At 73.4% G+C, this 57,329-nt stretch carries 47 protein-coding genes and 1 pseudogene (2 of these 48 only partly in view); 24 read left to right on the top strand and 24 right to left on the bottom strand.

Annotated elements, in window-relative coordinates:
* Positions 1-1,955: the 3' portion of a glycoside hydrolase family 31 protein gene (locus B1H29_RS30645; RefSeq protein WP_055422371.1), read on the top strand. It extends 418 nt beyond the left edge of the window; only the last 1,955 of its 2,373 coding nucleotides appear in the window; its start codon lies off the left edge, out of view; the stop codon is at positions 1,953-1,955.
* Here B1H29_RS30645 and B1H29_RS30640 read toward each other — a convergent pair.
* Positions 1,946-2,482: an NUDIX domain-containing protein gene (locus tag B1H29_RS30640; RefSeq protein ID WP_055422370.1), complete on the bottom strand. Its 537-nt coding sequence runs from the start codon at positions 2,480-2,482 to the stop codon at positions 1,946-1,948. The genes B1H29_RS30645 and B1H29_RS30640 overlap by 10 nt on opposite strands.
* Positions 2,483-2,529: 47 nt before the next feature.
* The gene (locus B1H29_RS30635) at positions 2,530-3,339 is read right to left on the bottom strand and encodes a M15 family metallopeptidase (RefSeq protein WP_055422369.1); all 810 of its coding nucleotides are present in this window, start codon (positions 3,337-3,339) and stop codon (positions 2,530-2,532) included.
* Positions 3,340-3,488: 149 nt separating this feature from the next.
* Between B1H29_RS30635 and B1H29_RS30630 the strand changes: the two genes are divergently transcribed.
* The 3 genes from B1H29_RS30630 to glpK all read left to right on the top strand — a co-directional run bounded on the left by B1H29_RS30630 (position 3,489) and on the right by glpK (position 8,696).
* Complete coding sequence (locus B1H29_RS30630) at positions 3,489-5,150, top strand: GGDEF domain-containing protein (RefSeq protein ID WP_055422368.1); 1,662 nt, start codon at positions 3,489-3,491, stop codon at positions 5,148-5,150.
* A gap of 1,157 nt (positions 5,151-6,307) precedes the next feature.
* Positions 6,308-7,057, top strand: a complete 750-nt coding sequence (locus B1H29_RS30625) for an MIP/aquaporin family protein (protein WP_055422367.1) — start codon at positions 6,308-6,310, stop codon at positions 7,055-7,057.
* A 112-nt stretch (positions 7,058-7,169) separates the two neighbouring features.
* On the top strand, positions 7,170-8,696 hold the full coding sequence (glpK, locus tag B1H29_RS30620; RefSeq protein WP_055422366.1) for a glycerol kinase GlpK: 1,527 nt from the start codon (positions 7,170-7,172) through the stop codon (positions 8,694-8,696).
* A 57-nt stretch (positions 8,697-8,753) separates the two neighbouring features.
* On the opposite strand, the gene B1H29_RS30615 is transcribed toward glpK, so the two are convergent.
* The 4 genes from B1H29_RS30615 to B1H29_RS30600 all read right to left on the bottom strand — a co-directional run bounded on the left by B1H29_RS30615 (position 8,754) and on the right by B1H29_RS30600 (position 13,269).
* Positions 8,754-9,359 (bottom strand): GTP-binding protein, encoded by a 606-nt coding sequence (locus B1H29_RS30615; RefSeq protein ID WP_055422365.1) that lies wholly within the window; start codon positions 9,357-9,359, stop codon positions 8,754-8,756.
* Between the two features lie 106 nt (positions 9,360-9,465).
* Positions 9,466-9,861, bottom strand: coding sequence for a DUF742 domain-containing protein (locus tag B1H29_RS30610; RefSeq protein ID WP_055422364.1), 396 nt, complete (start codon positions 9,859-9,861; stop codon positions 9,466-9,468).
* A 10-nt stretch (positions 9,862-9,871) separates the two neighbouring features.
* Complete coding sequence (locus B1H29_RS30605) at positions 9,872-10,306, bottom strand: roadblock/LC7 domain-containing protein (RefSeq protein WP_055422363.1); 435 nt, start codon at positions 10,304-10,306, stop codon at positions 9,872-9,874.
* Positions 10,303-13,269, bottom strand: coding sequence for a sensor histidine kinase (locus tag B1H29_RS30600; RefSeq protein WP_055422378.1), 2,967 nt, complete (start codon positions 13,267-13,269; stop codon positions 10,303-10,305). The genes B1H29_RS30605 and B1H29_RS30600 overlap by 4 nt, the downstream gene beginning before the upstream one ends.
* Positions 13,270-13,691: 422 nt before the next feature.
* Between B1H29_RS30600 and B1H29_RS30595 the strand changes: the two genes are divergently transcribed.
* Entirely contained in the window at positions 13,692-14,279 is a 588-nt protein-coding gene (locus B1H29_RS30595) for a hypothetical protein (protein WP_079160547.1), read from the top strand.
* 52 nt (positions 14,280-14,331) lie between these two features.
* Here the strand turns inward: B1H29_RS30595 and B1H29_RS30590 are convergent, their stop codons facing one another.
* A complete protein-coding gene (locus B1H29_RS30590; protein WP_199832472.1) occupies positions 14,332-15,579 on the bottom strand; it encodes an NAD(P)/FAD-dependent oxidoreductase in 1,248 nt (415 codons plus the stop codon).
* Positions 15,576-15,899 (bottom strand): bifunctional 3-phenylpropionate/cinnamic acid dioxygenase ferredoxin subunit, encoded by a 324-nt coding sequence (locus B1H29_RS30585; RefSeq protein WP_055422362.1) that lies wholly within the window; start codon positions 15,897-15,899, stop codon positions 15,576-15,578. Before B1H29_RS30585 ends, B1H29_RS30590 begins: the two co-directional genes overlap by 4 nt.
* A 206-nt stretch (positions 15,900-16,105) precedes the next feature.
* Here B1H29_RS30585 and B1H29_RS30580 point away from each other — a divergent pair, with 206 nt between their 5' ends.
* The 5 genes from B1H29_RS30580 (at position 16,106) to B1H29_RS30560 (ending at position 23,276) form a co-directional block, all read left to right on the top strand.
* Positions 16,106-16,927, top strand: coding sequence for an IclR family transcriptional regulator (locus tag B1H29_RS30580; RefSeq protein ID WP_244209050.1), 822 nt, complete (start codon positions 16,106-16,108; stop codon positions 16,925-16,927).
* Positions 16,928-17,360: 433 nt separating this feature from the next.
* Positions 17,361-18,446, top strand: a complete 1,086-nt coding sequence (locus B1H29_RS30575; RefSeq protein WP_055422361.1) for an S-(hydroxymethyl)mycothiol dehydrogenase — start codon at positions 17,361-17,363, stop codon at positions 18,444-18,446.
* Positions 18,443-20,914, top strand: coding sequence for a GcvT family protein (locus B1H29_RS30570; RefSeq protein ID WP_055422360.1), 2,472 nt, complete (start codon positions 18,443-18,445; stop codon positions 20,912-20,914). Before B1H29_RS30575 ends, B1H29_RS30570 begins: the two co-directional genes overlap by 4 nt.
* Positions 20,915-20,925: 11 nt before the next feature.
* The gene (solA, locus tag B1H29_RS30565; RefSeq protein ID WP_055422359.1) at positions 20,926-22,131 is read left to right on the top strand and encodes an N-methyl-L-tryptophan oxidase; all 1,206 of its coding nucleotides are present in this window, start codon (positions 20,926-20,928) and stop codon (positions 22,129-22,131) included.
* Entirely contained in the window at positions 22,128-23,276 is a 1,149-nt protein-coding gene (locus B1H29_RS30560) for an aromatic ring-hydroxylating oxygenase subunit alpha (RefSeq protein ID WP_055422358.1), read from the top strand. The genes solA and B1H29_RS30560 overlap by 4 nt, the downstream gene beginning before the upstream one ends.
* Here the strand turns inward: B1H29_RS30560 and B1H29_RS30555 are convergent.
* From B1H29_RS30555 to B1H29_RS30540, 5 genes are all read right to left on the bottom strand, one after another.
* Positions 23,265-27,932, bottom strand: coding sequence for a hypothetical protein (locus B1H29_RS30555; RefSeq protein WP_079160546.1), 4,668 nt, complete (start codon positions 27,930-27,932; stop codon positions 23,265-23,267). The two genes, B1H29_RS30560 and B1H29_RS30555, sit on opposite strands and share 12 nt — an antisense overlap.
* Before the next feature lie 49 nt (positions 27,933-27,981).
* Positions 27,982-28,863, bottom strand: a complete 882-nt coding sequence (locus tag B1H29_RS30550) for a hypothetical protein (protein ID WP_055415854.1) — start codon at positions 28,861-28,863, stop codon at positions 27,982-27,984.
* Positions 28,860-28,991, bottom strand: a complete 132-nt coding sequence (locus B1H29_RS39900; protein ID WP_267891918.1) for a hypothetical protein — start codon at positions 28,989-28,991, stop codon at positions 28,860-28,862. Before B1H29_RS39900 ends, B1H29_RS30550 begins: the two co-directional genes overlap by 4 nt.
* Positions 28,988-30,514 carry a hypothetical protein gene (locus B1H29_RS30545; protein WP_055415855.1) on the bottom strand — a complete coding sequence of 509 codons (1,527 nt, stop codon included), beginning with the start codon at positions 30,512-30,514 and terminating at the stop codon, positions 28,988-28,990. The genes B1H29_RS39900 and B1H29_RS30545 overlap by 4 nt, the downstream gene beginning before the upstream one ends.
* A gap of 123 nt (positions 30,515-30,637) precedes the next feature.
* Complete coding sequence (locus B1H29_RS30540) at positions 30,638-31,333, bottom strand: GntR family transcriptional regulator (protein ID WP_055415856.1); 696 nt, start codon at positions 31,331-31,333, stop codon at positions 30,638-30,640.
* A gap of 179 nt (positions 31,334-31,512) precedes the next feature.
* Between B1H29_RS30540 and B1H29_RS30535 the strand changes: the two genes are divergently transcribed.
* From B1H29_RS30535 to B1H29_RS30515, 5 genes are read left to right on the top strand one after another with little or no spacing between them, the layout of a single operon-like run.
* Positions 31,513-32,835, top strand: a complete 1,323-nt coding sequence (locus tag B1H29_RS30535; protein WP_055415857.1) for an MFS transporter — start codon at positions 31,513-31,515, stop codon at positions 32,833-32,835.
* Positions 32,832-33,665 carry a putative hydro-lyase gene (locus B1H29_RS30530; protein ID WP_079160545.1) on the top strand — a complete coding sequence of 278 codons (834 nt, stop codon included), beginning with the start codon at positions 32,832-32,834 and terminating at the stop codon, positions 33,663-33,665. Before B1H29_RS30535 ends, B1H29_RS30530 begins: the two co-directional genes overlap by 4 nt.
* Positions 33,666-33,710: 45 nt before the next feature.
* Positions 33,711-34,469, top strand: a complete 759-nt coding sequence (locus B1H29_RS30525; RefSeq protein WP_055415858.1) for a LamB/YcsF family protein — start codon at positions 33,711-33,713, stop codon at positions 34,467-34,469.
* Complete coding sequence (locus B1H29_RS30520; protein WP_055415859.1) at positions 34,466-35,104, top strand: 5-oxoprolinase subunit B family protein; 639 nt, start codon at positions 34,466-34,468, stop codon at positions 35,102-35,104. Before B1H29_RS30525 ends, B1H29_RS30520 begins: the two co-directional genes overlap by 4 nt.
* Positions 35,101-35,970, top strand: coding sequence for a biotin-dependent carboxyltransferase family protein (locus tag B1H29_RS30515; RefSeq protein WP_055415860.1), 870 nt, complete (start codon positions 35,101-35,103; stop codon positions 35,968-35,970). Before B1H29_RS30520 ends, B1H29_RS30515 begins: the two co-directional genes overlap by 4 nt.
* A 284-nt stretch (positions 35,971-36,254) precedes the next feature.
* Here B1H29_RS30515 and B1H29_RS30510 read toward each other — a convergent pair.
* The 5 genes and pseudogenes from B1H29_RS30510 to B1H29_RS30485 form a co-directional block, all read right to left on the bottom strand.
* A pseudogene (locus B1H29_RS30510) lies at positions 36,255-37,080 on the bottom strand (SGNH/GDSL hydrolase family protein).
* Positions 37,077-38,237: a glycosyltransferase gene (locus B1H29_RS30505; protein ID WP_055415861.1), complete on the bottom strand. Its 1,161-nt coding sequence runs from the start codon at positions 38,235-38,237 to the stop codon at positions 37,077-37,079. Before B1H29_RS30505 ends, B1H29_RS30510 begins: the two are co-directional and overlap by 4 nt.
* Positions 38,234-39,361 carry a glycosyltransferase family 4 protein gene (locus B1H29_RS30500; protein ID WP_055415862.1) on the bottom strand — a complete coding sequence of 376 codons (1,128 nt, stop codon included), beginning with the start codon at positions 39,359-39,361 and terminating at the stop codon, positions 38,234-38,236. Before B1H29_RS30500 ends, B1H29_RS30505 begins: the two co-directional genes overlap by 4 nt.
* A gap of 665 nt (positions 39,362-40,026) precedes the next feature.
* Positions 40,027-41,445: a HEAT repeat domain-containing protein gene (locus B1H29_RS30495; RefSeq protein WP_055415863.1), complete on the bottom strand. Its 1,419-nt coding sequence runs from the start codon at positions 41,443-41,445 to the stop codon at positions 40,027-40,029.
* A gap of 333 nt (positions 41,446-41,778) precedes the next feature.
* The gene (locus tag B1H29_RS30485; RefSeq protein WP_055415864.1) at positions 41,779-42,171 is read right to left on the bottom strand and encodes an ankyrin repeat domain-containing protein; all 393 of its coding nucleotides are present in this window, start codon (positions 42,169-42,171) and stop codon (positions 41,779-41,781) included.
* Between the two features lie 299 nt (positions 42,172-42,470).
* On the opposite strand from B1H29_RS30485, the gene B1H29_RS30480 reads away from it, so the two are divergent.
* Positions 42,471-42,665, top strand: a complete 195-nt coding sequence (locus B1H29_RS30480) for a hypothetical protein (protein ID WP_055415865.1) — start codon at positions 42,471-42,473, stop codon at positions 42,663-42,665.
* 51 nt (positions 42,666-42,716) lie between these two features.
* Positions 42,717-44,549 (top strand): hypothetical protein, encoded by a 1,833-nt coding sequence (locus B1H29_RS30475; RefSeq protein WP_055415866.1) that lies wholly within the window; start codon positions 42,717-42,719, stop codon positions 44,547-44,549.
* A 262-nt stretch (positions 44,550-44,811) separates the two neighbouring features.
* Here the strand turns inward: B1H29_RS30475 and B1H29_RS30470 are convergent, their stop codons facing one another.
* On the bottom strand, positions 44,812-46,311 hold the full coding sequence (locus B1H29_RS30470) for a PLP-dependent aminotransferase family protein (RefSeq protein WP_055415867.1): 1,500 nt from the start codon (positions 46,309-46,311) through the stop codon (positions 44,812-44,814).
* A 101-nt stretch (positions 46,312-46,412) separates the two neighbouring features.
* On the opposite strand from B1H29_RS30470, the gene B1H29_RS30465 reads away from it, so the two are divergent.
* The 4 genes from B1H29_RS30465 to B1H29_RS30450 all read left to right on the top strand — a co-directional run bounded on the left by B1H29_RS30465 (position 46,413) and on the right by B1H29_RS30450 (position 49,921).
* The gene (locus tag B1H29_RS30465; protein WP_055415868.1) at positions 46,413-47,075 is read left to right on the top strand and encodes a YczE/YyaS/YitT family protein; all 663 of its coding nucleotides are present in this window, start codon (positions 46,413-46,415) and stop codon (positions 47,073-47,075) included.
* Positions 47,072-47,848: a glycerophosphodiester phosphodiesterase gene (locus tag B1H29_RS30460; RefSeq protein ID WP_055415869.1), complete on the top strand. Its 777-nt coding sequence runs from the start codon at positions 47,072-47,074 to the stop codon at positions 47,846-47,848. Before B1H29_RS30465 ends, B1H29_RS30460 begins: the two co-directional genes overlap by 4 nt.
* A 73-nt stretch (positions 47,849-47,921) precedes the next feature.
* The gene (locus B1H29_RS30455; RefSeq protein WP_055415870.1) at positions 47,922-49,268 is read left to right on the top strand and encodes an MFS transporter; all 1,347 of its coding nucleotides are present in this window, start codon (positions 47,922-47,924) and stop codon (positions 49,266-49,268) included.
* Between the two features lie 278 nt (positions 49,269-49,546).
* Complete coding sequence (locus B1H29_RS30450) at positions 49,547-49,921, top strand: RNA polymerase-binding protein RbpA (protein WP_003977404.1); 375 nt, start codon at positions 49,547-49,549, stop codon at positions 49,919-49,921.
* Between the two features lie 100 nt (positions 49,922-50,021).
* Here the strand turns inward: B1H29_RS30450 and fxsA are convergent, their stop codons facing one another.
* The 4 genes from fxsA to B1H29_RS30430 all read right to left on the bottom strand — a co-directional run bounded on the left by fxsA (position 50,022) and on the right by B1H29_RS30430 (position 54,316).
* On the bottom strand, positions 50,022-50,594 hold the full coding sequence (gene fxsA, locus B1H29_RS30445) for an FxsA family membrane protein (protein ID WP_055415871.1): 573 nt from the start codon (positions 50,592-50,594) through the stop codon (positions 50,022-50,024).
* A 46-nt stretch (positions 50,595-50,640) separates the two neighbouring features.
* Positions 50,641-51,633 carry a polyprenol monophosphomannose synthase gene (locus tag B1H29_RS30440; RefSeq protein WP_234392931.1) on the bottom strand — a complete coding sequence of 331 codons (993 nt, stop codon included), beginning with the start codon at positions 51,631-51,633 and terminating at the stop codon, positions 50,641-50,643.
* A 525-nt stretch (positions 51,634-52,158) separates the two neighbouring features.
* Positions 52,159-53,763 (bottom strand): amidohydrolase, encoded by a 1,605-nt coding sequence (locus tag B1H29_RS30435; RefSeq protein WP_055415872.1) that lies wholly within the window; start codon positions 53,761-53,763, stop codon positions 52,159-52,161.
* A 112-nt stretch (positions 53,764-53,875) separates the two neighbouring features.
* Positions 53,876-54,316, bottom strand: a complete 441-nt coding sequence (locus tag B1H29_RS30430) for an Lrp/AsnC family transcriptional regulator (protein WP_055415873.1) — start codon at positions 54,314-54,316, stop codon at positions 53,876-53,878.
* Positions 54,317-54,584: 268 nt separating this feature from the next.
* On the opposite strand from B1H29_RS30430, the gene B1H29_RS30425 reads away from it, so the two are divergent.
* Both B1H29_RS30425 and B1H29_RS30420 read left to right on the top strand, forming a co-directional pair.
* Positions 54,585-55,022: a hypothetical protein gene (locus tag B1H29_RS30425; protein WP_055415874.1), complete on the top strand. Its 438-nt coding sequence runs from the start codon at positions 54,585-54,587 to the stop codon at positions 55,020-55,022.
* 251 nt (positions 55,023-55,273) lie between these two features.
* Positions 55,274-55,591 (top strand): hypothetical protein, encoded by a 318-nt coding sequence (locus B1H29_RS30420; protein WP_055415875.1) that lies wholly within the window; start codon positions 55,274-55,276, stop codon positions 55,589-55,591.
* On the opposite strand, the gene B1H29_RS30415 is transcribed toward B1H29_RS30420, so the two are convergent.
* A complete protein-coding gene (locus tag B1H29_RS30415) occupies positions 55,554-56,726 on the bottom strand; it encodes an acyl-CoA dehydrogenase family protein (RefSeq protein WP_055415876.1) in 1,173 nt (390 codons plus the stop codon). The two genes, B1H29_RS30420 and B1H29_RS30415, sit on opposite strands and share 38 nt — an antisense overlap.
* A gap of 356 nt (positions 56,727-57,082) precedes the next feature.
* On the opposite strand from B1H29_RS30415, the gene B1H29_RS30410 reads away from it, so the two are divergent.
* Positions 57,083-57,329, top strand: the beginning of a protein-coding gene (locus B1H29_RS30410; protein WP_055415877.1) for a glycoside hydrolase family 18 protein. Its footprint extends 1,007 nt past the window's final position; the window shows 247 of its 1,254 coding nt (coding positions 1-247); its start codon is at positions 57,083-57,085; its stop codon lies beyond the right edge, outside the window.

The following is a 57,329-nucleotide window of genomic DNA, read 5'->3' as shown; positions in this document are numbered from 1 at the left end:
CCGGGGGCGTGGTGCTGCGCCGTGAGCTGCCGCCTCGCTGGTGGGAGCCGGTCGGCGGCGGTCCGGCGCGCTGGACGCAGCGGTCGGAGGTCGCGGCGGACGCCCGGTTCTTCGGACTCGGCGGGCGGGCCGCGGGTCCTCGGCTTCAAGAGGGCTCGTACCGGCTGTGGAACACCGGTCCCGGTTTGCCGTTCGCTCCGGGTGAGGACCCGTTGTCGGTGACGATGCCGGTGCAGCTCGTGGTGGCCGACGCGGGGACGCATCTGGTTTTCCACGACAGTTCGTGGGACGGCACGGTGACGTTGCGGGAGGGCGAGGAGGGAGCGGGATCGGGGCACGACCGGCTCGGGCGGAGTGTGCTGCGGATGGACGGCGGTCCGCTGCGGTGCTGGGTGACGGTGGGCACCCCCGCGCGCGTGCTGCTCGCCTGGGCCTCGCTGACCGGGGCGCCCGCTGTGCCGCCGGCGTGGGCGCTCGGTCACCATCACGCGCCGTCGGGTCCTCGCGACGAGCAGGAGGTGCGGCGGACAGTCACCGACTATCGGGAGCGCGATCTGCCGCTCGACGCCGTTCACCTGGACGTCGGCCACCTCGACGGCCATCAGGTGTTCACCGTGGACGAGGAACGGTTCCCGAAGCTGCCCGTCCTCGCCGAGGAACTGCGGCGGGATGGGATCCGGCTGGTGTCCGTCGTCGGTCCCGCGGTTCCGGTCGCGCCCGGCAACGCCGTGTACGACGGCGGGACGAGCGGGGACGTGTTCGTGCGGGAGGCCTCGGGGCCGGTGGCACGGGGGGTCGGGCGGCCCGGGGAGGTGGTCTTCCCGGACTTCACACACGCGCGTGTGCGGAAGTGGTGGGGCGGGTTCTACGAGGAGCGGCTGGGGCAGGGGTTCGCGGGGTTCTGGCACGACCTGGACGAGCCCACCTCGTTCGCCGCGTTCGGGGAGTCGACGCTGCCGCGTTCGGCTCGGCACTCTCTGGAGGGGCGGGGCGGCGACCACCGGGAGGCGCACAACGTGTACGCGCTGTGCATGGCCCGCGCCGGGTACGAGGGGGTGCGGACTCTGGCGCCCGAAAAGCGGCCGTTCGTCTTCTCGCACTCCGGGTGGGCCGGCATGCAGCGTTACGGCGGCACGTGGTCCGGGAACGTCGCCACGGGCTGGCCCGGGCTGCGGGCGTCGCTGTCGCTGGTGTTGGGGCTCGGGCTGTGCGGGGTGCCGTATGCGGGGCCGGATGTGGGCGGGGCCGGCGGGAGTCCGCCACCGGAGCTGTATCTACGGTGGTTGCAACTGGCTGCCTATCTTCCGCTGTTCCGCACGCACGCGCGGCCGGGACTCGGGGAGCCGTGGGAGTTCGGTGCCGAGGTGCTGGAGCACGCGCGCGTGGCGCTCGTCGAACGGCGGCGGCTGCTGCCCTACTTCGTGACGCTGGCGCATCTGACCCGGCGTACGGGTGCGCCGTATGTGCGTCCGCTGTGGTGGTCGACGCCGGAGGAGCGGGTGTTGCGGGACTGCGAGGACGCCTTCCTGCTGGGCGACTGTCTGCTGGTGGCTCCGGTGCTGGCCCCTGGGGCGGACCGGCGGGCGGTGCGGTTGCCGCGCGGACGCTGGTACGACGTGGTCACGGAGCGGGCGTACGACGGGCCGGCGCAGGTTCTCGTCGATGCCCCTCTGGCACGGATTCCGGTGTTCGCACGCGCAGGAGCCGTGCTTCCGGTGCGTGGGGAGGACGGCGGGCCGGCACTGGAGGTGTGGGCGCCCGCGCGGGGGCGGACCGGCGGTGGCCTGGTCGTGCCGGACGCGGGCGACGGCTGGGTGGAACCGGAGATCGAGCGGTACGTCTCGCGTTGGGTGGGGGGACGGGTGGTCGTGGAACGGGAGGGCGAGGACGGCGTGGGCGAGCCGTCCCGCCCGGTCCACGTACGCGGGCTCGTGGAGCGCTCGGATCAGATGTAGCGGCCCTCGAACCAGGCCCGCACGGCCCGGGTGTGGAGGGGGAAGGCGAGTTCCTCCGCCCTGCGAAGGAGGTGCCATCCCTCGGTCTCGTCCGTGGCGGTGGACGGCGGGAAACCCTCGGCGGACCGCTCGGGGAGGAGGCCGAAGAGCAGCAGGTGGCCGTCGGGCGAGCTCATGGCGTCGGCGAGCCGTACGTCGCGGCTCGCGGCGTCGATGCCCGTCTCCTCCTTGAGTTCACGGACGACGGCCTGCCGCCAGTCCTCCCGGTCGTCGACGTAGCCGCCGGGCAGTGCGACGCCCCCGCGCGCGGGGGACACGGTGCGGGTGACGACGACCAGGGCGGTGCCCTGGGTGTCGTACACGGGCTGGAGGGCGACCGCGACCGGCAGCGGGTTGCGGTAGGCCGCGGTGCCGCACGCGGGGCAGGTGCGGGGCCAGCCGGAGACGCCCTCTCCGTAGGGCGTTCCGCAGCTCGAACAGTGGGAGTCCGGTGCGGAGTTGGGAACGGAGGTTTCGGTTTCGGACACGCGGCGGACTGTATCCGATCGCGGAAGGGGCGGCTCCGGCGGGCGGCTCAGCGGCGGCCGGCAAGCGACTTCGCGGAGACGGGGAAGTCGAAGTAGGTGTCCGGGTAGGGCTCGGGCTTGTAGGTGAAGTGCCACCACTCCTCGGGGAGGTTCACCAGGCCGACGTCCTCAAGGGTGTTCTTGAGCAGCAGCCGGTTGGCTCGTTGGGGGCCCTGGATACGGGGGTCGAGGGTGTGGGAGCGGGTGTCGAAGCAGTCGTAGCCGGTGCCCATGTCGACGGAGTTGTCGGGGAAGCGCTCGTCCTGGGGAGCGAAGCAGGGCACCAGGGGCTGCCCGGGGTGGTACGGCCGGGTGGGCTTCGCCGGGAGCCTCACCAGTGTCAGGTCCACGGTGGAGCCGCGGCTGTGGCCGGACTTCCCGGCGATGTAGCCGTCCGCGAAGAGGCGGGTCTTGTCGATCTCCGGGTAGAACTCGGCCTTCATCCTCTGGTCGTCGAGGTCTTCGGCCCAGCGGACGAAGTGGTCGACGGCGCGCTGCGGCCGGTAGCAGTCGTACACCTTCAGGGAGTAGCCCTGGCGCAGCAGCCGGGTCTGTGCCCGGTGCAGGGCTTCGGCGGCGGGGCGGCTGAGGATGCACAGGGGTTGCCGGTAGCCGTCGATGCGCTCGCCGACGAAGTTGTGCGGGGTGGTATAGCGCATCTCCTGGATGATCGTCGGAGAGACGCTTCTCAGGGCCACGAAGTCCTCCGGGGCCCTTGGCCCCGGCTTGGCCTGGGCGGTGGCGGGGACGGCCGTGACGGCGAGCAGGGCCGCGAAGGTGGTGACCAGGCCGCGGAGCGTGGTGGAGAGTCGTGTCATGTTCCCTGCATCTATCAGGAGTGGGCTCCGCGGGGGAAGTGGGCGGGCCGACGACTCGCCGTCCGTGCGCTTCGGGAGCGCGTCGGAATCCTGCGTGAACGTCGCGTGAACTGGGCCCGGGTGGGTGCGCGCGGCGCCATTCTGCTCCCGTGCGCTCCTGGACGGATACTCTCCGCTTCGCCTTCCAACCGGTGGTCAACCTGATGACCGGCGGGGTCGCGGCGCTGGAGATACTCGCCCGCCCGGAGACCGGCGATGTCCTGGCCGAGGCGCGCCGCGACCCCGAGATCGACGGCCATCTGGCGGTGGCGGCGTTCCGCGCGGCGGTGCGCAAGGAGACGCTGCTGCCGCTGCACGTCAACGTGTTCGCGGGCACGCTCGCCGACCTGGGCGGCCTCCAGGGACTCCACGACGCCGTACGTCAGGCGGGGCGGCTGCCGTGGGAAGTGACGGTCGACGTCTGTCCGCCGTACACGCATGTGCCCCGGCAGGCGCTGCTGGAGGCGGCGAGCGTCTTGCGCGGCCAGGGGTTCCGGATCTGTGCGGACGGGGTCGGTGACGGGGACGCGCCGCTGCGGCTGCTGACGGATCTGGCGCCGGAGCTGGTGAAGCTCGACGCGTCGCTGCTGGCACGGCCGGCGGCCGTGCGGGCGATGCGGGTGCTGTGCGACGAGCTGGGGGCGCTGCTGTCCGTCGAGGGCGTGGAGACGGAGTCGCAGTGCGCTGCCGCGCGGGCGGCCGGGGCGCAGTTGGCGCAGGGCGAGTTGTTCGCGCCACCCGCGCGGCTGCCCGCGGCGGACGTGTATGTCCCGCCCGGCTCCCCCGGCGTCGTGCCCGCGCCGCGTTCGGGGCCGTCGGTACGGCAGTTCGTGCGGCCGGCCGCCCTGCTGCCCGCGACCGCGTCCGCCGGTCAGGTGCGGGCACTGCTCACCGGGTCGCCGGACGTTTCCGGGGTGCTGCTCGTGGACCGGAACGGGGTACCCGTGCGGTCGGTGCACCGCTCCCGCTTCCTGTTGTCGATGTCGGGGCGCTACGGGCACGCCCTGTACGCCGACCGGCCCGCCGCGAAGCTGAGCGACCCGCCCCGGACGGTGGGCGTCGACGCGACGGCCTGGGAGGTGCTGGACGTGGTGGCCGTCGGCGGCCGGGGCCGTACGTCGGACGACGTGGCCGTGGTCGACGCGTACGGGCGGTGCGTGGGCGTCGTACGGCTCGCGGATCTTGTGCGGGCGCTGGCCGAGAGCCGGGTGGAGGAGGCGGCCGGGCTCAATCCGCTGACCAGGCTGCCCGGTTCGGACGCGATCACGGGTGAGGTGGACCGGCGGATCGCGGACGGGCGGGCGTTCGCGCTGAGCTGGCTCGACGTGGATCACTTCAAGCAGGTCAACGACGGGGCCGGATTCGCGGCGGGCGACGAGCTGATCCGGGCGGTCGGGCGGGCCCTGTCGCAGACGGCGGCGGGATCCACGCGCGTGGGCCACATCGGGGGTGACGACTTCCTGGTGCTCACCGAACCGGAAGGGCTGGATGGGCTGGCCGCCTCCGTGCTGGACGTGCCGTGGTCGGCCGGCGGGCGGCCGGTGACGCTGTCGCTGGCGACGGTCCTGTGTCCACCGGGCAGTGTGGCGGACCACCGGCAGGCGGCGGCCTGTCTGGCTCCTCTGAAGCAGGCCGCGAAGGCGCTGCGCGGGGCGAGTTGGGTGCTGGGTCGGGCGGGGGCGCCGGGGCACGAGGTCCGGCGCGGCTCGGACCGGACGACGGCGACGGCGACGGCGGGGCGCGGTGGGCGCCTCGGCGGGGCCGATGGCTGACGTGCGGCCGTCGTCGACCAGGCCGGTGGGCGCGTCGGGCGGGCCGGGCGCGTCGGGCGGGCTGGGCGGGCCGGGCGGGCCGGTGTCCGTTTCTGGACAAGGGCGTCCAACGTGGAATGAGCGGCGCCGGGCAGGCGCTCAGTAAGGGCGTGGCTCGTTGGGCTCGCGCGCGTGGTGGTGAGACGGCACAGGGCAGGGCGGTGTGGGGACGGCGTGGGCGCTGGGCCGAGAGGTCACTCGGTCGCTGGGTCGCTGGGTCGTCCGCGGATGGGCTCGGCTCCCGCCGGGTCGCGCGGAGAGAGGGCTTCCGAGGGGGCAGGTTGGCGTGCGGGACGACGCCGCGTAGACGCGCGTCGTGGTGAGGCGGTGCCGCGCGGGGCCCGTCGGTGCGGGACGGGGCCGGCGCGTGCGCGCGTGGCCGTCCGAGGGCAGGTGCCTGGGTCCAGACGGGCGCGCACCGGGAGAAACCTCCGAGTGGCTACGCGGTACGAGGCACCCGCGCGTGGTGCAGCCGTGCGCTCGGTCGGGTGTCGCGACGTTCGGGCGTCGATGGCCGCTGGCGGCGAGTCCCCCGGAGAGTGCCGGAGTGCGACACGCCAAAGACCGGGGTGGGCAGACCTGTCGCGCGGGGATACGTCGGGTGCACGCGCGCGTGGTGCGGGTGCGCATAGTGCACGTTCGCGTGGATCGTGTTCGCGTGGACCGTGTTCGCGTGGACGCCGCTCGGCAGCAGTCGTCGGCCGGTGCTCGCTGTGCCGCAGCGGTCCGTGGCTGTCCCCGCACCAGTGGTGCCGTGAAGGACGGTCGCTGAACCGCGTCGGCGGTGCCGCAGCGGTCGGTGACCGTACGGCCTCGGCGGTGCCGTGAAGGCCGATGGTTGTCCGGCGGGTCGGGAACCGTTGCGGTCGGCCACCTTGACGCTCCCTTGGTGCCGGTGAACACTTCCGGTGTCAGTCGACATCGCCGTACATCTCGGCGTATTCCGGTACTGCGTCGCGCGGGCTCTCCTGTGCTTCGAGGCCCACTCCCCCACAGGCGGTTCGGCTGCTACGGCACGCTCGTCACTCACGCCCCCTCGGCGGAGGTCGCCCGGGGGAGACGCACCCCGCACGGGAGGACCGGGACCGATCGTCCCGGGCCAGGGCCTAGGAGCCGCCATGAGCAACGGAGACATCTTCGTCGGCGAGATCATCGGTACCGCGATCCTCATCCTCTTCGGCGCGGGGGTCTGCGCCGCCGTGACTCTGAGGTACAGCAAGGCCCGGGCGTCGGGCTGGGTGGTGATCGCGTTCGGCTGGGGGTTCGGTGTCCTGGCGGGTGCGTACACCGCTGCCCCGCTCTCCGGCGGGCATCTCAATCCCGCCGTCACCCTGGGGATCGCCGTCGACACCGGCGAGTGGGACAAGGTCTGGGTCTATGTGCTGGGGCAGTTCGTCGGCGCGATGATCGGTGCCGTCCTGTGCTACCTCACGTACTTCGCCCAGTTCCAGGCGAACGTCCGCAAGACCGGCACCACCGAGGGCACGGCGGACGAGCCGGTCCCGACACTCGGGATCTTTTCGACCATCCCGGAGATCCGGCACCCGGTCGCCAACCTGGTCACCGAGATCATCGCGACCGTCGGGCTCGTCCTGCCGATCCTCGCCTTCGGACTGACCGAGGGACTCGGCGAGTCGGGGACGCTGGTGCTGATCGTGTCGCTGCTCGTCGTCGGTATCGGCCTCTCCCTCGGCGGGCCTACCGGCTATGCGATCAACCCCACCCGTGACCTCGGCCCGCGCATCGTGCACACCTTCCTGCCGATCCCGAACAAGGGCACCTCGGACTGGGGTTACGCCTGGGTCCCGGTGGTCGGCCCGCTGATCGGCGGAGCGCTCGCCGGGCTCATCTACAACGTGGCCTTCTGAAACAGCCGGCCCGCCCAAGCCGTCGACTCCACAGCCGTCTCCGCAGCCGCCCTTCTCAGCCGTCTCCGCAGTCGTCCCCGCAGCCCTCTGAACCCAGCCCCAAGGAGTAGCCATGACGGACCACTCCACGAAGTACGTCGCCGCAATCGACCAGGGCACCACCTCGAGCCGCTGCATCATCTTCGACCAGGACGGCGCTGTCGTCGCCGTCGACCAGCGCGAGCACCGTCAGATCTTTCCCAAGCCCGGCTGGGTGGAACACGACGCCACCGAGATCTGGTCCAAGGTGCAGGCCGTGGTCGCCGGGGCGCTCGCCAGGGCCGGGCTGCGCGCCGACCGGCTCAGCGCACTGGGCATCACCAACCAGCGCGAGACGACGGTCCTGTGGGACCGGGCGACCGGCAAGCCGGTGCACAACGCCATCGTGTGGCAGGACACCCGTACCTCCGCGCTGTGCCGCCAGTTGGGCGGCGCGGACGGGCAGGACCGTTTCCGCGAGCAGACCGGACTGCCGCTGGCCAGCTACTTCTCCGGGCCCAAGGTGGCCTGGCTGCTCGACAACGTGCCCGGTCTCAGGGCCCGCGCCGAGCGTGGTGAGATCGCGTTCGGCACCATCGACTCCTGGCTGATCTGGAATCTCACCGGCGGCACCGACGGCGGGCGGCACGTCACCGACGTGACCAACGCCGGGCGCACCATGCTGATGGACCTCCGGTCCCTTCAGTGGGCCCCGTCGGTCCTGTCGGCGATGAACATCCCCGAGGCCGTGCTCCCCGAGATCAGGTCCTCCGCCGAGGTGTACGGCACCGCCGTCGGCCAGCTCGCCGGGGTGCCGGTGGCCTCCGCCCTGGGTGACCAGCAGGCGGCCGTGTTCGGACAGGCCTGCTACGACGTGGGCACGGCGAAGAACACGTACGGCACGGGCAGTTTCCTGCTGCTCAACACCGGCGAGCGGCCGGTACCGTCGAAGAGCGGGCTGCTGACCACCATGGGTTACAAGATCGGTGACGAGGCGCCCGTCTATTGCCTGGAGGGGTCGATCGCCATCACGGGGGCGCTGGTGCAGTGGCTCCGCGACCAGCTCGGCATCATCCGCAGCGCCGAGGAGATCGAGCCGTTGGCGGCGAGCGTGGCGGACAACGGGGGCGCGTACATCGTGCCCGCCTTCTCCGGGCTGTTCGCGCCGTACTGGCGGTCGGACGCGCGGGGTGTCGTCACCGGGCTCACCCGATACGTCACCAGAGCTCATCTCGCGCGCGCGGTGCTGGAGGCGACGAGCTGGCAGACGCGTGAGGTCGTGGACGCCATGTACCAGGACTCCGGGGTGCGCATCACGACCCTGAAGGTCGACGGCGGCATGACCAAGAACGATCTGCTGATGCAGCACCAGGCGGACGTGCTGGGCGTACCGGTGATCCGGCCCCGGGTCTCCGAGACGACCTGCCTGGGTGCGGCGTACGCGGCCGGACTGGCCACCGGCGTGTGGCAGGGCCTCGACGAACTCAAGACGCACTGGCAGCGGGACGTCGAGTGGGCGCCCGCCATGGAGGCGTCGGTACGGGACCGTGAGTACCGCAACTGGCGCAAGGCGGTGGAGAAGAGCTTCGGCTGGATGGAGGACGGCGACGGCGACGGATAGGCGCCGGGCAGGCTCGGGGGCACGCGCGCGCGGGTGTCGCTTCCGTGCCCCGAGCCGTCAGGTGGTGACGGCCTTGCGGCGGTCCGCCGCCTGGGCCATGGCGTGCTGGACCACGCCGATGAGTACCTCCTTGACCGACTCCCGGTCACGGGCGTCGCACACCACCAGGGGCACCTCGGCGTCGAGGTCGAGGGCCTGGCGGACGGTGTCCGCGGGGTAGCGGGCCGATCCCTCGAAGCAGTTGACGCCGACCAGGAACGGTATGGAGCGGCGCTCGAAGTAGTCGACGGCGGCGAAGCAGTCCTCCAGGCGGCGGGTGTCGGCCAGGACGACGGCTCCGAGCGCGCCCTCGGAGAGTTCGTCCCACATGAACCAGAACCGCTCCTGGCCGGGGGTGCCGAAAAGGTACAGCACCAGGTCCTCGCGCAGTGTGATCCGCCCGAAGTCCATGGCCACCGTGGTGGTGTGCTTGCCCTCCACACCGCTGAGGTCGTCGACCGGCCGCCCGGCCTCGGTGAGCAGTTCCTCGGTACGCAGCGGTCTGATCTCGCTCACCGCGCCGACGAGGGTGGTCTTGCCGACGCCGAAGCCGCCGGCCACCAGGATCTTTAGCGTGACGGGCTCGACCGGCGGCTTGCCGCGCTGAGAACGCCCGAAGATCATCGATCTCTTCTCCTTAACGTGCCACTTGCCGTGCCACTTGCCACGCTGCTTCTCGTGCCACTTGCCACGCTGCTTCTCGTGCCGCTTGTCATGCCCGGAGGCCGGTTCACAGTGCCCTCAGTCCGCTGATCACGTCGCGCAATATGTTCTCGTCCGGCAGTTCGGCCGGGGGGACGGGCCGGTTCACGTGGACGAGTTCGACGTCCACCAGGTCTCCTACCAGGACCCGCACGACCCCGATGGGCAGGTCGAGCTCGGCGGCGAGTTCGGCGACCGACTGGGGGGTGTCCCGGCAGAGTTCGACGATGTCCACGTGCTCCGGGCCGAGCGTGACGTCCGCCTCCGGATCGTCCGCGTGGGGTTCCGTGACGACCACCGCGATCAGGTCGAGGCGGTGCTGGGCCGCGCTGGTGGTGCGGCCGCGCGTCATGGCGTACGGACGGACGACGGGGCCGGCCTCGTCGTCGAACCAGTGGTTTCTTCCCTGACCGTCTGCGCTCATGTCATCCCGCTTACCCACCCGAAGGCAGATCGGTGCGCGGGGCGGTGCCCAGGTGCACGCCGACCCGCTTGACGAGGAGGGTCATCTCGTAGGCGACCTGGCCGACGTCGGAGTCGGCGTCCGACAGTACGGCCAGGCAACTGCCGTCTCCGGCGGCCGTGACGAACAGGAAGGCGTCGTCGAGTTCGACGACGGTCTGCCGGACGCTGCCCGCCTCGAAGTGACGGCCCACGCCCTTGGCGAGGCTGTGGAAACCGGATGCCACGGCGGCCAGGTGTTCGCTGTCCTCCCTGGTCAGGTCCTTGGATGACCCGGTCGCCAGGCCGTCGCCGGACAGGACGACCGCCTTGCGGATGCTCGCGACACGGTCCACCAGGTCGTCGAGGAGCCAGTTGAGCTCCCCGGACCTGGTCGCGGTGTGGCCGGTCGTCTTCGGTGCGGTCATCGACCGTCCCCCTTAGTCGTTCCTCGTGGTGCTTGTGGAGCTGTATCGCCGGGGACGCCGTCGCCTGCGGCGTTCTCCTTGCGGCCGCGCTGCCAGCCGCGCTGGAGCGACGCCATCCGGCTGCGTACTTCCTCGGCGTCTCGGTCGGCGGGGTCGGAGCGGTCCTCGGCGGGTGGTTCGGGGCTCTGCCTGAGCTGGGGGGCCAGGTTGGCCTGTCGTACGCGCCGGGGCAGCGCGCCCGTGCCGGGTTCGGAGGTGTCCGGGGCGGGCCCGGGGGTGTGGCCGGCGTCCCGCCCGCGGTCCGTGCCGTTGCCGGAGGTGCCGTTCCCGCGGTTGGGGGACGCGCCGCGGCGGCGGGCGGGGAGCGACGGCAGTGCTTCGGGCTCCGCGCGGTCTCCGTCACCACCGTCGGCACGGCGGCCCTCCGCGCGGCCGGTGGTACGGCCCCCGGCAGGGCCCTGAGCGCGGCCCTCGGCACGGTGCTCGGCGCGGGCGTCGCCACGGCTGTCGGCACCGGCGTCGACTCGTTCCTCGCGTCGACGTCGGCTGGGCAGTGCGGGCGGCTCGGCGGACCGTGACTGCGCGTCCGTCCCGCCCCCCGTGCGGTCGGCGGCCGAAGGCTCCTCGTCCGCGGTGTTCCGGGCGCCCCGTTCCGGGACCGGACGCCCGTGTGAACTGACCAGCTTGGGGGTCCGACGCAGAGGCAGCGCGACCGGCGGGTCCGCCTGGTGGTCCTCGCCCTGGAGCGACTCCCCCTGGCGGCCGGACTCCTGACGCCGCCGTTCGGCGCGACGGACCTCCTGGTCGTCGTCAGCGGCCACGAGGGAGCGGCGCGGGCGGAACAGGCCGCTCCGTTCGCCTTCCTCGTCGCCGAGGCCACCCGGCAGGTCGTCGAGGGCGTCCAGGTCGACCGGCGCCTCGAGTTCGACCGGCCCGTCCAGCAGCGGTGCCGGGCGGCCCGGCATCCGTGCCGGCACATGGGTGAGAGCGGAACGGCGGCTCTCCTCCCGCTCCTTCTCCTTGACGTGCTGGGGACGGTCGAGGCGGAAGCCGACGCCGTTGGTGTCCGGGGCGTCGTCCGTGAGCAGCGCGTCCGGGACGAAGACGACCGCGGTGGTGCCGCCGTAGGGGGAAGGCTGGAGGGACACCCGGACGTTCTGCCGCTGGGCGAGCCGGCTGACGACGAAGAGGCCGAGCCGGTCGGTGTCGGACAGCTCGAACTCGGGGGTCTCGGCGAGCCGGAGGTTGGCGTCGAGGAGGGCGTCGGCCGCCATGCCGAGGCCGCGGTCGTGAATCTCCAGGGTGAAGCCGTTGGCGACGCGCTCGCCGAGGACCTGCACGGCGGTGTGCGGCGGCGAGAACACCGTCGCGTTCTCCAGGAGTTCGGCCACGAGGTGGGTGAGGTCGGCGACGGCCGGTCCGGTGACGGCGACGCGGGGCAGCCGGCGGACCTCGATGCGCTCGTAGTCCTCGACCTCGGCGACGGCGGCACGCACCACGTCCATGAGCTGGACCGGCTTGCGCCACTGCCTGGACGGTGCGGCGCCGGAGAGGATGACCAGGCCCTCGGCGTGCCGGCGCATACGGGTGGTCAGGTGGTCGAGGCGGAACAGGTCGGCCAGTTCCTCGGTGTCCTCGGTACGGCGCTCCATGGTGTCGAGCAGGGTGAGCTGCTTGTGCAGCAGCACCTGGCTGCGGCGGGCGAGGTTGACGAACACCTCGGAGACGCCGGCCCGGAGTTCGGCCTGCTTGACGGCGGCTTCCACGGCGGCGCGCTGCAGGGTGTTGAGGGCCTGGCCGACCTCGCCCATCTCGTTCTTGTCGTACTCCAGGCGCGGCACCTCGGTCTCCACGTCCACCTGTTCGCCCGCCGACAGGCGGCGCATCACGCTGGGCAGGCGGACACCGGACGCCTCGTGGGCCTCCAGGCGTAGCTGTTTGAGGTCGCGGATGAGGGAGCGGCCGACGCGTACGGACAGGAAGAGGGAGAACAGCAGCGCGATCAGGCCCAGGGCACCGGCGACCACCACCTTGGCGATGGTGTTCGTCGCGACCGGGTCGACGCGGTCCTGGTAGCGGTCGGCGGCGTCGTCGTCCAGGGCACCGAGTTCGTCGAGCACGCTTCCGGCGGCGGTGTCCCAGCTCTTGGCGGTGACGCCGCGGGGCGGGCCGGCCTCGCCGGCGACGGCCGCCTCCTCGGCGACCCGCAGGGGGGCGCTGGCGGCGTTCTTCCAGAAGCGCTGGTAGCGCCCGCGTTCGGCGGCGGGCAACAGCGGGAGGTTGATGTCGTACATCATGGTGCGCTGGGCCACGAGGTCGGAGACGTCCCGTATCTCGCCGCGGGTGAGCCGGCCGGTGACCAGGGCGGAGCCGAGGAGGGCGTCCTCGCGGGAGAGCAGTTCGCGGGCGCGGGAGACGTTGACGAGGGCGCGGTACTGCTTGTCCAGGCTCACGTCGTCGACCACGTGGAGGTTGGCGAGCAGTTCGTGGCAGGGGTCGACCAGGCGGTTGTAGAGGCCGAGCGCCTGCGCGCGGTCGACGGTGCCGTCCTCGACGCTGCGGCGCAGCGAGCCGATGCCGTCGAAGGCGTCCAGTACGGCGGTGAGCCGCTCTTCCTCGGCCTGGTCCAGCGCGTCGCGTACGTCGGCGTCCGCGGCGTTGCGGCGGATCTCGGCGAGGGCCTCGTCGGTGGCGGTGCGGCTGCGCTCCAGTGCGGCGAGCCCGTCGGAGGCGCGCGGGTCGGCGAGGTGGACGAGGGTCTGGCGGCGCTCCTGCTGGAGCACGCGGACGGTGTCCTCGACCGGGTAGCCGATCTCCTCGACCACGGTCGAGACGCTGAACAGCCGGCCCGCCTCGCGTCCCGTGAGGACCGTGGCGAAGGCCCAGATCGCGGTCAGGGAGACCAGCGGCACGAGAAGCAGCGCCACGATCTTCCGGCGGATCGACTTCCCGCGAAAGCGCATGGCCTCCCCCAGCTCGACCCCCACCAGCAAGGGGCACACATGTACGTCAACAAACGGCGCGAGCCTACTACTCACGCGCAGGCAACTCGAAGAGCCGTCCGGAGGCCGAGCCTCCGCAGCGGCGGCAGGCGATGGTCAGTTGTCCGGCCATTGCGGGAGATTGCCTCCCGGGATCCGGCGGCGAGCGGGGAGGAGCGTCCAACCGGCGTGGCGGACGGATTGGCCGAATTTTTTCGGCTGTGCGGGATTTCCGGGAATCTTGAGGGCCCGTCGTTCGTACTTCACTACGGGAAATGGAGGCGGAATCGGCCACAGGAGCCGCATCCCGCCCCTGGGCGGCGTAAAGCAGCGCAAGCCGGGCAGCCAGAGGGGAGCCGTGTCTTGGGGCACGGGCGAGCTGTCTGCTGGCGGTGGGGAGTGACATGTTGATGGGCACGGCGGAGCGGCGCAGGGCGCCCGAGGACGGCTGTGCGGCCGGGTTGAGGGCCGACTCGGCCTCCGAAGCGCCGGATCGCGACATTCCGGCGGCCGGGCCGGAGTCGTCGGCGCGGGAGCGGCCGGAGCGGTCGGCCCGGCAGGAAGCGCGAGAGCGGCAGGAAGCGCGGGAGCGGCAGTCGGCCTACCGGCCGTTGTGGACGGAGGAGCCCGCCCGGCGGCGTCGGCTCCCGGATCCGGTGCGTACGGCGGCCGTGCGAGCGGTCCTCGTCGTCGCCGTGACGCTGATCCTGGCGATGGTGGCCTTCCTGTGCACGATGGCGGGATCCTGGCTGGCGTTCCCCATGGTGATCGGCAGCGTGGCGGGCACGGTGGTGGCGACGTGGGGCGTGCTGGACGTCTGGGTGACACGACAGGTCTGGAACCAGCGGCACGGCGTGGTGTCGATGCCGAGCAGCACCGCGCGGGCGATGCGACGCGAGCGTCGCCGGGCCAGGCGGCAGGCCCGGTCCGCGGAACGGAGCCGGGAGCGGATACGCCGGCGGGGCGGCGCGGGACAGTTGTCGCACTCCTGAGTGGCCGGGTGCCTGGCCGGCTGAGTGGTCGGGCGCCGACTGGGGCCACGGTTCACAGCACCGCCGGCCGCACCCGGTCACCCGCCGTCCGGTCCCGATCACCCGCCGGCCGCGCCGGGCCGTCCGTCGGCCACGTCCGCTCGGTCTCGCGGGCGAGTTCGCGTCGGGCCCGCATGAAGGCGCGTGGGCGGTCCACGGAGAGCACCGCGGTCGTACGTCCGTCCCGTTCGTAGCGGGCGAGGAAGCCGTCGTCGGCCGGTACGCCGTCGGCGGTCTCGCCCTCGACGATGCGGACGGTGTCTCCCTCCCGGCGCCGGCCGGCGAACTGGAGGCGGGCGCCGTACTGGTCGGACCAGAAGTACGGCAGCGTCCTCGCGTACTCCACGGTCCGCCCGGCGAGCAGGTTGGTCACGGCCACCCGGGGCTGCTCCGTGGCGGAGGTCCAGTGTTCCGCGCGCGTGCCCCCGACGCGGGCCACGTCACCGGCGGCGACCACCTGGGGCAGGGACGTCACACAGCCGTCGTCACAGACAACGCCGTCGTTCAGCACCAGCGCCGACCCCGCCAGCCAGGCTGTGCTGGGCGTGGCGCCGATGCCGACGATCACCACGTCCGCGGGCAGGGAGCGGCCGTCGGAGAGTGTCACCGCGGTGACGACGCCCGTGCCGCGCAGGGCTGCCACGGACGCACCGGTGACGAGTTCGGCACCCTCGCGGCGGTGCAGCGTGGCGCACACGGCGGCCATCTCGGTGCCGAGTTGGGGCACGAGCGGCAGCGGAGCGGCCTCGACGACGGTGACGGTGTGACCGAGGGCGGCACACGAGGAGGCCGTCTCCGCACCGATGAAGCCGCCGCCGATCACGACGACCCTGCGCGGGCCGCGGGTGAGTTCCGCCCGCAGGGCGCGGGCGTCGTCCAGGGTGCGCAGGGTGTGGACGCCGGCCAGGCCGTCGCCGGGGAGGTGCCGGGCCGAGGCGCCGGTGGCGACGACGACGCCGTCGGTGGACACCGCGCGGCCGTCGTCGAGCAGCACGGTGCGGCCGCGGGCGTCCAGGCCGCGGGCACGGACGCCGAGCAGCCACTCGGCGTCCAGGCCGGCGGTCTCCTCGGCGTCGGTGAGCGCCAGTCGGTCCTCGCCGGCCCGGCCGGTGAGGAAGTCCTTGGAGAGGGGAGGGCGGTCGTAGGGCCGGTGAGGTTCCTCGCCGACGATCACCAGTCGGCCGTCGAACCCCTGGGCGCGCAGTTCCCGGGCGGCGTAGAGACCGGAGAGCGAGGCGCCGACGACCGTCACGGTCCTCATGCGGCGCTCCCCTCCTCCGCGGCGAGATGGACGTGCACGACACCCTCGTGGACGCTGACGCGGTGGGTGCGTACGGGCCTGCGGGCCGGGAGGCAGGTCGGCCGGCCTGTCCGGAGGTCGAACGACGCGGCGTGCAGCGGGCATTCGACCAGGCAGCCCTCCAGCCAGCCCTCGGAAAGAGAGGCGTCCTGGTGGCTGCACGTGTCGTCGATGGCGTAGAGGTCACCGTCGTCGGTGTGGAAGACGGCGATCGGCGGACTCGTCCCGACACGGGTGGACCCGCCCTTGGGGAGGTCTTCGAGGCGGCAGACGGGAATCATGGGCTCCCCCTCTCGGTCCGGAACGCATGTCCCGACTGGTGCGGGAACGCGTACCCTTCCGGGATCCGGACGCTTCGGTAACATGATGTTTCACATGGCGCACTGGAGAGCGCTATGCGCAACAGAATCCGGGCGGGCGCCCGTGGCGTCAAGGGCTTCCCGCAGATGCGGTCCGAACGGGGCCGCCAGGCAGTGAGAGTTGAGCCATGACCCGCACACAGAAGCAGCCCGACCAGGGTGGGGAACGCGTGGAGAACAAGCAGGGCAGAGCGGCGGCCGGCAGCGTGCAGTCCGTGGACCGCGCCGTGAGCGTGCTGGAGATCCTCGCCCGGCACGGGGAGGCGGGCGTCACCGAGATCGCCGACGAGCTGGACGTGCACAAGTCCACCGCCTTCCGGCTGCTCGGCGTCCTGGAGAACCGCGGTCTGGTGGCCCAGGAGAAGGAGCGCGGCAAGTACTACCTGGGTGCCGGTGTACTGCGCCTCGCGGGGGCGGCGGCAGTGCGTCTGGACATCTCGCAGGAGGGCGTGCCCGTCTGCCGCGAACTCGCCGACGAGCTCGGCGAGACGTCGAACATCGCGGTGCTGGACGACGACGCGGCGGTCAACGTCATGCAGGCCCGAGGCACCGCCTCCGTGACGGCGCAGAACTGGCTCGGCCGGCGCACTCCGCTGCACGCCACCGCCAGCGGCAAGGTGCTCCTCGCCCACCTGCCGACCACTCTGCGCGAGGGCCTGCTGGCCCGTCCGCTGCACCGGTTCACCGAGCGCACCGTCACCGGCGCGGCGATGCTGCGCGGCGAGTTGGAGACCGTGGCCGAGCAGGGCTACGCGATCACGCAGGAGGAGCTGGAGATCGGGCTCGCGGCCGTGGCGGCACCCGTCCGTTCCCACGACGGCAAGGTGATCGCCTCGATCAGCGTCTCGGGACCGGTGTACCGGCTGACGCCGGACCGGCTGCCGGACCTGGCGAAGCGCGCACTGGCGGCGGGGGTCGAGCTGTCCCGCCGTATGGGCTACGGCTGCTGAACCGGCGCCGGGCGGCGCGGCCCGGGACGACCCGGGCGGCCCAGAAGGCGCAGCGGACGGCACGGGCACAGACGGCACAGACGGCACGGGACGCGACGGACGCACAGTCCCGGCACGACGGGCACGACGGGCACGACGGGCACGACGGGCACGACGGAGGCACGACGGGCACGACGGGCACGACGGAGGCACGACGGGCGGGACGCGCAGGACTCGACGGAGCGGGAGTGGACCGACGGCGCGGGGCCGGGAATCCGAAGGAATTCCTCCGGTTCCGCGCCGTGGTGCGTCCGGCGGGATTCGGCCCCGAGACCGCCCCCGGCCCTTTTGCCAAGGGTTAACCCGCACCTCTTGACGGCCACTCGACGGCATTCCCACTATGTTCCCCATAGCGCAACCCATCGTGCCATGCGCAACAGCAGAGGAGCTTGCCGTGCCACACGAGGTCCGTGCCGTAGTCGCTGTGAAGAAGGGCGCACCGGTCGAGGTGCAGACGGTCGTCGTGCCGGACCCGGGACCCGGCGAGGTTCTCGTCGCGGTACAGGCCTGCGGGGTCTGCCACACGGACCTGCACTACCGGGAGGGCGCGATCACGGACGACTTCCCCTTCCTGCTCGGCCATGAGGCGGCCGGCACGGTCGAGGCGGTCGGCGAGGGGGTCACCGATCTTCAGCAGGGCGACTACGTGGTCCTGGCCTGGCGGGCGCCCTGCGGCGGCTGCCGTTCCTGCCGACGCGGTCGCCCCTGGTACTGCTTCGACTCCCGCAACGCCGCCCAGCCGATGACCCTGCTGGACGGCACGCCGCTGACCAGCGCCCTCGGTATCGGTGCCTTCGCCGAGAAGACGCTGGTCGCGGCGGGCCAGGCGGTGAGGGTCGACCCGGCCGCGCGCCCCGAGGCGGCCGGCCTGATCGGCTGCGGGGTGATGGCCGGTTACGGCGCCGCCGTCAACACGGGCAACGTGGGCCGCGGCGACTCGGTCGCCGTCATCGGCTGCGGCGGCGTCGGCAACGCGGCGATCGCGGGAGCCGCCCTCAACGGTGCCATGAAGATCATCGCCGTCGACGTCGACGGGCGGAAACTGGACCGGGCGGAGCGGTTCGGCGCCACGCACACCGTCGACTCCCGCGGCGCGGACCCCATCGAGGCGGTCCGCGCCCTCACCGACGGACACGGCGTGGACCTCGCGATCGACGCGGTGGGGCACCCGGAGACCTTCCGCCAGGCCTTCTACATGCGCGACCACGCCGGCGTGCTGGTCCAGGTCGGCGTGCCCACGCCGGAGACGACGGTCGAACTGCCGCTCATCGACGTGTTCTCACGCGGCGGCGCGGTCAAGTCGTCCTGGTACGGCGACTGCCTGCCCAGCCGCGACTTCCCGTTCCTCATCGACCAGTATCTCTACGGGCTGCTGGACCTGGGTGCCTTCGTCTCGGAGACCACCTCGCTGGACCGGGTGGAGGAAGCGTTCGCCAAGATGCACCGCGGCGATGTATTGCGCTCGGTGGTGGTCCTGTGAGCACCCACGGCACCCTCCCCTCCCACGACTCCCGCCCCTCCCCCCGCGTGGTCGTCATCGGCGCCGGCATCGTCGGCTGCTCGCTCGCCGACGAGCTGACCGCCCTCGGCTGGAGCGACGTCACCGTCCTCGAGCAGGGCCCGCTGCCCGCCCCCGGCGGCTCCACCTCGCACGCGCCCGGCCTCGTCTTCCGGACCAGCCCCTCCAAGACGCTCACCGAGTTCGCCCGGTACACCGTCGAGAAGTTCACCTCCCTCGAAGCGGACGGCGTGCCGTGCTTCCAGCCGGTCGGCGGCCTGGAGCTGGCCACCACCCCGGAACGCCTCGCCGACCTGCACCGCAGGGCCGGTCACGCCGCCGCCTGGGGCGTGCGCGGCGAGATCGTCGGCCCCGCCCGCTGCAAGCAACTCTGGCCGCTCCTCGACGAGTCGGTGGTGCTCGGCGGCTTCCACACGCCCGAGGACGGCCTGGCCCGTGCCCTGCACGCGTCCCGCGCCCAGCTCGACCGCGCCACCGCGCGGGGCGCCCGCTTCCTGGACCGGCACACGGTCACCGGTATCGAGCGGCGGGACGGCAGGGTCACGGGGGTCGTCACCGACCGGGGTACCTTCCCGGCCGACCACGTGGTCTCCGCGGCCGGTTTCTGGGGGCCGGTCGTCGGCGGCATGGCGGGGGTCGACGTCCCCCTGCAACCGCTCGCCCACCAGTACGCGAGGACCGGACCGCTGCCGGAGCTGAGCGGCGCCACCGCGGAGGCGTCGAAGCCGATCCTCCGCTTTCAGGACCGCGACCTGTACTTCCGCGAGCACACCGACCGCCTCGGTATCGGCTCCTACGCCCACCGCCCGCTGCCCGTCGACCCGTTCGACGTCCCCGCCTACGACGAGGCCCGCGACCGGAACATGGAGATGCCCTCGTCCTACCCCTTCACCCCGGACGACTGGGCCCCGAGCTGGGAGGACTGCCGGCGGCTGATGCCCGCCCTGCGGGCGGCCTGCATCGAGACGGGCTTCAACGGTGTCTTCTCCTTCACCCCGGACGGCATGCCGGTCCTCGGCGAGTCCCGGGCGCTGCGGGGTTTCTGGCTGGCGGAGGCCGTCTGGGTCACCCACTCGGCCGGTGTCGCCAAGGCCGTCGCCGAGTGGATGGTGAACGGGCGGCCGTCGCTGGACGTGCACGAGTGCGACATCACGCGCTTCGAAGAAGCGCAGCGTTCACCGGCGTACATCCGTGAGCGCGGTTCACAGCAGTTCGTCGAGGTGTACGACGTCCTCCACCCCCTGCAGCCGATTGAGGGGCCACGCCCGCTCAGGGTGAGCCCCTTCCACGCACGGCAGCAGCAACTCGGCGCGTACTTCCTGGAGGGCGGCGGCTGGGAGCGCCCGCACTGGTACGAGGCCAACGCCGGACTCGCCGAAGGCCTGCGCCTCCCCGGCCGCGACGCCTGGTCCGCCCGTCACTGGTCCCCCGTCGCGGCGGCCGAGGCGCTGGCCACCCGTGAGAGGGTCGCCCTGTACGACATGACCCCGCTGCGCCGGCTGGAGGTCACCGGTCCCGGAGCCCTCGACTTCCTCGACCGCATGACCACCAACAACCTCCGCAAGAAGCCCGGCGCGGTCACCTACACGCTCCTCCTCGACGAGACCGGAGGCATCCGCTCCGACCTCACCGTGGCCCGTCTCGGCCCCGACCGCTTCCAGGTCGGCGCCAACTCCCCCGCCGACCTCGACCACCTGTCGCGCCACGCGCCCGGCGGTGTCCACATCAGGGACACGACCTCCGGCACCTGCTGCGTCGGCGTCTGGGGCCCGCTCGCCCGCGACCTCGTCCAGCCGCTGACCCCGGACGACTTCTCGCACGAGGCGTTCGGCTACTTCCGCGCCAAGGAGACGTACGTCGGCCACGTACCCGTCACGGCCATGCGCCTGAGCTACGTCGGTGAACTCGGCTGGGAGCTGTACACCAGCGCCGATGTGGGGCTGAGGCTCTGGGACACGCTGTGGGAGGCCGGCCGGGACCTGGGCGTGATCGCGGCCGGGCGGTCCGCCTTCAACTCGCTGCGGCTGGAGAAGGGGTACCGGGCCTGGGGCACCGACATGACCGACGAGCACAACCCGTACGAGGCGGGCGTCGGTTTCGCGGTCCGCGCGGACAAGGCGGACTTCGTCGGCAGGGCCGCGCTGCGGCGCGCGGGCGAACCGGCCCGGCGCCTCACGGCCCTCCTCCTCGACGACCCGGCCGCCGTGGTCCTGGGCAAGGAACCGGTCCACGTGGACGGCACGCCCTCCGGCTACGTGACCAGCGCCGCGTACGGCTACACGCTCGGCCGCTGTGTCGCGTACGCCTGGCTCCCGGCCGGACTGGCCACCGGCACCGGCGTGCACGTGGAGTACTTCGGCGAGAAGGTGCCCGCCACCGTCGCCGACGAGCCGCTGTTCGACCCGAAGATGACCCGCATCCGCCGCTAGGAGGCGCTCCGATGTCCCCCACCTACGACGTGATCGTCATCGGGCTCGGCGGCATGGGCAGCGCCGCCGTCCACCATCTGTCCGCGCGGGGCGCCCGCGTACTTGGTCTGGAGAAGTTCGGCCCGGTGCACAACCGGGGCTCCAGCCACGGCGGCTCCCGGGTCACCCGGCAGTCGTACTTCGAGGACCCGGCGTACGTACCTCTCCTCCTGCGGGCCTACGAGCTGTACGAGGACCTGGAGCGGGCCACCGGCCGGGACATCGCCCTGCTCTGCGGCGGGGTGATGGTCGGCCGGCCCGACTCGTGGACCGTCTCCGGCTCGCTGCGCTCGGCACGCGAGTGGGACCTGCCGCACGAGATCCTGGACGCCAGGGAGATCCGCCGCCGTTTCCCGACGCTCACGCCGGCGGACGACGAGGTCGCGCTCCACGAGGCCAAGGCCGGTCTCCTGCGCCCCGAGAACACGGTCGCGGCCCACCTCCAGCTCGCCACCCGGCAGGACGCCGACCTGCACTTCGACGAGCCGATGACACGGTGGGAGCCGTACCGGGACGGCGTGCGGGTGCACACCGCCGAGAACACCTACACCGCCTCCCAACTGGTCGTCTGCCCGGGCGCCTGGGCACCGCGGCTGCTGACGGACCTGGGGGTGCCCTTCACGGTCGAGCGGCAGGTCATGTACTGGTTCCAGCCGAGGAACGGCACCCGGCCCTTCCTCCCCGCCAACCAGCCGATCTACGTCTGGGAGGACGCGGCCGGCGTCCAGGTCTACGGCTTCCCGGCCATCGACGGTCCCGATCACGGTGCCAAGGTCGCCTTCTTCCGCAAGGGGCGGGCCACCACCCCGGAGACCATCGACCGGACCGTGCACGACCACGAGGTGGAGGCGATGGCCGCGCACATGTCCGGCCGTGTCCCGGACCTGCCCGGGACCTTCCTCAAGGCCGCGACCTGTATGTACACCACCACGCCGGACGAGCACTTCGTCATCGCGCGGCACCCCGCGCACCCCGGCTCGGTGACCGTGGCCTGCGGCTTCTCCGGGCACGGCTTCAAGTTCACGCCCGTCGTGGGCGAGATCCTCGCCGACCTGGCCCTGACCGGCGCCACCGCCCACCCCATCGGTCTGTTCGACCCTGCCCGCCCCCACCCTCGGCTCCGCCCGAGCGGGGGGACCCCCACCGCCGCCGCGCCCGCCCGAGGAGCACGCACGTGACGACGACTCCCCTGTCCCCCAGCCTCATCGCGACCCTGCCGGGCCATTACTACACCGACCCGGAGGTCTTCCGTCAGGAACAGCGGCACGTCTTCGAGTCGATGTGGTTCTGTGCCGTCCGCGGCGCCGACCTGGACCGGCCCGGCGCCTTCCGCACCGTGCAGGTCGGGAGCGAGAGCGTCGTCATCACGCGTAACCGCGCGGGTGAGCTGCGCGCCTTCCTCAACATCTGCCGGCACCGCGGAGCCCGGCTCTGTGTGGCGGACTCCGGCGAGGTGCGCCGCAGCCTCCAGTGTCCGTACCACGCGTGGACGTACGACCTCGACGGCAGGCTGGTCGCCGCGCCCGGCCTGACGCGGATGCCGGACGTCGACCGTTCGGCGTACGGCCTGGTCGGGGTGGCCCTGCGCGAGTGGCTCGGCTACGCCTGGGTGTGCCTGGCCGAGGCGCCGCCCTCCTTCGAGGAGACGGTGCGGGGCGCGGTCGTCGAACGGCTCGGAGACCCGGCCGCGATCGAGCGGTACGGGACGGAGAACCTGGCGCTCGGGCGGCGCGTCAGGTACGACGTGCGGGCGAACTGGAAGCTGATCGTCGAAAACTTCATGGAGTGCTACCACTGCGCCACCATCCACCCCGAACTCACCGACGTGCTGCCGGAGTTCGCCGACGGCTACGCGGCCCAGTACTACGTGGGCCACGGCGCCGAGTTCGGCGAGGAGGTGCGGGGCTTCACGGTCGACGGCAGCGAGGGCCTCGGCAGGCTGCCCGAGGTGTCTCAGGACCAGGACCGCCGCTACTACGCCGTCACCGTCAAGCCGACGGTCTTCGTCAACCTCGTGCCCGACCACGTGATCCTGCACCGCATGTTCCCGCTCGCCGAGGACCGCACGGTCGTCGAGTGCGACTGGCTGTACGCACCCGAGGTCGTGGCGTCCGGGGCCGACCTGTCGAAGTCGGTCGAGCTGTTCCACCGGGTCAACACGCAGGACTTCGAGGCGTGCGAGCGGACCCAGCCCGCCATGGCGTCGCGGGCCTACCGTGCGGGCGGGGTCCTCGTGCCGACCGAGCACCACATCGGGATCTTCCACGAGTGGCTGCTGGAACGGCTCGCCGGCCCCGGCGGCGGGGCCGGGCTAGGCGGGTGACTGGGTGGGCCGTCTGAACATCCGGGTCGCCGTGATCTCGCTGTGCACCGTCTCGCCTGCGCCGTCACCGGCCGGGGCCGGCTGGGGCAGTCCCGGCCTCAGGTGCTCCTCCACGCTGATGTACTTGAGACCGGCCCTGAGGTCGGCGTCGTTGCGCAGCCGGATCACCAGCGGGAACTCGGCCAGCGCCGTCGTGTCGAACAGGCCGGTGGTGTAGAGGAGCTGGACGCCGAGCGCGTCGGACACCGCGCGCTGGAGCTCCAGCAGGTAGGTGGCGTTGGCACGGCCGATGGGGTTGTCGAGGAACAGGGTGCCTGCGTGCCGGTGCCGGTCGCGGCCCCGGTCGTTGCTTCGGAGCGCGGCCATCGTGCAGTACAGGGCGATGGCCGCGGTGAGGAGCTGGCCACCGGAGAAGACGTCACCCATCTGGCCGACGGGGACGCGCTCGGCGCGCAGTACGGCGTCGGGCTTGAGGATCTCGACGGCGACGCCCTTGGGCTGAAGGGCGGCGGCGACGCCGCGCAGCAGCAGGGACATGCCGTCGCGGCGCAGGTCGGAGTTCTTCTTCACGGCGGCCCGGGTGGCCTCGTCGACGACCTCGCCGAGCCGCTCGGTGAGTGTTGCCTGGTCGGGTTCCTCGAAGCGGATGCGCAGGAACTCCTGCCCCGACCACTCACCGAGGCCCTCCGGCAGCCGGGAGAGGCGCTGGGCGGAGCGGAGCGTGGCGAGGGCCGACTCGACCAGGCCGCGCAGCCGGTCCACGATCGAGTCGCGGTTGCGTTCCAACTGGGCCAGTTCGTCGGTCAGGACACGGAGGCGGGGCGCGAAGGCGTCCGCCCACTTGCCCGCGTGCTCGGGCAGCGCGGAGGCTGGCAGCTCGCGGATCTGCTGGCGGGCCGGGGTGCGCACCTGCTCGTAGCGGGTGGAGTTGGCGTGCCGGACGAGGACGTCGCTCGCCTCGCGCACGGCGGCCTCGGCGGAGGACAGGTCGGCGGCGCAGCCGCGCAGCGAGCGGCGGGCCTCGGCGGCGGACTGCCGGGCCTCCTCCAGACCGCCCGGATAGGGCTCGGACTCCTCCCGCTCCTCGTCGGGCGCTTGCTCGCGCAGCAGGTCGCGGAGCATGGCGGCGACCTCGTCGAACCCGCCGGCCGCGTCCTCGGCGGCCCGGTGCGCGTCGAGCAGTTCGGCGTGGGCCTCGCGGGCCTGCCTCAGTGCCTCGTTGCGGGCGGCGAGTTCGGCGGTCGCCGTGCGCAGCAGGGTCTGGGCGTGTTCGGCGTCGCGCGGGAGGAGCTCCTCGGGGAGTTCGGTGTGGGCGTCGCCGTCCTCGGGCGCGAGCCGTTCGGCCTCGCCGCGCAGCCGGCCGAGCTGTTCGCTCGCGCTCGACATGCGGGTCTCCAGGAGCTGCACCAGTTCCTCGGCGCGGGCGGCGGCGGCCTGCCGGGACGGTCCGTCGGAGCCGTCGGGCGACTCCAGCAGTTGCCCGGCCCTGGTGCGCACCTTGTTGCTGAGCCGGTCCAGTTCGGCGCGGGCCGCGCTCTCGTCGCTCTCCGCGCGGGCCTGTTCGGCCCGCAGGTCGGCGCCGACGCCGACCTTCTCGTAGAGCTGGGAGGCCGCACGGTAGGCCTCGCGGAGGGCGGGCAGGGACGTCTTCGGCGCGCTCGTGCCGTCGTCCGGCGCGTCCTGCGGTACGTCGTCGGGGGCGCCGGCGATCTCGGAGCGCTCGGCGCGCAGTGTGCGGGCGGTGCGTCGGGCGTCGTCGGCGGCCCGCTGGGCGGCGCGGCGGTCCTCGTCGGCGGCGCGGGCCCGCTCCAGGCAAGCCTGGGCGCGGGCCTCGGCCTCGGCGCCCTCGTCGGCCAGTTCGCGGAGCCTGACCTGCCAGCCGGCGCGCTCGCGCAGCCGGAAGGCGAGTCCGGCGAGGGCGTCGGCGGCGCGGCGGGCCTTCTGCGCGGCCTCCTGCCGCTCGTCCCGCATCCGTACGGCCTCGGCGGCACTCTCGTCGGCCTCGGCCCGCACGGTGCGCGCCTCGGTCAGCTCGGCCTCGGTCTCCTCGGCGAAGGAGCGCACCTCCTCGGCGGTCCGCGCCAGTTCGGCGAGGCGTCCGGCGGGGCAGCCGGCGCGCCAGGAGGAGAGCCGGGCCGCCAGCTCCCGGTCCTTGCCGAGCCGGGCGGCGAGGGCGCGGATCTCCTCGTCCCGCTCCGTCGCCCGCGCGCGCAGCGCGTGCCGCTCCTCGTCGGCGGCGTGCTCGTCGTGCATGGCGGGGTTCGGCGGTACGAGGAAGACGTCCCCGGTGTCGGAGTCCGGCGCCGGGGTCGGCGCGAGCAGGGCGGCGGCCGTGCCGACGGCGACGGCGGAGCGCGGCAGCAGGGCCGCGTCGCCGAGGACGTCGCGGGCGCGGGTGTGCGAGTCGGGGTCGGTGATGATCACGCCGTCGACCAGCTCGGGCCGCGCGGCCAGCACGCGCGCGTGGTCGGCGGGGTCGACGGCCTGCGCGAGGTAGCGCCAGCCGGGCAGGGCGGGGATGCCGTGCTCGCCGAGGAACTCCACGGTGGCCAGCACGTCCGGGCCGGGCGGCAGCAGTCCGCCGTCGCCGAGCGCGCCGAGGATGCGGGAGTCGTCGGCGGCGGCGGTGCGCAGCTCGAAGAGCTGGCGTTCGGCTGAGGAGACGGTGTCCTCGAGCAGCCCGCCCAGCTCGTCGGCGAAGCGGTCGAGCTCCTCGGGGGTCAGCGCGCCCTCCGGTGCGCTGGGCGGCGCGGATGCCCGGTCGCCACGGTCCGCGTCCCGGCGGGGCTGGGGGATGCCCGGGCGGGTCCCGGCGTCCAGGCCGAGCAGTTCGGCGAGCCGTTCCTCGGCCGTCAGGGCCCGGGCCGTGCGGTGCTCGGCCTCGTGGGCGCGCTCGGCCGCGGTGGCGGCGTCCGCCGCGCGGGCCGCCGTCAGTTCTGCGCGGCTCTCCGCGGCGGCGGCCTCACGCGCGTGCTCCGTGGCCCGGCGTGCCGCCTCTCGGGCGGTGTCCCAGGCCGCCACGGTCGTCTTCTCGGCGTCGCTGGCCGCGAGGGCGGCACGGGCGGGGTCGGCGTCGGGCGCGCTGTCGTCGAGCCAGCCGGCGCGGACCGCCTCGGCGGTCTCCTGTTCGACCTCGGTGAGGCGCTGGCGCAGATGCCCGGCCTCGCTGCGGGCGCGCTGCGCCTCGGTGGCCGCGGTGGTGGAGTCCCGGTGGGCGGCGTCGCTGACCTCTTGGAGGGCGGCGGACCGCTCCTCCTCCTCGTTGGCGTGGTGTTCGGCCTTCCCGGCCGCCGCGTGCAGGGCGCGGACGAGGTCGACGGCGGCCTTGGCGCGGGCGGCGAGTGCGGGGGCGGCGTCCCGTTCGGCCTCCTGGATGGCGGCGGACACGCGGGCGACGCGGTCGGCGGCGGCGCGGTGCCGCAGGACCGCCTCGGCGGCCTGCCAGGCGGAGTGCAGGGTGCGCGCGTCGGCGAGTTCGCGCTTCTGCGCGGCGGCGGCCTTCTCGGCCCCGGTCAGGGCCAGCGAGGCGTGCCGGTAGGCGAGTTCGGCGGCGATGAGGGAGCTGCGGTCCCGCGCGGACTCGGCGTGCGTGACGGCGTAGGCGGCGGCGGTGACCCGCTGGGCGAGGTCGCCGGCCCGGCCCCGTTCCTGGGTTCCGCGCGAGGAGAGCCGGCGCGCCAGGCTCCTGGTCCGGCGCTCGGCGGCGGTGTGGATGTCGCGGGCGCGCGTGCGGGCGTCGGTGGCCTCGACGATCCGGCCGAGAAGGTCCACGGACCCGGCGGTGAAGTCGCGTTCGGCGATCAGCTCGGCGCGCCGGCCCAGCTTGTTGCCGAAGCCGCCGACCAGGTCGGCGAGTCCGTCGGTGTCGCGGGTGTCGGTGACGGCGCGCAGCAGCAGGTCGGTGAAGTCGGAGTCCTTCTTGACCGCGAAGAGGCCGGCGGCCTCGCCCTCGTCGGCGTTCATCTCGCGCTGGTAGCGGAAGAGTTCCGGGTCGAGGCCGAGGTCGCCGAGGTGCTCGATCCAGCGGTCGTGGATCTCCTCCCAGTGCACCTCGAGGTGCGGGTAGGCCTTCCCGGCCTCGGTGATGGCGTCCCGGAAGCCCTTCATGGTGCGCCGCCGTCCCTGGGCGCCGGAGACGCCCTCGACGGGCGGGCGTACGGCGGTGGCCTCGGCGACGGGCAGGTTGTCCAGCGTCAGTCCGGGACCGGGCCGGAACGAGTACCAGGCCTCGGCGAACTTCCGCGGGTCGCCCGAGACCTGGCGCCCGCGCCACTCGCTGGCCTTGCCGACGACGACGCACTCTCCGGTCTGGACGTGCTGCCACTCCAGCGCCACGTGTCCGCAGTCGTCGGCGAGCAGGAACTTGCGCAGCACGCCGGAACTGGCGCCACCCAGGGTGTTGCGGTGACCCGGCAGCATCACCGAGAAGATCAGCTTGAGCAGCACGGACTTGCCACCGCCGTTCTCCAGGAAGAGCACGCCGGCGGGTGCGGGCCGGCGCGGCGGGCCGACGGGCTCCTCCTCGAAGAACTCCGCCTGCGTGGGCGCGGGGTCGGGCACGGGCTCGCCCACACCGCGCAGGTCAAGCACGGTGTCGGCGTATCGCGCACCGGCGGGTCCGATGGAGTAGAGGCGGACCCGGGACAGCTCGTACATGGCGGACTCTCGTAAGTCTTCGTGAAGCGGGGGTGCGGGGGGGGCGATGTCAGGAGGCGTGGAACGGCAGTCCGGCGTCGGCCACCAGATCCAGGTCCTCCGTGTCCTCGGCGGGCAGCAGCGTCGCCGTGCCGTCGGTCACCGGGACGACACCCAGGTCCAGCAGCTCGGCCATGGCGGCGCTGCCCGCCATGTCGCGCACCTGGAGCTGGTAGCGGGCCGTGGTGCGGTACGTACCGCCGTTGTCGTCGCCGGTGCGCTGGAGGAAGCCGGACTCGGTGAGGAAGGCGGCGGCCTTGCCGACGATGCCGGTGGTGGAGCCGGGGAGTCTACGCGCGTCCTTGGTGGCGCCGGTCGAGCTGCGCCGGGCCCAGATCCGCCAGGCGGCCTCCAGGCCCGGGGCGTCGGTGGCCGGGTCCGTGTTCTCCCCCTGCCGCTCCGCCCGCTCCTCGAGTTTCCGGCAGGCCTGGCGGACGAAGGCGTCCACGCCGTTGACCGTGACGCGGCCGATGTAGCCGTCGTCGGCGAGGTCCTCGGGGCGCGGGTAGGCCATGGCGGCGACGGCGAGGTGCGCGAGGCCGTGCAGGAAGCGGTCGCCGGAGTCGGTGGCGGCACGCCGCGCGTAGTCGCCCATGCGGACGGCGAACACCGAGTCCTCGGCGGCGGTCACGGCCATCCCCGCGCGCGGGGACACCTCGAGGACGACCAGCCCGAGGCCGGCCGCCACGGCGTCGGCGAGCCGGGCGAAGGGCGGGTCCTCGCGGTAGCGGCGCAGCAGGTCGGCGTACTCCTGGTCACGCGCGGGCAGCAGTTTGGGCTGGAGGCCGAAGGCGACGAGCCGCGCCGCGTCGGCGGCGTCGGCGGGCGTGACGGCCGCGGTGGCCGGCACGGCACCCGCCTCCGGTTCGCTCCGGTCGACGTGCTCGGTCACGGTCGGTACTCCTCGCTGTGCTGGCGCTGTTGCTGCTGCTGTTGCGGCTGTCGTTGGGGGTGCTCGCGCTGCTGGTGCTCGTGCTCGCCGTGCCGGTCCCGACGCCGGTGCGTGGGGTGGTCGCTCATGCCGCCTCCGTGCGGTCCGCGGCCATCCCGGCCGCGTCCAGCAGTGCCGTGCCGACGATGAGGTCGGCGCCGCCGAACTCGGGGTCGTCCAGCTCGGTGCCGTCGTCCACGGCGAACAGCAGCTTCGGCTCGCCCTGCCGGTAGGCGGTGCCGACCGGCGGGCTGGCCGCGTGGACGGCCAGCAGGGCCACGAGGTACGGGAGCTCAGCGTCCCTGGCACGGGCGTCGGCCAGCAGCCCGGAAAGCCGGCGCGGGGCGTCGTGCGGCAGGTCGAGCAGCTCCATGGCCGCCGCGAGCTGCTCCTCGCTGAAGCGGCTGTCGTCCGGGGTGGCGATCAGGTCGGGCTCCGGCATCTCGGCGCCCAGGTGCTCCCGCTCCACCGGCGGGGTCAGCAGTATGTCGACGAGGTCGCCGACCCGGACGGAGACGGGCGTACGCAGACCGGTGCCCCGCGCGAAGAAGGCGTCGGTGACACGCAGCGCCCGCTCCAGGGGCAACGGCAGGACGGGGGCGACGAGGTGGCCGTACAGGTCCAGGCCCGAGGTCGTCAGGGGGGTGGCGAAGGCCTGCCGGTCCTGTTCGGCGCGGAAGAGCGGGCCCGCCTCCAGGAGCCGGGACTGGAGCTGGGTGTGGCGGCGGATGCAGTCCTTGACGATGTCGACCAGCTCGGCCGCGCGGCGCTTGTGCTCGAGGTCCTCGGACTCGTCGCGCGCCTTGCGGATGTTGGTGAGGATGGCGTTCTCGTGGCGGTACCGGTCGGCGACGTGGTCCAGCGCCTCGGCGATCATGTCGGGCACGGCGCTGAGCCAGTCCACCGCGCGGACGTTGCGCCGGGTGGCGTCGAGGGCCCTGCGCAGGGTCTCCGAGTACTGCACGGTCCGGTACCGAGCCTGTTCGGCGGCGAGCTGGGCGTCGGCGAGGCGGCCGCGGCTGATCAGCACCTCCAGCTTGACCTCGGCGGCGATCTGGGCGCTGGTGACGTCGGTGTCCAGGGCGCCGACGAGGACGTTGACCGCCTCGTCCGTGGTGCGCAGGTAGACGGTGCCGCCGGGGCCGGGCACCTCTTCGAGGAGCTTGAAGTCGTAGTCGCGGCGCACGTAGGTGCCGTCCGGCCCGAAGGTGCCGTACACCGCGCGGAAGCCGCGGTCGACGCTGCCGACGTTGATCAGGTTCTCCAGGACCCAGCGGGCCACCCGCTCGTGCTCGGCGGCGGGCCGCGCCGGGGCCTGGGCGGCGACGCGCGGGACCAGCCGGGCCACTATCTGGTCGTGGTCGGCGCCCGTGTCGAAGTCCATGTTCAGCGTGACGAGGTCGATGGCGGCGAGGGCGACCTCCGCCATGCCGTAGACCGAGTACTCACCCGCGAGGTTGGCCTTGCGCGCGTCGAGGTCGTGCAGCGGCGCCGTGCAGGCGAGCGCGCGCAGCCGCCGCGCCAGTCCCTCGTCGGCGGCCGGGCCCGGGGCAGGGCGCGGCCCCGCGCTGAGCTGGGGCGGAACGCTGTCCGTCGATGCAGGCGAAGTCACGGTGCACAGACTAGGTCCTCGGTCTGACAACGGCCCAAACGACGCAGACGCACCCCGACGCGACAGGCTCCGCCGGTGCCGCGCGCCGGTTCGCGGTCCGGCCCGCGGCGGGACCTGCCGGGCCTATCCCTCGTCCCCGACCCGCCGCAGGTAGACCTCCACGATCCGCTTCAGCGAGTTCTCGAGGTAGACCGCGAGCAGCCGCTCCGCCGCCTTCCGCTCGCCGGTCTCCAGGGCGGCGAGGATGTCGGCGTTCCGCGCGATGTACGGCTCGTGCAGACACCTCGGGTCGTCCACGACGTGGAAGGCGAGGCGCAGTTCGGCGAAGACGCTGCGCATCAGCTCGTCGGTGCGTTCGCTGCCGGCGAGGGCGACCAGTTCCCGGTGGAAGTGGATGTTGGCGGTACCCACACCTTTCCAGTCACCTTCGCGGGCCGCCCGCCGCCCGTCCTCCACGGCCCCGGCGAGTCCTTCCAGGTCGTACGGCGGCTCTCCGAGGCCCCGGACGACGGCGCATTCGACGAGGGCGCGGGTGCGGTAGATGTCCTCGACGTCCTCGACGGTCAGGACGCGGACGAAGACGCCCCGGTTCAGTTCGTGGACGAGCAGGCGTTCGTGGGTGAGCAGCCGGAACGACTCGCGCAGCGTGTTGCGGGAGACGCCGAGCGCACCGCCGATGCTGTCCTCCGACAGGCGGGTCCCGGGTGGGAAGTAGCCCTCGGCGATCCGGCTCCTGAGGATGTCCGAGACCCGCTCGGCGGTGCTGGTGCGCCCGAGGAGGGCACGGTCGTCGGCCAGTCCCGTCAACTGCTCTGCCATGCCCGGAATTCAACCGCATATATCAGAACGAAACAACAGGGGTATTGAGGGATCGTTGAACGATCCCCTACGGTGCCCACAGGTGACGACGCAACGGCCGCTCCGCTCACCGCGCCGCCACACCGCACCGCACGGCTCAGTCGACAAGCACCCTCCGTCCTCCCACTGCGAGGTGCACCATGAGCACAACCCCTCCGCCGCAGGCCCCGCCCACGCGAACCCGTCCTCCCCACGCGGGTGAACACCCCTCGGACGACGGCCCGTTCGGCTGGCTGCGCGCCCTCGGCCCGCGCGGGCGCCGCGCCTTCGGCGGCGCGTTCGGCGGCTACGCGCTCGACTCGTACGACTACTTCACACTCCCGCTGACGATGGTCGCGCTGGCCGCGTACTTCGGCCTGGACAGCGGCCAGACGGGCCTGCTCACCACGGTCACTCTGGTGGTCTCGGCGGTCGGTGGCGCGCTCGCGGGCGTTCTGGCGGACCGCGTCGGCCGGGTCAAGGCGCTGCTGCTCACCGTGATCACCTACGCCGTGTTCACGGTGGCCTGCGGTTTCGCACCCAACTACGAGACGCTGCTGGTCTTCCGTGCCCTGCAGGGCCTCGGCTTCGGCGGCGAGTGGGCGGTCGGCGCGATCCTGGTCGCCGAGTACGCGAGCGCCAAGAACCGCGGTCGCACGCTCGGTGCGGTCCAGAGCTCCTGGGCCGTGGGCTGGGCCCTCGCCGTGGTCGTGTACACGCTGGTGTTCTCGCTCGTCGGAGACGATCTGGCCTGGCGCGTCATGTTCTGGACCGGCGCGCTGCCCGCGCTGCTCGTCGTCTGGGTGCGGCGCAGCGTCCACGACGCGCCCAAAGCCGCCGAGGCCCGCGAGAAGGGCGCCGGGAAGGGCTCGTTCGCGGCGATCTTCAAGCCGGGCACCGCGGGCACCCCGGGCCTGCTGCGCGTCACGCTCTTCGCGAGCCTGCTCTCCACCGGCGTCCAGGGCGGCTACTACACCCTCGCCACCTGGGTGCCGACCTATCTGAAGGACGAACGCGACCTGTCGGTCGTCGGCACCGGCGGCTATCTGACCTTCCTGATCTCGGGCGCCTTCATCGGCTACCTCACCGGCGGCCACCTCACCGACCGGCTCGGCCGCAAGCGCAACATCTGGCTCTTCGCGCTGCTGTCGGCGCTCTGCATCCTGGCGTACGCGAACATCCCGAGCGGCGCCAACACCCTGCTCCTGGTGCTCGGTTTCCCGCTCGGCTTCTGCATGTCGGCGATCTTCAGCGGCTTCGGTTCGTACCTGAGCGAGCTGTACCCCACGGCCGTGCGCGGTGCCGGCCAGGGCTTCACGTACAACACCGGACGCGCCGTGGGCGCCGTCTTCCCCACCACGGTCGGCTTCCTGACCGATAGCTGGGGTGTGGGCGGCGCGCTGGTCTTCGGCGCCATCGGTTACGGCATCGCGGCGCTGGCGCTGCTGGGGCTGCCGGAGACACGCGGAAGGGAACTGGCGTGAAGCACTCGCATCCCGTGCCCGAGGACCGTCCCATCGCTCTCGCCGACGAGCACGCGCGCGCGTGGAGCCCGAAAACGGCCCGCTCCCGCTTCCGGGAGGGGTTGTCCGGCCCCACGGCCGGGATCGCGGCCGGCCACACCCAGGCCAACCTGATCTCGGTGCCCGCCGACTGGGCCTACGACATGCTGTTGTTCTGCGCCCGCAACCCGAAGCCCTGCCCGGTCCTCGACGTCACGGACGCCGGGTCCTGGACCACCGCGCTCGCCGACGGCGCCGACCTGCGCACCGATCTGCCGCGCTACCGGGTGTGGCGGGACGGCGAGCTGGTGGACGAGCCGACGGACGTACGCGCGCACTGGCGGGACGACCTGGTGTCGTTCCTGATCGGCTGCAGCTTCACCTTCGAGTGGGCGCTGACCGCGGCGGGCGTCCCGATCCGCCACGTCGAGCAGGGGCGCAACGTCCCGATGTACGTCACCACGCGGCAGTGCCGTCCGGCCGGACGGCTGCACGGGCCGATGGTGGTGTCCATGCGCCCGGTGCCGCCCGCTCACCTGTCGGCGGCGATCCGCGAGACCAGCCTGCTCCCGGCGGTGCACGGGAGCCCGGTGCACTGCGGCGATCCGTCGGCGCTCGGCATCGACGACCCCGGCCGCCCGGACTTCGGCGACCCGGTGGACGGCGAGCCGGACGACATCCCGGTGTTCTGGGCCTGCGGCGTGACCCCGCAGGCAGCGGTCATGACCTCGCGCCCGCCCTTCGCCCTCACCCACGCGCCGGGGCAGATGTTCGTCACCGACGCACGGGACGAGCAGTACCGCGTCCTCTGACCCGGGACGCCCCGACACACACCGGAGACCGGAGACACTGGAGACATGACCTCGATCGACCTCAACGCCGACCTCGGCGAGGGTTTCGGCCGCTGGCGCCTCACCGACGACGAGGGCCTGCTCACGGTCGTCACCAGCGCCAACGTGGCGTGCGGGTTCCATGCCGGGGACCCGGCCACCATGCGACGGGTGTGCGAGCTGGCGGCCCAGCGGGGTGTGACGGTCGGCGCCCAGGTCTCCTACCGGGACCTGGCCGGTTTCGGGCGGCGCGCGATGGACGTGCCGCCCGCCGAGCTGGCGGCCGAGGTGGCCTACCAGATCGGCGCCCTGGAGGTGTTCGCGCGCGCGGCCGGCACACGCGTGGCGTACGTCAAACCGCACGGTGCCCTGTACAACCGGGTGGTGCGGGACGAGGAGCAGGCCGCGGCGGTCGTCGACGGTGTGCTCCTCGCGGGCGGTGCGCTGCCCGTGCTCGGGCTGCCCGGCTCACGCGTGCTGGAACTGGCCGGCCGGGCCGGGCTGCCGGTCGTCACCGAGGCGTTCGCCGACCGCGCCTACACCGACGAGGGCACACTGGTGCCGCGCGGCCGGGAGGGCTCCGTGGTCGCCGACCCGGACGCCGTCGTGGAGCGCTCGGTTGGCCTGGCCGTCTCCGGCACGGTCACCGCGCTCTCCGGGGCGCGTGTCGAGGTCCGGGCCCGCTCCCTGTGCGTGCACGGCGACACGTCCGGCGCGGTGGAACTGGCCCGCCGGATCCACAAGCGGCTGGCGGCGTCGGGCGTCCGCGTGGAGGCCTTCGCATGAACGTCCTGCCGGTCGGTGACGACGCCCTGCTCGTCGAGGTCTCCTCGGGCGAGGAGGCCGAGGCACTGCACGCGGATCTGCTGCGGCGCCGCGCGGAGGGCACGCTCGTGGCCCGGGAGATCGTCCCGGCGGCCCGCACCGTCCTCCTCGACGGCCTCGCCGACCCGGCCCGGCCGGCCTCGGAACTGGCCGCCGCCGACGTGCCGCCCGCTGCCCCGCGCGCGGGTCGCGTCGTCGAGATCCCGGTCCGCTACGACGGTCCGGACCTGGCTGATGTCGCCGCGCACTGGGGGGTGGCGGAGGACGAGGTGGGCCGCGTCCACGCGGGTACCGAGTTCCACGTCGCCTTCTGCGGGTTCGCGCCCGGATTCGGGTACCTCACCGGTCTGCCCGCGCGCTACGACGTCCCGCGCCGGGACACCCCGCGCACGGCGGTACCGGCCGGTTCGGTGGCACTGGCGGGTCCGTACACCGGCGTGTACCCGCGCTCGTCGCCGGGCGGCTGGCAGTTGATCGGCAGCACGGACGCCGTGCTGTGGGACCACACGCGCGTTCCCGCGGCGCTGCTGTCGCCCGGCACGCGCGTGCGGTTCGTCCCGCGCGGACCCCGGTGCGGGCATCAGGGGGGTCCATGACGGACCGTGCGCTCGCCGTCGTCCGGGCCGGGGCCCTGACCACCGTCCAGGACCGGGGCCGGCCCGGCCACGCGCACCTCGGCGTCCCCCGCTCCGGCGCGCTCGACGCGCCCGCGGCGGCGCTGGTCCTCCGGCTGGTCGGCTGCCCGCCCGACGCCGCGGTCCTGGAGACCACGCTCACCGGCTGCGCCCTGCGGCCGCGGTGCGCGGTGGCGGTGGCGGTCGGCGGCGCCCCCTGCCCGGTGACGGTGGACGGACGGCCGGTGCCCTGGGGGGCGCCGGTCGGTGTGCCGGCCGGCGCCCTGCTGAACGTCGGAGCGGCCGACTCCGGCGTCCGCAGCTATGTGGCCGTCTCCGGCGGCATCCTCGTCGAGCCGGTCCTCGGCAGCCGCTCCACCGACCTGCTGTCCGGCCTCGGCCCACCGCCCCTCGCCGACGGCGTGGTGCTGCCCCTGGGGCGACCGCGCGGGCGGCACGCGCGCGTGGACGTCGCCCCGCAGCCGGCGCCTCCGTCGGAGCTGGTCCTGCGGGTGACGCCGGGCCCGCGCGCCGACTGGTTCACGCCGGAGGCGGTACGGACGTTCACCTCGCGCGCGTACCGGGTGTCGTCCGCGAGCAACCGCATCGGACTGCGCGTGGACGGACCGGCACTGCAACGCGCCCGCTCCGGCGAACTCCCCAGTGAGGGGATGGTGCTGGGCGCGGTTCAGGTGCCGCCCGACGGCAGACCGGTCGTGTTCCTGGCCGACCATCCGACGACCGGCGGCTACCCGGTGATCGGTGTGGTCCGCACCGCCGACCTCCCGGCGGCGGCCCAGGCGGCACCCGGGACACCGGTGCGTTTCGTGGCCGTACGCAGGCGCTGACACCGCCGTACGGCCCATGCGAACACGGACGCCGCCGTGCCGCGTACGCCGGGTGCCCGACGCCGAGGTCGGCGGCCCGCATGCCGGCGTGCCGACGTGCCGACGTGCGCGAGCACCTACACCGTACGACCACGGGGAGGTGGCCACGTGGGTACTTGGGGGCCGCACTCCGCGGTCCGGGCTTTACCGTCCGTGCTCCACGGTCCGGGCTGCACCGTCCGTGCTCCGCAGTCCGTTCGGCCTGGGACACGCGGCCGTACCGGCTCGCGCTTTCGCGCCGCCGGTCACGCCACCTCGGGTCGCTCCGTCGCCGACAGCGCGGCGGAGATCGCGGCGGAGGTGCGCAGGTCGAGCCGGGCGCTCCTCCCGCGCGCGCGGTGCCGCAGTTCGTCGGCGGCCAACGCCAGCAGTTGGGGCAGCAGGTCGGTGCAGCGCCGGGCCACCCAGCCGGTGCCTGCCGTGGCCAGCCACCGCAGGCTCGCCGACCTGCTGGGCGCGGGGAACTCGTTCTCGGGCGAGGGCGCGGGCCCGGTGACGTCGCCGCGCTCGGCGAGCGAGCCGTGGCAACGCAGCGCCAGTTGCCGGTGGCCCCGCTCGCCGGGGTGCAGCCGGTCGGCGCTCCACATGGCGCGGTCCGGGATCCAGTCGCCCTCGCTCGCGTGCAGGTGCACGGCCCCGTAACGGTCGGACAGGGCGTGCACCACGGCGTTGACCCCCCGTTGCCGCCGGGCCAGCGGGCGGGCCGGCACATCCGGCAGCCCGAGCATCGCCCCGGGGTCCGGCAGACGCGCCGTGAGCAGCAGCGCGCCCCGGCCCTCGACGCGGCGTACACCGTGTCGAGCCGGGCGGCGACGGCGCCAAGGTCGAAGGTGCGGCGCAGGGTGTCGTTGACGCGACGACGACGGACGCGGCGTCGGGGCGCAGGGCGAGAGCCGCGGGCAGTTGCCGCTCGGCCACGTCACGGGTCTGCGCCCCGCCGAGGGCGAGGTTGGTGAACTCGGCGAGCCCGGCGGCGAGCAGCGCGGCCCAGCCGCGCCATCCGTCACCCACCGGGTCTCCCACGCCTTCGGTGAGCGAGTCGCCGAGGGCCACGAACCGGACGCGTCTCATGAGACCGTCTCCGGCAGGACGGGACGCGTGGGGGCCGTCGCGTCGTGCGCGGCCAGGAACGCCTCGACCGCCGCGTCCCAGCCGAAACACTCGGCACGCGCGCGTGCCGCCTCCCGCCGGTCCGCCTCCCGGCGGCCGAGAAGGAGGTCCACCGCGTCCGCGAAGGCCTCCCCGTGGTCGGCGGCGACGGCCCCGGCGGCGCCGATCACCTCCGGCAGCGCGGAGGACGCGCTGGCCACCACGGGCGTGCCGCAGGCCATCGCCTCAAGCGCGGCCAGCCCGAAGGTCTCGGCCGGCCCGGGGGCCAGACACACGTCGGCGGACGCCTGGAGCGCGCCGAGCAGCCCGCGGTCGGCGACGTGGCCGAGGAAGGTCACCGGCAGCCCGCGCACCCGCGCCCTCTGTTCGAGCCGCGGGCGCAACGGCCCGTCCCCGGCCACCACCAGCACCGCCCGCTCCCCGCGCCGACGCAGCGCCGCCAGCGCGTCGAGCGCCGTACCGGGCCGTTTCTCCACGGACAGCCGGGAGCACATCACGAGAAGCGTCTCGTCCACGCGCGCGTGCCGGGCGCGCAGCCCGGGATCGCGCAGCGCCGGGTGTCGCCCGGTCAGATCGACGCCGAGGGGCGCCCGTACGACGTTGCGGGCTCCGACACGGACGAACTCGCGCTCGGCGAACTCCGTGGTGCACACCACGCGCGCGTAGGTGTGCGCCGTACGGATGTTGAGGGCGTCGGCGGTGCGCAGGGCGGTCCGCTCGGGCAGACCCCAGGTGCGCAGCACACCGTCGGTGGTCTCGTGGGAGACCATCACGGCGGGGACCCTGGCCCGCCGGGCCCACTTGCCGGTCCAGCGCAGCGTGGTGCGGTCGGAGACCTCCAGCCGGTCGGGCGCCAGCTCCTCCAGCAGTGCGGCCACGCGTCGCTTGCCGGTCAGGACGCGGTAGCCGCCGGTGCCCGGCAGCAACGGCCCCGGCAGGGTGATCACCCGGCCCTGTTCGGTCTCCCGGTCGTCGGCGTACTCGCCGGGGACGACGAGGACCGGGTCGTGTCCGGCCGCCCGGAAGCCCTTGCCCAGCTCGCGCAGCGCGGTGCGCAGGCCGCCGGACGCGGGTGCGACGAAGTTGGCGAGCCGGACGATCCGCAGCGCGCCGCTCATGCCGCCATCACCGCCTTCCGCGAGGTGAGGACGTCCGTGTAGTGACCGATCAGCCGGTCGCCGACGGCAGCCCAGGTACGCCCCTCGACGGCCGCCCGCCCGGCCGCCCCGTACGCGGCCCGCAGCGCGGGGTCGGCGGTCAGCGACCACACCGCGTCCCGTACGGCGGCGGCGTCGCGCGGTGGCACGAGCAGCCCGGTGCGGCCGTCGGCCACGAGGTCCAGCGGACCGCCCGCGGCGGGCGCGACGACGGGCACACCGCTCGCCATGGCCTCCTGCACGGTCTGGCAGAACGTCTCGAAGGGGCCGGTGTGCGCGAAGACGTCCAGTGAGGCGAAGACCCGGGCGAGGTCGTCGCCCGTACGGCGGCCGAGGAAGACCGCGCCGGGCAGTGCCTGCTCCAGGCCGGGCCGGCTGGGTCCGTCGCCGACCACCACGACGCGCACGCCGTCCAGGCCGCAGACACCGGCGAGCAGCTCCACCTGCTTTTCGGGGGCGAGCCGCCCGACGTAGCCGACGATCAGCTCCCCGTGCGGGGCGAGTTCGCGGCGCAGTGCCTCGTCGCGCCGGTCGGGCCGGAAGCGGACGGTGTCCACCCCGCGCGGCCACAGGCCGACCCGGGGCACGCCGTGCGCCCGGAGGTCGCGCAGAGCCGCACCGGACGGGGCGAGGGTGAGGTCGGCGGCGGAGTGCACGGAACGGATGCGCCGCCAGGCCGCCGCCTCGCCCGCCCCCATGTACGTACGGGCGTATCCGGCGAGGTCGGTCTGGTAGACGGCGACGGCGGGGACACCGAGCCTGGCGGCGGCGGCCATGCCCCGCACGCCCAGGACGAAGGGGCCGGCCAGGTGGACGAGGTCGGCACGGTGGTCGGCGATCGCGGCGGCCACGCGCCGGCTGGGGAGAGCGACGCGGACCTGGGGGTAGCCGGGGAGCGGGAGGGAGGGAATCCGGACGAGGGGGCACGGGGCGGAGGCGTCCGCCCCGTTGCCGGGAGCGGGGGCCGGGGCGACGACGACGCAGTCGTGACCGCGGTCGACGAGGTGCCGGGCGGTCTGGAGCGCGCAGTGGGCGACGCCGTTCACATCAGGGGGAAAGGATTCGGTCACGATGACGACACGCATGCCGGTGTTGTCGCCGAACCGGACGTGCTCGCGTCAACGTCGATCTTTCCGGTCGAGGAACGTCCCATGAGCGTTGCCCTGCCCGCCCGAGCGGGGCAGACCGCGGCCACGCCCGCCGTACCCGCGGGCCATCCGTCGTTCACCCGCCGGGCGGACGCACAAGGGGAAGACACCTGGCGGCACGCGAGGACGGCATCCGGCGCCCCGCGGAACGGCGCCCGGCGACCCGCAGCGACGACGCCCGCTCGGGCGGGGGCCGCCCGCACGCGGGGACCGGGCCCGGCGGACCGGTGGAGCGACGCCCGGGCCGGGCCGGGCCAGTGCACGAGACCGGACGGCCGGCGGCCCCGCGGCCTCACGCGCGGACGGCCGGCGGCCCCGCGGCATCCCGAGCGGACGGCCTCGTGGGCGAGAGCCTGGCGCGCGGACGGCCTAAGCGGGGCGGCGGCTCGCGCCGAAGACCACGTCGGGTCCGCCTCACATGGGCCGGACACGAGCCCGCGACCGTACGGCCCCCTCCCGCCGCTCACGCTCGAGCGCCCGCGAGCCGACCTGCCCGCCCTGGCCGTCTCCTCCGCCTTCCAAGCCGTCCCTGCCCGTCCTCGCAGCCGTCTCCCCCGTCCTCGCAGCCGTCCCCGCTCCTGCTCGAGGCCGGCCCCGCCCGCTCACACGGCGGGCGCGTCCGGTCCGAAGCGGCTGCGTACGGCCGTCTGGACCTCGTCCTCCTCGGCCGGATCGGCGGCGAGCCGGCGCAGTCGTTCGACGACGCGGTTGTCGCCGGTCTCCGCGTGGCGGGCGGCGAGTTCGCGGGTGGTCTCCTCGCAGTCCCACAGGCACTCGATGGCGAACCCCGCGGCGAAGGACGGGTCGGTGGCGGCCAGCGCGCGGGCGGCCCGCCCGCGCAGGTGGGAGGAGGCGGTCTCGCGGTAGATGTGGCGCAGTACGGGTGCGGCGCAGACGATGCCGAGCCGGCCGGTGCCGTCGACGAGGGTCCACAGGGTCGGCGCGTCGGGGCCTTCACCCCGTACCGCCTCCCGCAGCGCGGCGAGGACGAGGTCGCGGTCCTTGGTCCCGCCCCGGCAGGCGAGTACGCGCCCGGCGGCGGCGCCGAGGGCGTCGGGCCGGTGCACCCAGCGGCGTGCCAGGTCGACGGCGGCGAGGCTGCGCAGCCGCTCGAAGGCGGCGACGGCGGCCTCCACGACCGGCGTCGAGCCGTTGGTCACGGCGCCCTCGATCAGGCCGAGGGCCTCCGGGTCGTTGCCGTCGGCGAGATAGCGCAGGGCGGTACATCGGGCGCCCTCGTCGCCGGACCGGGCGGCCTCGACGATCTCGGGGCGGTCCTCCGGGCCGGCGACGGCCGTGAGGCACCGGGCGGCGGGCACATGGAGCGCGGCGCCGCGCTCGACGCCCTGCTGGGCCCACTCGAACACGGCCCGGACGCTCCAGCCCGGGCGCGGTCCGGTGGGGCTCATCTGCCGCTGCCAGCGGTCGAAGCTGCCCGTCTCGTGAGCGGCGCGCACGCGCGTGGCGATCGATTCGCGCGGATCGTCGGCCCACAGCCGCCAGGGCCGGGGTTCGAAGGCGTCCCGCACGGCGACGGCCAGCTCGGCGTCGCCCTCGGCATTGTGCGGGAAGCGCGCCAGCACGGGCGCGGCGAGCGCGCGCAGACCGGCGTCGTCGTCGCGCAGCGCCAGCTCGTCCAGGGCCCACGCCCAGTTGACGCCGTGGGCGGCGTACCTGCGCAACAACCGCAGCGCGTCCAGCCTGCCGTAGGAGGCGAGGTGGCCGAGGACGGCGAGGGCCAGCCCGGTGCGTGACTCGTCGGCGTCCAGGACGTCCTCGGGGTCGAAGAGGTGGGCCTCGATCGCGTCCAGCTCGCCGTTGAGATCGAGGTAGAGGCGGGCGTAGTAGAGGGAGCGGTTCTCGACCTGCCAGTCGTGGCGGGGGTCGTGCAGCACGCAGTGGTTCAGTGCCGCGAGCGCTTCGGCGCGCGGAGCGGTGAGCGCATGCAGCGTGCCGTCGCCGCGACCCCGCTGAAGCAGGCCGAGCAGCGTACCGCTGGGCGCTATGACCGGATCGAACATGGGAAACAGCCTCACATCAAGCGTCGACGCAACCGGGGAGCACGCGTTACCTGGCCGTGCGCCAACACGTCGAAGCGCCCGCCGTCTCTTGCTTGCTGAAGACCATGTTCCTCTGCCTCTCGTCGGTGGCCCTTGCGGGCCGTGTCACGGCCCGCGCGGTGCGGCAACACCTGCCCAGCCATCACGTCCGTGAACCACGTCGTCATGATGACCCGGCGGTCACATCTGCCGCGACCGAAATTTCGGCGGCCTGGTACCGCCTCCCCCGCTATTCGTATTTTCCCTGGTCAGAACGTGTGGAGCAGACCCGGAACCATCCGGGTCGGCGTCCGGTCACTGGGCGCCGAACAGCTCCAGCAGCTCTGTCCGGGCGAACATCCGCGCCGTGTCGACGGCCGACGGCGTACCGGCGGTCGGATCCGCGCCCGCCTCCAGAAGCGCCCTGGTCACTTCCGTTTCACCCTTGAAGGCGGCACCGGCGAGCGGCGTCTGACCCCGGTCGTTGACGCGGTCGACCTCGGCGCCACGGGCCAGCAGCGCGCGCACCGCTTCCGCGTGGCCGTGGTAGGCGGCGAGCATGACGAGGGAGTCGCCGCGGTCGTTGGTGAGATTGGCGGGGACCCCGGCGTCCACATACGCCACCAGTTCCTCGGTCCGGCCCTGCCGGGCCAGATCGAAGATCTTGGTCGCCAGCTCCACGACCTCCGGGTCGGGGGCTTCACTCATCGGCCGGACCACCTCTCACTACGAATACCGGGGACTGTGCGCACGACCGCGAGCGGTGCGGCCGTGCGAGTGAATCGCCAGGGTACTGGCTCGCGCCGCACATGAGCCGAGGTGCCCGAGGTAAAGATCAGCACCGACCCGGCAGGGCGCAACAGCCGTGCTCAACCGGCCCAAGGACTACTCCGCCGCGTGGGGTAATTCGACGAAAATTCCCCCATTTGCACCTTTTATCGTATGGATACATGCTGTGAGCCTGGAAGTACTCATGGTGACTGTCCCCGCGAACCAGGAGAATTCACATGATCCTCTCGATCTCAGGCGTGGTCCTGCTCGGCATCGTCGTCTTCATCTTCTTCCGCAAGGACGGCCTCAAGGCCTCGCACGCGCTGGTCGCGGTCCTGTTCGGCTTCTACCTGGCGAGTACGGCCATCGCCCCGAGCATCAAGGCGGGCGGCGAGAGCCTGGCGGGCCTCCTCAGCGGAATCAAGTTCTGAAGCCCGCTCTCCCCGCCCGACATCCGCACGTACGCACTCCAGGAGGCAGCAGTGGCCCGGCGGCCCCTCCCCCGCATTCTGAGCAACGGCGGCGCACAGCTCGCCCGGAGCCGGGAGCTGGCCCGGACGGCGGCCGACAGTGCCACCGACGTCCTCCAGCCGCTGATCACGATCGCCCGCGGTCTGCGCCGCCTGGCCGCGGCCGCGCGGCGCAGATGGTCCGAGACCCCCAAGGACCGGCGCGGCGCGCTGCTGTTCCTGGTGGCCTCGGTGGTCCTGGTCGTGGCCCTCGTGCCGTACGGCCCACTGCTCGCCGTCATCGCCCTGATGGCGGCGGCAGCCTGGCAGGGCAGGGACCGCACCCCGGCGGAGCCGGAGGGTCCCGACGGCTCCCGGACCACGCGTCTGCAGTCGCTCTACGAGGCGCTGGTCCCGTACTTCTCGATCACGGAGGACCCGGAACCCCTGTACGTCCACGGCGGCACGTGGGAGAAGGCGTTCCCCGCGTACGAGTTCGACGGCACCGGCCGCTTCGCCCACCTGGTGATCCGCTACCCCGCGTACTTCACCGACGGGGAGGCCGAGGCCCGGGCCCGGATCGAGCACCTGCTCACCGCCAAGTCCGGCCGGGGCCGGGAGTACCGCTTCACCTGGGACGAAGAGGCCAACCACCTCTCCGTCGACGTACTCCCGGCACTCCCCACCGACATCGCCGCACAGCGCTTCGTGACGGCGCCCGGTGAGACCGTCCTCGGCTTCACCGACCCGACCCGGGTCCAGCGCACCCTCCCGCTCACCCACGGCGCGGAGCGGCGCGACGTGCCCCCGGTCGTCTGGCGTACCGGCATCCGCTCGACCGAGCCCCACCTGCTGGTCCTGGGGCAGCCCGGTACCGGCACGTCCACCCTGCTGCGCTCGGTCGCGCTCCAGGCACTGCGCCACGGCGACCTGCTGATCGTCGACGGCGGCGGCACCGGCGAGTACGCCTGCCTGGTCGGCCGGGACGGCGTCCTGGCCGTCGAGTGCGGCCTCACCGGGGCGCTGACCAGCCTGGAGTGGGCCGCGGCCGAGACGGAACGCCGGCTGATCTCCGTCAACCGGGCCCGTCAGGAGGGCCGGCCGGCGCCTGACGACACCAAGCGGCCGCTGTGGGTCTTCCTGGACCGGCCGAGCGCGTTCGCGCACCTGGCCGCCGCGGACGGCCGCAAGGACCCGCAGTCCCTGCTCCAGGTCCCCCTGCGGCACGGCCGCGCCGCGAACGTGACGGTGGTCGTCGCCGACCAACTGGACGCCCTGGACAGCCTCAGCGACGCCGTACGGCAGCACACGCGCGCGCGGGTCGTCCTCGGCCCGGCCACGGCGGACGAGCTGGCGACGGTGCTCGGCGTCCCCCCGCACACCACGCCCGTGGAGCAGGTGCCGCCCGGCCGGGGATACGCCCGCCTGGGCACCGGACCGGTGCACCGCCTCCAGGTCCCGGCCACGCCGGACCCCTACGACGACGCGACGAGCGACGCCCACCGGAAGGCCGTGCTCGACCTGCTCCCGCCGCGCACGACACCGGCGGACGGAGAGCAGGTGCCCGTGGCGGAGGAGGAGGCCGGGAGGAAGGTCTTCGAGAAGAAGGACGTCGAGGACGAACCAGAACCGGAGCGGCCGCAGGCGGACGCCGAACCGACACCGGCCGCGGCCGGGGCGGCGCCGGTCTCGGCCGAGTCGATGCCGGTCGGGGCCGATCCGACGCCTCCCTCGGCCGAGCCGACGCGGGTCGCCGTGGAGGCGACGCCGGTCCCGGTGGAAACGGCGGCGCGGGAGGTGACCGCGGTGGAGCCGGCCACGCCGGAGACGGTTCCCGCCAAGGCGGTGGCGGCCGAGACCTCCTGACGAACGCCGGTCCGACCCCGGTCCGGCGCGCGTCCCGCGCCCACCGGGCACGGGAACGGCCCGGGCCGCCATGATCCGGCGCCCGGGCCGCCCCCGTGCCCGGCGCCGCCCGCCGAAGCGCCGGTCGTCAGATCGCCACCTCCTGCGCGGTCGTCAGATCGCCACCTCCTGCGCGGTCGTCAGATCGCCACCTCCTGGGCGGTCGTCAGGGTGCCGCCTCCCGGAAGGGACGCAGAGGCGATCCGCCCACCCCCTCCCCCCGTTACGCCACGAACGTCCGCGGTGCCTCGCCGCCCCCCGCGGCCCCGTTCTCCACCAGCCGGGCCGCCGCGGCCAGGCGCGTCGCGGCCTCCTCGGCCACCGCGTCACCGACGGTGAAGGGCAGCCGGACGTAGCCCTCGAAGGCCCCGTCGACCCCGAAGCGCGGCCCCGACGGGACCCGCACCCCCACGCGCTCCCCCGCCTCCGCGAGCCGCGAACCCGAGAGGCCGCCGGTCCGCACCCACAGGGTGAGCCCGCCGCGCGGCACCTCGAACTCCCAGCCGGGCAGTTCCCGGCGTACGGCGGCCACCAGCTCGTCCCTGTTCCGCCGGGCCTGCTCGCGCCGCACCTGGACGGCCTGCTCCCAGCCCCCCGTACTGAACAGCCAGTTCACGGCGAGCTGCTCGAGTACCGGCGTGCCCAGGTCGGCGTACGCGCGCGCGGCGACCAGGCTGCGGATCACGTCGGGCGCGGCCCGCACCCAGCCGATGCGCATCCCGGCCCAGAAGGCCTTGCTGGCGGAGCCGACGGTGACCACCGTGGACCCGGCCGGGTCGAAGGCGCAGACGGGGCGCGGCATCTCGACCCCGTCGTCCAGCCACAGCTCGCTCATCGTCTCGTCGGCCACGAGCACCGTCCCCGCCGAGCGGGCCGCGTCCACCAGCCGTCGCCGCTGGTCCTCGTCGGCGAGCGCGCCGGTGGGGTTGTGGAAGTCGGCGACGACGTACGCGATGCGGGGAGCGGACTCGCGCAGCACCTGGCGCCAGCGGTCCACGTCCCAGCCGGTGAGCCCCTCGGCCATCGCGACGGGGACCAGCCGGGCCCCGGCCTCGCGCATCAACTGCAGGATGTTGGCGTACGAGGGCGACTCGACGGCGATGCGCTCGCCGCGCCCCCCGAAGAGGTGGCAGATGGCGTCGATCGCACCCATCGCCCCGGTGGTCACCATGATCTGTTCGGGCATGGTCGGGATCCCGCGCGCGGTGTAGCGCTCGGCGATCATGGCACGCAGCGCGGGCAGCCCGGCCGGGTAGTCGCCGTGGGTGTGCGCGTAGGGGGGAAGCTCCTCCAGGGCGCCCTGCACGGCCCGGGTGAGCCAGGGCTCGGGCGCGGGGAGCGCCGCGCAGCCGAGGTCGATCACCGAGCCGAGGGCCTCGGGCGGCAGCGGCTCCAGACCGCGCGCCGGCAGGGGGTTCCCGGCCGGCACCGCGGTCCAGCTTCCCGCGCCGCGCCGGGACTCCAGGAAGCCCTCGGCGCGCAGCGCCTCGTAGGCGGCGGCGACGGTGGTGCGGCTGACGGTCAGGGCCAGGGCCAGCTCGCGTTCGGCGGGCAGCCGGGCGGCGACCGGCACGCGTCCCTCGAGCACCAGCAGCCGGATGCCGTCGGCGAGCGCGCGGTAGGCGGGCGGGCGACGGGTGCCGGGCCCGGCCGGACGGTCCTGCTGGGAGCCGAGCAGCCGAGCGAGCTGCCCCGCCCCCACAGCAGAGGTCCACTGCGCCATGGAAATCAGTCCACCTTCCCCGAATTGGCCATGGTTGGCTCTCCTTCTCAAGCCACAGGGTGTCATGCAGCAGGCCACTACCACCACACAGGGGGCACGACTTGTCCAGGCAGACCGGGCAGCGGCATCTCACGCGGCGACTGACACAGCTCTTCGGCGGTCTCGTGCTGTACGGCGCGAGTTCGGCGCTCCTGGTCAGGTCGGGACTGGGTCTGGAGCCGTGGAACGTGCTCCACCAGGGCCTCTCGGAGCGCACCGGCCTGCCGATGGGCGTGGTGCTGACCCTGCTGGGCGCGGCGATCCTGCTGCTGTGGATCCCGCTGCGCCAGCGCCCGGGCCTCGGCACGGTCTCCAACGTGCTGGTGATCGGCGCCGCGATGGACGCGACGCTGGCCGTCGTGCCCGACGCCCACGGCTGGACGCTGCGCATCGCCATGATGGTGGCGGGGATCGTCCTGAACGGGGCGGCGACCGGGCTGTACATCGCCGCACGGTTCGGTCCGGGCCCGCGCGACGGCCTGATGACCGGGCTGAACCGGCGCACGGGGCTCTCGGTGCGCCTGGTGCGCACGGCGGTCGAGATCACCGTCGTGGCCACGGGCTTCACCCTCGGCGGCACGGTCGGCGTCGGCACCTTGCTGTACGCCGTGACGATCGGCCCGCTCGCGCAGGTGTTCCTGCGCGTGTTCGCCGTCCCGTCGGCATCCGGCGGCAGCACGGTGGTTGCCACCGCTCAACCCCGCCGCGCGATACTGCGTCGGTGAGCACCCCGATACGCCACCCCCGCCATCCCTATCTGGACCATCCCGGCCCGATCGCCTTCGCCCACCGGGGCGGGGCCGCGGGCGGCCTGGAGAACACGCTGCGGCAGTTCCGGCGGGCGGCAGAGGCGGGCTACCGCTACATCGAGACGGACGTCCATGCCACGCGGGACGGGAAGCTCGTCGCCTTCCACGACGCGACCTTGGACCGGATGACGGACGGGGCCGGGCGGATCGCCGACCTCTCGTGGGAGAGGGTGCGCCGCGCGCGCGTGGCGGGCGAGGAGCCGGTGCCGCTCTTCGAGGAGCTGCTGGACACCTTCCCCGAGGTGCGCTGGAACATCGACGTGAAGGCCGAGACCGCGCTGCTGCCGCTGCTGGAGCTGATCGGCCGGACGAACGCCTGGGACCGGGTCTGCGTCGGCTCGTTCTCCGAGGCCCGCGTCGTGCGCGCCCAGCGCCTGGCCGGCCCGCGCCTGGCCACCTCGTACGGCACCCGGGGCGTCCTCAATCTGCGGCTGCGCTCCTGGGGCGTCCCGGCCTCGCTGCGCCGCTCGGCGGTGGCCGCGCAGGTGCCCGAGGTCCAGTCGGGCATCCAGGTGGTCGACCACCGCTTCCTGCGCGCCGCCCACGCGCGCGGGCTCCAGGTGCACGTGTGGACGGTGAACGATCCCGACCGCATGCACCGGCTCCTGGACCTGGGAGTGGATGGCATCATGACCGATCACATCGACACACTGCGCAGGGTCATGGAGGACCGCGGCGTCTGGGTCTGAGACGGTCCGGGACCGTCCGGGATCCGCGACCGAGCCCCCGGGATCGCGCTTTCACGGGGAAGCGAGGGCACGGGTGGGCACCGACACCCTGCGGACGGAAGCGGCCGACGGCGCCGACGGCAGGCGGCGCGAACAGCGCGGCTGGTACTTCTACGACTGGGCGTGCTCCGTCTACTCCACGAGCGTGCTCACCGTGTTCCTGGGGCCCTACCTGACGTCGGTCGCCGAGTCGGCGGCGGACCCGGAGGGATACGTCCACCCGCTCGGCATACCCGTGCGCGCCGGGTCGTTCTTCGCGTACTCGGTGTCGCTGTCGGTGATCGTGGCGGTGCTGGTGATGCCCCTGGTGGGGGCCGCGGCCGACCGCTCGGGCCGCAAGAAGCCGCTGCTGGCCGCCGCCGCGTACACCGGGGCCGCGGCCACGACCTGCATGTTCCTCCTCGACGGCGACCGCTACCTGCTCGGCGGTCTGCTCCTGGTCGTCGCCAACGCCGCTCAGTCGGTGGCGATGATGCTCTACAACTCCTACCTGCCGCAGATCGCCCCGCCCGAGGAACGCGACGCGGTCTCCTCCCGCGGCTGGGCCTTCGGGTACGCGGCGGGGGCCCTGGTGCTGATCGCGAACCTGATCCTCTACACGGCCCACGACTCCTTCGGGCTGAGCGAGAGCGCCGCGGTCCGTGTCTGCCTGGCGTCGGCCGGTCTGTGGTGGGGCGCCTTCGCGCTCATCCCGCTACGGCGGCTGCGGGACCGGCGCGCTCCCGCACGGGAGTCCGCCCTGCCCGGGTTCCGGCAGCTCGCGGCGACCGTCCGCGACATGCGGCGCCGTCCTTTGACGCTGGCCTTCCTGCTGGCGTACCTCGTCTACAACGACGGCATCCAGACGGTGATCTCCCAGGCCTCGGTGTACGGCTCCAGGGAACTGGACCTCGGACAGTCCACGCTCATCGTGGCCGTCCTGCTGGTCCAGCTCCTGGCGGTGGCGGGCGCGCTGGCGCTGGGCCGGCTGGCCCGGACGTACGGGGCGAAGCGCACGATCCTCGGGTCGCTGGTGGCCTGGACCGTGACGCTCGCGGCCGGGTACTTCCTGCCGGCCGGCGAGCCGGTGTGGTTCTTCGTGCTGGCCGCCGGGATCGGTCTCGTCCTGGGCGGCAGCCAGGCGCTGTCCCGCTCGCTTTTCTCCCACCTGGTGCCGCCCGGCAAGGAGGCCGAGTACTTCTCGGCGTACGAGCTGAGCGACCGCGGGATGAGCTGGCTCGGGCCGCTGCTGTTCGGCCTCACCTACCAGCTCACCGGGAGCTACCGGGACGCGATCATCTCGCTGGTGGCCTTCTTCGTCATCGGTTTCGCCCTGCTCGCGCGGGTCCCGGTGCGGCGGGCGATCGGCGACGCGGGCAACCCGGTACCCGAAAGGATTTAGCACTCGGCGCGAAAGGGCTGTAGTGTACGCGTTTGGCCTGCCAGGCGTACCGTTACTGCGCGTCAAAGGTGCCGAAACGCTATGTCGCATCTGTTTGCAGAGGTGACAAACCGGACGTCGGCGGGTACTGCACTGGTTGCAAGGCTGCGACTGCGACGGCGACGCAGACGCCCGGAACGGGAGTCGGGACGGGAATCTTTACCGCCGCCCGGACGTTGACCGGATGACGACGACAGCGACACCTGTCCTGTGGGCGACAAGCCCGGGAGGCACGATTCATGAGTGAGCGAGCTCTTCGCGGCACGCGCCTCGTGGTGACCAGCTACGAGACGGACCGCGGCATCGACCTGGCCCCGCGCCAGGCCGTGGAGTACGCATGCGAGAAGGGGCATCGATTCGAGATGCCCTTCTCGGTCGAGGCGGAGATCCCGCCGGAGTGGGAGTGCAAGGTCTGCGGGGCCCAGGCACTCCTGGTGGATGGCGACGGCCCTGAGGAGAAGAAGGCCAAGCCCGCGCGTACGCACTGGGACATGCTGATGGAGCGGCGCACCCGCGAGGAACTCGAAGAGGTCCTCGAGGAGCGGCTGGCGGTTCTGCGCTCCGGCGCGATGAACATCGCGGTACATCCGCGAGACAGCCGCAAGAGTGCGTAGCCGGACCCCGTAGAGAGCACAGACAGCACAACCGAACACCGCGGGTGCCGTACGTGATTCCACGTACGGCACCCGCGGTTTTTGTGTCTGTCGGCGGAGCTCAGCGCGTCAGCGGAGGGCGGGGGTCCCGCGGTGCGTCGTCCGGGTCGTCCCGTATGACCTCGCCCTGGACGACCTTGCCGTCCGGCTGGTGCATGCGGGCCTGACGGAAGGCGTCGCCCAGGGTGCCCGGTGCGGCCTCGCGGAGCTTGCGCTCCACCGTCCGCTCCGCGTAGCGGCTCACGGCCTTCTGGACCGGGGGCAGCAGCATGAGCAGGCCCAGCGCGTCCGAGACCAGGCCGGGGAGTATCAGCAGCAGCCCGCCCAGCATCATCAGGCCGTTGCCCTCGCTGTTCGGGCGGGCCTCGGGCAGGACGCCGGCCTGCTGCTGTTGCAGCGTCTCCGTCAGGTTCCGGAACGCCCGGCGGCCCGCACTCTTGATCACTACGGATCCCAGGACGATGCCGCCCACCAGCAACAGGAACACCACGAACCCGCTGGAGGCACCCGCGACCACGGTCAGCAGCCAGATCTCCAGCACGAGCCACGCGGCGATGCCCAGCGGCAGGAACGTGCGCAGCCTGGAGCGCGAGGGCCGGGCGGGGGACCTGGGGGTCTGAGCGCCAGTCGTCATACCCCCAGTGTGCCTGGCCCCGGCTCAGCGCGGCATAAGGGGACGATCAGGCGTTCTTGTCAGGCGCCTGTGCCGACTTGCCACCCGGTTCCGCCGGCTTCGCGGCAGCGGTGTCGGCCGGCTTCGCGGCAGTCGTGTCGGCCGGCTTCGCGGCAACCGTGTCGGCCGGCCTCCCGTCCGCGTCGTTCACCGGCTCGTCCGCCGAGGCTCCGGCGGGCGCGCCGGTCGGCCCACCCGCCGCCCCGTCGGGCTGCCTGTCCCGGCCCAGGACCTTGCCGACCCGCTCCCCCACACCCCACGTGGTGACCCGCCACAGCGCCTCCACGAGGATGTCGCGGCTCATCTTGGAGTCGCCGAGTTCCCGCTCGACGAACGTGATCGGCACCTCGACGACGTGGTAGCCCGCCTTGATCGCCCGGCGGGCGAGGTCGACCTGGAAGCAGTAGCCCTGCGAGGACACCTCGTCCAGGCCGAGCCCTTCCAGGGTCTCGCGGCGGAAGGCCCGGTAACCGCCCGTGATGTCGCGCAGCGGCAGGTCCAGCGCGAGGCGCGAGTACATGCTGCCCCCGCGGGAGATGAACTCGCGGGACTTGGGCCAGTTCACCACCCGGCCGCCGGGCACCCAGCGGGAGCCCAGCACCAGGTCGGCGCCCTTGAGGGCGGTCAGCAGGCGGGGCAGCTCCTCGGGCTGGTGGGAGCCGTCGGCGTCCATCTCGATCAGCACGCCGTAACCGTGCTCCAGGCCCCAGCGGAAGCCCGCGAGGTAGGCGGCACCCAGGCCCTCCTTGCCCTTGCGGTGCAGGACCTGGACATGGTCGTCCTCGGCGGCCAGCTCGTCGGCGAGCTTGCCCGTGCCGTCGGGGCTGTTGTCGTCGGCGACCAGAACGTGCGCCTCGGGGACCGCCTCACGCACGCGCGCGACGATCGCCTTGATGTTCTCCGCCTCGTTGTAGGTCGGAATGATCACCAAGGCCGTACCCAGGGGGCCGAACCGCCTCCCCTGCCCCGCTTCCGCGGGCGTCTCGTCGCCGTCGTTCACCGCTGCCCCTTCGTGTCCGTACGCAGAGGACCACCATAATGGCCGCGGCCTGCGGTGACGTGACGGGACGTCCGTACGGTGGTGTCGTTTCCCCAGGACCGGGGTAGGGATGGCCGATTAAAGCCGTTTGCACGGCGGATGGGGGCCCGGCGCCCTTCGGGCCGACCCGGGACCCGCCGGCTGCGGGTCGACCTAGGCCGTTGTCTACTGAGCGCCCGGGCCCCACCCGGGTCACACCTCCCGACCGGCCGGAACGTTCCCTCGTCGCGGCGCGAGCGCTGGGCCTGGCTCCCAGTGACGGTGCCCCGGTGCGGCACACCGCCCCTGACCCAGCGGCGCCGCGACGCGTACGCGGAAGATTCCCCGGTCGGGCGTCCGGTGGTGGACTCGGCCGAACCTACCGGCCCCCCGCCGTCGCCTGTCAACAGTCGTTCGACCTGCGGCTTCCGTGCCAAAGCCCAGGTCAGGGCCGAGGACGCGCAGGTCGTACCCGGGAGAAGATCATCGCCCCGTCGGCCGTGGAGATCACTCGCCCGGCCGTACGAAGACCGTGCGGCCGCCGACCACGGTGCGCAGGCAGACGGGCAGGTCCCGGCCCGGAGTCAGATCGGGCAGGCCGGGCGTGCCCGAGCGCGGGTCGGTCGACCAGCGTGCCACCCGGTCGTCGGGGGCCTGGACCACGAGCTCGCCGGTACGCCACACGGCGTAGTCGGCGGGCGCGCCCGGCACCAGGACGCCGGCGTCGTCGCGGCCGATCGCCCGCCAGCCGCCGCGCGTGTGCGCCGTGAACGCCGCGCGCACGGAGACGCGGTGCTCCGGCGTGCGGTGGAAGGCGGCGGCCCGGACGGTACCCCACGGGTCGAGGGGCGTGACCGGGCTGTCGGAGCCGAAGGCGAGCGGGACACCGGCGCGCAGCAGGGCCGCGTAGGGGTTCAGGGAGCGGGCCCGCCCGGCACCCAGGCGCTGGGCGTACATGCCGTCCTCGCCGCCCCACAACGCGTCGAAGGCGGGTTGCACGGAAGCGGTCAGGCCCAGTTCGGCGAAGGCCGCGACGGTCTCGGGGGTGAGCATCTCGGCGTGTTCGACGCGGTGGCGGGCGGCGCGGACGCGGGCGAGGCCGACCTTGTCGACGGCTGCGCGCACGCCCTCCACCACGGCGGTGACTGCGGCGTCGCCGATGGCGTGGAAGCCCGCCTGGAGGCCGGCCTCGGTGCAGGCCACGACGTGCGCGGCGACGGCGGCGGCGTCCAGATAGGCGGTGCCGGTGTGGTCGGCGTCGGCGTACGGCTGATGCAGGCAGGCGGTGTGCGAGCCGAGGGCGCCGTCCACGAAGAGGTCGCCGGCCGCGCCGATGGCGCCCAGCTCCCTCGCCTTGTCGGCGTCCTGTTCGGCCCAGTAGCCGATCACGCGCGGCCCGGCCTCCTCGGCCGCCAGCCGGAGCAGGCCGGTGAGATCGTCCTCGGAGGAGATCTCCGGCCCTGCGCACTCGTGAACGGTTCCGATGCCCAGCGAGACGGCGTGCGAGAGGGCGGCGCGCTGGGCCTCGGTGCGCTGGGCGGGGGCGACGGCCCCGAGGGCGGCAGCGCGTACGGCGTGGTGGGCGGCGGCGGTGAGCGGGCCGTCGACGCGGGTGACGCCAGCGGGGGCCAGGTCGAGCAGTACGGTGGTGACGACGGCCGAGTGAACGTCGATACGGCTGAGGTAGAGGGGGCGGCCGCCGGTGGCCGCGTCCAGTTCGGCGCGCGTCGGGGGCAGGCCGTCGGGCCAGCGGGAGGCGTCCCAGCCGTGGCCGAGGAGGACCCGGTCGTCCGGGCGCGCCGCGGCGAAGTCCCGTACGAGAGCGAGGGCCGCCTCGCGGGTGGGGGCACCGGAGAGGTCCAGGCCGGTGAGGGCGAGGCCGGTGGAGGTGGTGTGCACGTGTGCGTCGGTGAACGCCGGGGTGACCAGGGCGCCGTCCAGATCGATCACCTCGTCCACACCGTCCGCGAAGGCGTCCGCGGCGCCCTCGGAGCCGACCCAGGCGACCTGTCCGCGTTCGACGACCATGGCGGTCGCGAAGGGGTCGGCGGGACTGTGGACCTCGCCGCGGCGCAGCAGGACGGTCGTGGACGGGGTGGTGGGCTCACTCATGGACACCAGTCTCGCCCCTCACGCGGACGGCTTGGCACGCAGGTCGGCGCCGCGCGGGAGTCGGGGCGTCCTTCGACGGCCGGATCCGCGACGCCGGGGCCGCGGCCGCCGGTCAGATCCGCGGCGGCCGGGACTCGTAGGGCGTCGACAGCACCACGGTGGTCCGCGTGGAGACCCCGGCGAGGGAGCGCACCCGGGCGAGCAGTTCCTCCAGTTCGTGCGGGGTCGACACGCGCACCTTGAGGATGTAGTTCTCGTCGCCCGCCACGCTGTGGCAGGCCTCGATCTCGGGGACGCCGGCCAGGCGGTCCGCGATGTCGTCGGGGGCGCTGGGGTCGAACGGTTTCACCGAGATGAAGGCGGTGATCGGCAGTCCGACGGCCTCCGGGTCGACGACCGCGGCATAGCCGCGGACGACGCCACGCTGTTCCAGCCGCCGCACCCGCTGGTGCACGGCCGACGTGGACAGGCCCGTGGCCTTGCCCAGGTCTGTGTAGCTCATCCGCCCGTCCTTGACGAGCAGCTGCACGATCCGTCGGTCCAGCTCCTCCATGGCGCAAGAACCTACAGTGCGGTTGATCTCCTCGGATACCTGGGCAGCCCAGGTCATGCCCGGTTCGTGATGTGAGGGGGAGCCGGCCGGCGGTCCGGGCGGGGACAAATGCGCCGCACGGGGCACCTGCGAGCGGCATGTGACGAAGACCACACCTTCCGAACGGTCTCCGTGATCCTCTCGTGATTACCCCGGATTGGGGACGGGAAGTGCTTGCTGTGGTCGAGGCCGCAGTGCCGTCACGACCCAGCCCGAGGGGGAGAATCCCATGCAGAGTCTTAAGCGCCCTGGACGTACCACGCCCAAGCGGCAGCAGCCGGTCGTCGAGCCCGTATCGGAGGGCGTCGAACCCGACGCCTTCGACGACGAGGAACTCGACACCTACGACACCTTCGAGATGTACCGGGTGATCTGCCCGGACTGCGCGCAGCCCATCGCCCTGCTGGCGGACGAGGAGGTGCTGCCGGAACACGCGCTGTGCGCCTCGCCGTGGAACCCGTTCGGGCTCTCGGTCTGCGTCGGCACCGGCCGCCGGGCCACCGAGGCGCGTCCCGCGGACGAGTCGTTCCAGCCCCACGAGCAGGACACCGCCCTGCTGTTGACGCTCCCCCAGGGCCTCGACTGGCGGACCCAGCCCTTCTCCCACGTCGGCGGTCCGGGCTCGCGCCCGATGCGTGTGCCGACGATGCGGCGCGAAGCGGCCTGAGCCGCCCGGGCACTCGCCGTCCGGGGGACGCCGCCCGATTCCGCCGACCCGCCCGCGCCGTGGCCCGTGGCAGGCCGCCGTGGTGCGGGTCGGCGTGTTCCGGCACGTGCGGCCCGGTCGGGCCGATGGCCGGCGACGGTACGTCAGGTCCGTTCCGGCAGGCAACGGTGACTCGGCGGTGGGTACGCCCGCGAACTCACGCTCGATTCCGCGGGCCGGTGACCTGTCCGCGTTTGCCGCGTTGCCCGGGTATGACCCCCACGTACTCGGCGACCGACCGTCGGCGCCGCGTGTTCGTCCCGGTGCCGGCGGGACCGGTCCCGCCGGCACCGCAGGTCCCGGACCCGCCGATCTACCGTGAGCTGATGCGGGCCTGGGCCGCTCGCGGCCGCACCCTGCCGGGGCGCCACGACCCGGAGTGGGTCCGGCTCGCGGCGCCTCCGCGCGGGCTCGGGGACTTCTTCGCCACCGGGGACTTCTTCACCACCGGAGACCTGTTCGCCACGGGCGACGCCCGCGTCACCGGCGCCTTCAGCGTCCCTCTGGCCCCGCGAGGTGACGGGCGATGACCATCCGCTGGATCTGGTTGGTGCCCTCGACGATCTGCAGCACCTTGGCCTCGCGCATGTACCGCTCGGCCGGGAAGTCCGCGGTGTAGCCGTACCCGCCGAGGATCTGCACGGCGTCGGTGGTCACCCGCATCGCCGTGTCGGTGCAGTGCAGCTTGGCCATGGCGGCCTGCTTGGCGAAGGGCAGTCCCGCGTCGCGCAGCCGTGCCGCGGTCAGGTACAGCGCGCGGCCGGCCTCGATCTGGGTCGCCATGTCGGCGAGCATGAAGCGCAGCCCCTGGAAGTCGGCGATCGGTTTGCCGAACTGCCGCCGGTCGGCCGCGTAGGACACCGCTTGGTCCAGCGCCGCCTGGGCCACGCCGATCGCGCAGGCGGCGATACCGAGCCGTCCGGAGTCGAGCGCGGACAGGGCGATCGCGAAGCCCTGGCCCTCGTCCCCCAGGCGCCGGGTGTCGCAGACCCGTACGCCGTCGAGGTGGACCTGCGCGGTGGGCGAGCCCTTCAGCCCCATCTTCTTCTCGGGCACCGCGGCGCTCAGCCCCTCGGCGTCGCCGGGGACGAGGAAGGCGGTGATCCCGCGCGGCCCCTCCTCCCCCGTGCGTGCCATGACGGTGTAGAAGTCGGCGATGCCGCCGTGCGTGATCCACGCCTTGGTTCCGGTGAGCACCCAGTCGTCACCGTCCCGCACGGCCTTGGTGCGCAGCGAGGCGGCGTCCGAGCCGGAGGCGGGTTCGGAGAGGCAGTAGGCGCCGAGCAGGCCGCCGCCGAGCATCGCGGGCAGATGCTCGATCTGCTGCTCCTTGGTGCCGTAGGCGGCGAGCGCGTAGGAGGCGAGCGTGTGCACGCTGACGCCGAGACCGACGGTGAGCCGGGCCGCGGCGAGTTCTTCGAGGACCTGGAGGTAGACCTCGTACGGCTGCTCGCCGCCGCCGTACTCGGCGTCGTAGGGCAGGCCGAGCAGGCCGGAGTCGGAGAGCAGGGTGAAGACCGCGCGCGGGAAGCGTCCGACGTCCTCCTCCTCGGCCGCGCTCGGGGCGATCTCACGCTGCGCGATGTCGCGGACGAGCGAGATCAGGTCCCGTGCCTCGTCCGTGGGCAGTTGCCGGTCCACCGGCTGCGGGGCGCGGTCGGGCATGTCGACGCTCTCCTCCCTGTCGGGCACATCGGCGGTTGTGCGCCTTGGGTGGAGGCGGCTCCGCCGGGTCGTTCGGGCCTGGCCGATGCTCGCACTCCCGGGTCGCGGAAGCTGCTGACCAGCGGCTGTGCGCTGTGAGTATGCCCGATTGGAGGCATGGAGTCACCAGTTAACGACCGCTTACTTCAAGAAATGTTCGACCGCCGCGACAGGACCCGATCCGGCCCCCACGCCGGGAACATGGTCCGAACCATTGACCGCACTGGTCTAGTCCTCCTACGGTGACGGCCCGAGCGCCTTACCGCGTTCATGCCAATCGGCGCGCGTTTCCCTCTTCCCCCACGAGGAGACACCCGATGCACGTCCCGCACCTCCCCGGCGTCCGCCACCTCCGGACGCTCCTCTCCGCCCTGTGTTCCGTCGCCCTCGGCGCGGGACTGCTGGCCGGCGCGTCCACGGCCACGGCCGCTCCGGCGGCGCCCGCCGCGGCCGGTTCGCAGGCCGCGGCCGGTTCGAAGGTCGTCGGCTACTTCACCGAATGGGGCACCTACGACCGTAAGTACTACGTCAAGAACATCGAGACCTCCGGCTCGGCCGCCGAAC

The organism is Streptomyces pactum, from assembly GCF_002005225.1.
Taxonomy (GTDB): domain Bacteria; phylum Actinomycetota; class Actinomycetes; order Streptomycetales; family Streptomycetaceae; genus Streptomyces; species Streptomyces pactum_A.
Note: the sequence above shows the minus strand (reverse complement) of the source record. Positions and strands in the feature narration are given on the sequence as shown.

Coding starts and splice junctions, on each gene's coding strand:
- B1H29_RS30430 (WP_055415873.1), bottom strand. CDS start 54,316: ATGGAGGAGCTGGACCGACGGATCGTGCAGCTGCTCGTCAAGGACGGG.
- B1H29_RS30495 (WP_055415863.1), bottom strand. CDS start 41,445: ATGTTCGATCCGGTCATAGCGCCCAGCGGTACGCTGCTCGGCCTGCTT.
- B1H29_RS30585 (WP_055422362.1), bottom strand. CDS start 15,899: ATGATTCCCGTCTGCCGCCTCGAAGACCTCCCCAAGGGCGGGTCCACC.
- B1H29_RS30590 (WP_199832472.1), bottom strand. CDS start 15,579: ATGAGGACCGTGACGGTCGTCGGCGCCTCGCTCTCCGGTCTCTACGCC.
- B1H29_RS30540 (WP_055415856.1), bottom strand. CDS start 31,333: ATGGCAGAGCAGTTGACGGGACTGGCCGACGACCGTGCCCTCCTCGGG.
- B1H29_RS30505 (WP_055415861.1), bottom strand. CDS start 38,237: ATGAGCGGCGCGCTGCGGATCGTCCGGCTCGCCAACTTCGTCGCACCC.
- solA (WP_055422359.1), top strand. CDS start 20,926: ATGTCCCCCACCTACGACGTGATCGTCATCGGGCTCGGCGGCATGGGC.
- B1H29_RS30470 (WP_055415867.1), bottom strand. CDS start 46,311: ATGGCGCAGTGGACCTCTGCTGTGGGGGCGGGGCAGCTCGCTCGGCTG.
- B1H29_RS30615 (WP_055422365.1), bottom strand. CDS start 9,359: ATGATCTTCGGGCGTTCTCAGCGCGGCAAGCCGCCGGTCGAGCCCGTC.
- B1H29_RS30435 (WP_055415872.1), bottom strand. CDS start 53,763: ATGAGTGAGCCCACCACCCCGTCCACGACCGTCCTGCTGCGCCGCGGC.
- B1H29_RS30500 (WP_055415862.1), bottom strand. CDS start 39,361: ATGCGTGTCGTCATCGTGACCGAATCCTTTCCCCCTGATGTGAACGGC.
- B1H29_RS30425 (WP_055415874.1), top strand. CDS start 54,585: ATGCAGAGTCTTAAGCGCCCTGGACGTACCACGCCCAAGCGGCAGCAG.
- B1H29_RS30485 (WP_055415864.1), bottom strand. CDS start 42,171: ATGAGTGAAGCCCCCGACCCGGAGGTCGTGGAGCTGGCGACCAAGATC.
- B1H29_RS30555 (WP_079160546.1), bottom strand. CDS start 27,932: ATGTACGAGCTGTCCCGGGTCCGCCTCTACTCCATCGGACCCGCCGGT.
- B1H29_RS30600 (WP_055422378.1), bottom strand. CDS start 13,269: ATGCGCTTTCGCGGGAAGTCGATCCGCCGGAAGATCGTGGCGCTGCTT.
- B1H29_RS30635 (WP_055422369.1), bottom strand. CDS start 3,339: ATGACACGACTCTCCACCACGCTCCGCGGCCTGGTCACCACCTTCGCG.
- B1H29_RS30535 (WP_055415857.1), top strand. CDS start 31,513: ATGAGCACAACCCCTCCGCCGCAGGCCCCGCCCACGCGAACCCGTCCT.
- B1H29_RS30525 (WP_055415858.1), top strand. CDS start 33,711: ATGACCTCGATCGACCTCAACGCCGACCTCGGCGAGGGTTTCGGCCGC.
- B1H29_RS30520 (WP_055415859.1), top strand. CDS start 34,466: ATGAACGTCCTGCCGGTCGGTGACGACGCCCTGCTCGTCGAGGTCTCC.
- B1H29_RS30580 (WP_244209050.1), top strand. CDS start 16,106: ATGACCCGCACACAGAAGCAGCCCGACCAGGGTGGGGAACGCGTGGAG.
- B1H29_RS39900 (WP_267891918.1), bottom strand. CDS start 28,991: ATGAGCGACCACCCCACGCACCGGCGTCGGGACCGGCACGGCGAGCAC.
- B1H29_RS30515 (WP_055415860.1), top strand. CDS start 35,101: ATGACGGACCGTGCGCTCGCCGTCGTCCGGGCCGGGGCCCTGACCACC.
- glpK (WP_055422366.1), top strand. CDS start 7,170: ATGACGGACCACTCCACGAAGTACGTCGCCGCAATCGACCAGGGCACC.
- B1H29_RS30415 (WP_055415876.1), bottom strand. CDS start 56,726: ATGCCCGACCGCGCCCCGCAGCCGGTGGACCGGCAACTGCCCACGGAC.
- B1H29_RS30625 (WP_055422367.1), top strand. CDS start 6,308: ATGAGCAACGGAGACATCTTCGTCGGCGAGATCATCGGTACCGCGATC.
- B1H29_RS30480 (WP_055415865.1), top strand. CDS start 42,471: ATGATCCTCTCGATCTCAGGCGTGGTCCTGCTCGGCATCGTCGTCTTC.
- fxsA (WP_055415871.1), bottom strand. CDS start 50,594: ATGACGACTGGCGCTCAGACCCCCAGGTCCCCCGCCCGGCCCTCGCGC.
- B1H29_RS30605 (WP_055422363.1), bottom strand. CDS start 10,306: ATGACCGCACCGAAGACGACCGGCCACACCGCGACCAGGTCCGGGGAG.
- B1H29_RS30595 (WP_079160547.1), top strand. CDS start 13,692: ATGTTGATGGGCACGGCGGAGCGGCGCAGGGCGCCCGAGGACGGCTGT.
- B1H29_RS30450 (WP_003977404.1), top strand. CDS start 49,547: ATGAGTGAGCGAGCTCTTCGCGGCACGCGCCTCGTGGTGACCAGCTAC.
- B1H29_RS30610 (WP_055422364.1), bottom strand. CDS start 9,861: ATGAGCGCAGACGGTCAGGGAAGAAACCACTGGTTCGACGACGAGGCC.
- B1H29_RS30420 (WP_055415875.1), top strand. CDS start 55,274: ATGACCCCCACGTACTCGGCGACCGACCGTCGGCGCCGCGTGTTCGTC.